At 69.9% G+C, this 56,988-nt stretch carries 46 protein-coding genes (1 of these 46 only partly in view); 19 read left to right on the top strand and 27 right to left on the bottom strand.

Going from position 1 to position 56,988, the window contains the following annotated elements; genetic code table 11:
* On the top strand, positions 1-421 hold the end of the coding sequence (locus tag ACEZHJ_RS02315; protein ID WP_375036199.1) for a diguanylate cyclase. Its footprint begins 4,559 nt before the window's first position; only the last 421 of its 4,980 coding nucleotides appear in the window; the start codon falls outside the window, past its left edge; the stop codon is at positions 419-421.
* A 322-nt stretch (positions 422-743) separates the two neighbouring features.
* A complete protein-coding gene (locus ACEZHJ_RS02310; protein ID WP_163139103.1) occupies positions 744-1,577 on the top strand; it encodes a phosphosulfolactate synthase in 834 nt (277 codons plus the stop codon).
* A 62-nt stretch (positions 1,578-1,639) separates the two neighbouring features.
* Here the strand turns inward: ACEZHJ_RS02310 and ACEZHJ_RS02305 are convergent, their stop codons facing one another.
* Both ACEZHJ_RS02305 and ACEZHJ_RS02300 read right to left on the bottom strand, forming a co-directional pair.
* Positions 1,640-1,849 carry a dodecin gene (locus tag ACEZHJ_RS02305; RefSeq protein WP_018718484.1) on the bottom strand — a complete coding sequence of 70 codons (210 nt, stop codon included), beginning with the start codon at positions 1,847-1,849 and terminating at the stop codon, positions 1,640-1,642.
* 77 nt (positions 1,850-1,926) lie between these two features.
* A complete protein-coding gene (locus ACEZHJ_RS02300; RefSeq protein WP_163139102.1) occupies positions 1,927-2,676 on the bottom strand; it encodes a zinc ribbon domain-containing protein in 750 nt (249 codons plus the stop codon).
* A gap of 316 nt (positions 2,677-2,992) precedes the next feature.
* Between ACEZHJ_RS02300 and ACEZHJ_RS02295 the strand changes: the two genes are divergently transcribed.
* Positions 2,993-3,706 (top strand): type 1 glutamine amidotransferase, encoded by a 714-nt coding sequence (locus ACEZHJ_RS02295; protein WP_259199373.1) that lies wholly within the window; start codon positions 2,993-2,995, stop codon positions 3,704-3,706.
* 13 nt (positions 3,707-3,719) lie between these two features.
* Here the strand turns inward: ACEZHJ_RS02295 and ACEZHJ_RS02290 are convergent, their stop codons facing one another.
* The 4 genes from ACEZHJ_RS02290 to ACEZHJ_RS02275 form a co-directional block, all read right to left on the bottom strand.
* The gene (locus ACEZHJ_RS02290) at positions 3,720-4,517 is read right to left on the bottom strand and encodes a Mut7-C RNAse domain-containing protein (RefSeq protein WP_205599739.1); all 798 of its coding nucleotides are present in this window, start codon (positions 4,515-4,517) and stop codon (positions 3,720-3,722) included.
* Positions 4,514-5,077: a DUF2845 domain-containing protein gene (locus tag ACEZHJ_RS02285; RefSeq protein WP_163139099.1), complete on the bottom strand. Its 564-nt coding sequence runs from the start codon at positions 5,075-5,077 to the stop codon at positions 4,514-4,516. The genes ACEZHJ_RS02290 and ACEZHJ_RS02285 overlap by 4 nt, the downstream gene beginning before the upstream one ends.
* Before the next feature lie 61 nt (positions 5,078-5,138).
* Positions 5,139-8,174, bottom strand: a complete 3,036-nt coding sequence (locus tag ACEZHJ_RS02280; RefSeq protein ID WP_163139098.1) for an EAL domain-containing protein — start codon at positions 8,172-8,174, stop codon at positions 5,139-5,141.
* A 171-nt stretch (positions 8,175-8,345) separates the two neighbouring features.
* The gene (locus tag ACEZHJ_RS02275; RefSeq protein WP_163139097.1) at positions 8,346-8,612 is read right to left on the bottom strand and encodes a DksA/TraR family C4-type zinc finger protein; all 267 of its coding nucleotides are present in this window, start codon (positions 8,610-8,612) and stop codon (positions 8,346-8,348) included.
* A 152-nt stretch (positions 8,613-8,764) separates the two neighbouring features.
* Between ACEZHJ_RS02275 and ACEZHJ_RS02270 the strand changes: the two genes are divergently transcribed.
* Positions 8,765-9,349, top strand: a complete 585-nt coding sequence (locus ACEZHJ_RS02270) for an NAD(P)H-dependent oxidoreductase (protein ID WP_163139096.1) — start codon at positions 8,765-8,767, stop codon at positions 9,347-9,349.
* Positions 9,350-9,365: 16 nt separating this feature from the next.
* On the opposite strand, the gene ACEZHJ_RS02265 is transcribed toward ACEZHJ_RS02270, so the two are convergent.
* The 9 genes from ACEZHJ_RS02265 to ACEZHJ_RS02225 form a co-directional block, all read right to left on the bottom strand.
* Positions 9,366-10,775: a 4Fe-4S binding protein gene (locus tag ACEZHJ_RS02265; RefSeq protein WP_163139095.1), complete on the bottom strand. Its 1,410-nt coding sequence runs from the start codon at positions 10,773-10,775 to the stop codon at positions 9,366-9,368.
* Positions 10,772-11,647, bottom strand: coding sequence for an FTR1 family protein (locus ACEZHJ_RS02260; protein WP_205599738.1), 876 nt, complete (start codon positions 11,645-11,647; stop codon positions 10,772-10,774). Before ACEZHJ_RS02260 ends, ACEZHJ_RS02265 begins: the two co-directional genes overlap by 4 nt.
* A gap of 23 nt (positions 11,648-11,670) precedes the next feature.
* Entirely contained in the window at positions 11,671-12,003 is a 333-nt protein-coding gene (locus ACEZHJ_RS02255; RefSeq protein ID WP_018718474.1) for a cupredoxin domain-containing protein, read from the bottom strand.
* 10 nt (positions 12,004-12,013) lie between these two features.
* On the bottom strand, positions 12,014-12,559 hold the full coding sequence (locus ACEZHJ_RS02250) for an iron transporter (RefSeq protein ID WP_163139094.1): 546 nt from the start codon (positions 12,557-12,559) through the stop codon (positions 12,014-12,016).
* Positions 12,560-12,648: 89 nt separating this feature from the next.
* Positions 12,649-13,956: a HAMP domain-containing sensor histidine kinase gene (locus tag ACEZHJ_RS02245; protein WP_163139093.1), complete on the bottom strand. Its 1,308-nt coding sequence runs from the start codon at positions 13,954-13,956 to the stop codon at positions 12,649-12,651.
* Entirely contained in the window at positions 13,934-14,626 is a 693-nt protein-coding gene (locus tag ACEZHJ_RS02240; RefSeq protein WP_163139092.1) for a response regulator transcription factor, read from the bottom strand. The genes ACEZHJ_RS02245 and ACEZHJ_RS02240 overlap by 23 nt, the downstream gene beginning before the upstream one ends.
* Positions 14,620-17,772: an efflux RND transporter permease subunit gene (locus tag ACEZHJ_RS02235; RefSeq protein WP_163139091.1), complete on the bottom strand. Its 3,153-nt coding sequence runs from the start codon at positions 17,770-17,772 to the stop codon at positions 14,620-14,622. Before ACEZHJ_RS02235 ends, ACEZHJ_RS02240 begins: the two co-directional genes overlap by 7 nt.
* A complete protein-coding gene (locus tag ACEZHJ_RS02230; protein ID WP_163139090.1) occupies positions 17,765-18,964 on the bottom strand; it encodes an efflux RND transporter periplasmic adaptor subunit in 1,200 nt (399 codons plus the stop codon). Before ACEZHJ_RS02230 ends, ACEZHJ_RS02235 begins: the two co-directional genes overlap by 8 nt.
* On the bottom strand, positions 18,961-20,319 hold the full coding sequence (locus ACEZHJ_RS02225; protein WP_163139089.1) for a TolC family protein: 1,359 nt from the start codon (positions 20,317-20,319) through the stop codon (positions 18,961-18,963). The genes ACEZHJ_RS02230 and ACEZHJ_RS02225 overlap by 4 nt, the downstream gene beginning before the upstream one ends.
* Positions 20,320-20,567: 248 nt before the next feature.
* On the opposite strand from ACEZHJ_RS02225, the gene ACEZHJ_RS02220 reads away from it, so the two are divergent.
* The gene (locus ACEZHJ_RS02220; RefSeq protein ID WP_018718467.1) at positions 20,568-21,047 is read left to right on the top strand and encodes a YbhB/YbcL family Raf kinase inhibitor-like protein; all 480 of its coding nucleotides are present in this window, start codon (positions 20,568-20,570) and stop codon (positions 21,045-21,047) included.
* A gap of 79 nt (positions 21,048-21,126) precedes the next feature.
* On the opposite strand, the gene ACEZHJ_RS02215 is transcribed toward ACEZHJ_RS02220, so the two are convergent.
* A complete protein-coding gene (locus ACEZHJ_RS02215; protein WP_375036198.1) occupies positions 21,127-24,135 on the bottom strand; it encodes an EAL domain-containing protein in 3,009 nt (1,002 codons plus the stop codon).
* 223 nt (positions 24,136-24,358) lie between these two features.
* Between ACEZHJ_RS02215 and ACEZHJ_RS02210 the strand changes: the two genes are divergently transcribed.
* The 4 genes from ACEZHJ_RS02210 (at position 24,359) to ACEZHJ_RS02195 (ending at position 28,648) form a co-directional block, all read left to right on the top strand.
* Positions 24,359-25,453, top strand: a complete 1,095-nt coding sequence (locus ACEZHJ_RS02210; RefSeq protein WP_018718465.1) for a DUF3524 domain-containing protein — start codon at positions 24,359-24,361, stop codon at positions 25,451-25,453.
* 81 nt (positions 25,454-25,534) lie between these two features.
* On the top strand, positions 25,535-26,134 hold the full coding sequence (locus ACEZHJ_RS02205) for a TetR/AcrR family transcriptional regulator (protein ID WP_040409495.1): 600 nt from the start codon (positions 25,535-25,537) through the stop codon (positions 26,132-26,134).
* 644 nt (positions 26,135-26,778) lie between these two features.
* Complete coding sequence (gene soxC, locus ACEZHJ_RS02200; RefSeq protein WP_018718463.1) at positions 26,779-28,077, top strand: sulfite dehydrogenase; 1,299 nt, start codon at positions 26,779-26,781, stop codon at positions 28,075-28,077.
* A complete protein-coding gene (locus ACEZHJ_RS02195; RefSeq protein WP_018718462.1) occupies positions 28,064-28,648 on the top strand; it encodes a c-type cytochrome in 585 nt (194 codons plus the stop codon). Before soxC ends, ACEZHJ_RS02195 begins: the two co-directional genes overlap by 14 nt.
* A gap of 61 nt (positions 28,649-28,709) precedes the next feature.
* Here ACEZHJ_RS02195 and ACEZHJ_RS02190 read toward each other — a convergent pair whose 3' ends face one another.
* From ACEZHJ_RS02190 to ACEZHJ_RS02180, 3 genes are all read right to left on the bottom strand, one after another.
* On the bottom strand, positions 28,710-30,920 hold the full coding sequence (locus ACEZHJ_RS02190; protein WP_018718461.1) for a PhoX family phosphatase: 2,211 nt from the start codon (positions 30,918-30,920) through the stop codon (positions 28,710-28,712).
* Positions 30,921-31,146: 226 nt separating this feature from the next.
* Entirely contained in the window at positions 31,147-32,622 is a 1,476-nt protein-coding gene (locus ACEZHJ_RS02185) for a sensor domain-containing diguanylate cyclase (RefSeq protein ID WP_163139085.1), read from the bottom strand.
* Between the two features lie 237 nt (positions 32,623-32,859).
* Complete coding sequence (locus ACEZHJ_RS02180) at positions 32,860-34,482, bottom strand: aspartate:alanine exchanger family transporter (RefSeq protein WP_163139084.1); 1,623 nt, start codon at positions 34,480-34,482, stop codon at positions 32,860-32,862.
* Positions 34,483-34,612: 130 nt separating this feature from the next.
* Between ACEZHJ_RS02180 and ACEZHJ_RS02175 the strand changes: the two genes are divergently transcribed.
* Positions 34,613-36,151, top strand: a complete 1,539-nt coding sequence (locus ACEZHJ_RS02175; protein WP_163139083.1) for a bifunctional aminoglycoside phosphotransferase/ATP-binding protein — start codon at positions 34,613-34,615, stop codon at positions 36,149-36,151.
* A gap of 961 nt (positions 36,152-37,112) precedes the next feature.
* Here the strand turns inward: ACEZHJ_RS02175 and ACEZHJ_RS02170 are convergent.
* The 4 genes from ACEZHJ_RS02170 to ACEZHJ_RS02155 form a co-directional block, all read right to left on the bottom strand.
* Entirely contained in the window at positions 37,113-38,237 is a 1,125-nt protein-coding gene (locus ACEZHJ_RS02170) for an ABC transporter permease (protein WP_018718456.1), read from the bottom strand.
* A 4-nt stretch (positions 38,238-38,241) separates the two neighbouring features.
* Positions 38,242-40,953: a ribosome-associated ATPase/putative transporter RbbA gene (rbbA, locus tag ACEZHJ_RS02165; protein ID WP_163139082.1), complete on the bottom strand. Its 2,712-nt coding sequence runs from the start codon at positions 40,951-40,953 to the stop codon at positions 38,242-38,244.
* A 79-nt stretch (positions 40,954-41,032) separates the two neighbouring features.
* Complete coding sequence (locus ACEZHJ_RS02160; protein WP_163139081.1) at positions 41,033-42,031, bottom strand: HlyD family secretion protein; 999 nt, start codon at positions 42,029-42,031, stop codon at positions 41,033-41,035.
* A 103-nt stretch (positions 42,032-42,134) separates the two neighbouring features.
* A complete protein-coding gene (locus ACEZHJ_RS02155; protein ID WP_375036197.1) occupies positions 42,135-43,571 on the bottom strand; it encodes a dihydrolipoyl dehydrogenase in 1,437 nt (478 codons plus the stop codon).
* 171 nt (positions 43,572-43,742) lie between these two features.
* On the opposite strand from ACEZHJ_RS02155, the gene ACEZHJ_RS02150 reads away from it, so the two are divergent.
* Positions 43,743-44,498 carry a VIT1/CCC1 transporter family protein gene (locus tag ACEZHJ_RS02150; protein ID WP_163142643.1) on the top strand — a complete coding sequence of 252 codons (756 nt, stop codon included), beginning with the start codon at positions 43,743-43,745 and terminating at the stop codon, positions 44,496-44,498.
* Here ACEZHJ_RS02150 and ACEZHJ_RS02145 read toward each other — a convergent pair.
* Positions 44,458-45,387, bottom strand: coding sequence for a DMT family transporter (locus tag ACEZHJ_RS02145; RefSeq protein WP_205599900.1), 930 nt, complete (start codon positions 45,385-45,387; stop codon positions 44,458-44,460). The genes ACEZHJ_RS02150 and ACEZHJ_RS02145 overlap by 41 nt on opposite strands.
* 239 nt (positions 45,388-45,626) lie before the next feature.
* Between ACEZHJ_RS02145 and ACEZHJ_RS02140 the strand changes: the two genes are divergently transcribed.
* Positions 45,627-48,755 (top strand): BTAD domain-containing putative transcriptional regulator, encoded by a 3,129-nt coding sequence (locus tag ACEZHJ_RS02140; RefSeq protein ID WP_375036196.1) that lies wholly within the window; start codon positions 45,627-45,629, stop codon positions 48,753-48,755.
* Between the two features lie 178 nt (positions 48,756-48,933).
* The gene (locus tag ACEZHJ_RS02135; protein WP_018718449.1) at positions 48,934-49,914 is read left to right on the top strand and encodes a cyclodeaminase; all 981 of its coding nucleotides are present in this window, start codon (positions 48,934-48,936) and stop codon (positions 49,912-49,914) included.
* Here ACEZHJ_RS02135 and ACEZHJ_RS02130 read toward each other — a convergent pair.
* Positions 49,904-50,203, bottom strand: coding sequence for an HlyU family transcriptional regulator (locus tag ACEZHJ_RS02130; protein WP_163143881.1), 300 nt, complete (start codon positions 50,201-50,203; stop codon positions 49,904-49,906). The genes ACEZHJ_RS02135 and ACEZHJ_RS02130 overlap by 11 nt on opposite strands.
* Before the next feature lie 449 nt (positions 50,204-50,652).
* On the opposite strand from ACEZHJ_RS02130, the gene ACEZHJ_RS02125 reads away from it, so the two are divergent.
* From ACEZHJ_RS02125 to ACEZHJ_RS02115, 3 genes are all read left to right on the top strand, one after another.
* Positions 50,653-51,918 (top strand): serine hydrolase, encoded by a 1,266-nt coding sequence (locus ACEZHJ_RS02125; RefSeq protein WP_375036195.1) that lies wholly within the window; start codon positions 50,653-50,655, stop codon positions 51,916-51,918.
* A gap of 76 nt (positions 51,919-51,994) precedes the next feature.
* Positions 51,995-52,384, top strand: coding sequence for a nucleotidyltransferase domain-containing protein (locus tag ACEZHJ_RS02120; RefSeq protein ID WP_018718446.1), 390 nt, complete (start codon positions 51,995-51,997; stop codon positions 52,382-52,384).
* Positions 52,381-52,797 (top strand): DUF86 domain-containing protein, encoded by a 417-nt coding sequence (locus ACEZHJ_RS02115; protein ID WP_163143266.1) that lies wholly within the window; start codon positions 52,381-52,383, stop codon positions 52,795-52,797. The genes ACEZHJ_RS02120 and ACEZHJ_RS02115 overlap by 4 nt, the downstream gene beginning before the upstream one ends.
* A 1-nt stretch (position 52,798) precedes the next feature.
* Here the strand turns inward: ACEZHJ_RS02115 and ACEZHJ_RS02110 are convergent, their stop codons facing one another.
* The gene (locus tag ACEZHJ_RS02110; RefSeq protein WP_163143269.1) at positions 52,799-53,071 is read right to left on the bottom strand and encodes a DUF3634 family protein; all 273 of its coding nucleotides are present in this window, start codon (positions 53,069-53,071) and stop codon (positions 52,799-52,801) included.
* A 140-nt stretch (positions 53,072-53,211) separates the two neighbouring features.
* Positions 53,212-54,417 (bottom strand): CynX/NimT family MFS transporter, encoded by a 1,206-nt coding sequence (locus tag ACEZHJ_RS02105; RefSeq protein ID WP_259199303.1) that lies wholly within the window; start codon positions 54,415-54,417, stop codon positions 53,212-53,214.
* Between the two features lie 465 nt (positions 54,418-54,882).
* On the opposite strand from ACEZHJ_RS02105, the gene minC reads away from it, so the two are divergent.
* Genes minC through minE form a run of 3 tightly spaced genes read left to right on the top strand, consistent with a single transcriptional unit; the run spans position 54,883 to position 56,760 of the window.
* On the top strand, positions 54,883-55,620 hold the full coding sequence (minC, locus tag ACEZHJ_RS02100; protein WP_018718442.1) for a septum site-determining protein MinC: 738 nt from the start codon (positions 54,883-54,885) through the stop codon (positions 55,618-55,620).
* Positions 55,621-55,667: 47 nt separating this feature from the next.
* Positions 55,668-56,474 (top strand): septum site-determining protein MinD, encoded by an 807-nt coding sequence (minD, locus tag ACEZHJ_RS02095; RefSeq protein ID WP_018718441.1) that lies wholly within the window; start codon positions 55,668-55,670, stop codon positions 56,472-56,474.
* A 4-nt stretch (positions 56,475-56,478) separates the two neighbouring features.
* Positions 56,479-56,760: a cell division topological specificity factor MinE gene (minE, locus tag ACEZHJ_RS02090; RefSeq protein ID WP_018718440.1), complete on the top strand. Its 282-nt coding sequence runs from the start codon at positions 56,479-56,481 to the stop codon at positions 56,758-56,760.
* Positions 56,761-56,988 lie beyond the last annotated feature (228 nt).

Below are 56,988 nucleotides of genomic sequence, written 5' to 3'. Positions count from 1 at the left end.
GTGGCGCCAGGCCCGGGACGCCGAGACCCCGGCGGCGGTGCTCATGGTCGACATCGATCACTTCAAGGACATCAACGACCGTCACGGCCACGCCGCGGGCGACGAGGTGCTGCGCCATCTCGCCGGGCGTTTCCGGGCGACCCTCCGTGCCGTCGACATTGCCGCGCGGATCGGCGGCGAGGAATTCGCGGTGCTTCTCGGCGCCGGCGAGCAGGCGGATGCCGTGGCGGACCGGCTGTGCCGGCAGATGGCGCAGACCCCGGTGCGGGTGGACAGTCATACCATCACCTTTACCGTGAGCATCGGCGTGGCCCACCTGCGGCGCGCCGACAGCAGCCACGAGGCGGTGTTACAGCGTGCGGACCAGGCGCTGTACCGCGCGAAACGCGACGGCCGCAACCGCGTCGCCACCGAGCTCTGATCCCTGAACCCCGACATCGTGCCCGTGGACGGCACCGGCGGGGTGGCCGTCGTCGAACTGTTGCGGCGGCTGTTCCGGATCTACCGCGAGACCCCGGGGGATACTCGCTGCTCCGGTGTCTGACGCCGCGGCGGAAGAGGATACCCGCGCGGCGGCTCTAAGGGTGTTACGGCTTCCGGCTCGCCGGCGAAGCGGTGGAGGACCCATGGGCCGGGTCTTTCCGCTCTTGAAATAGCAATCATTCGCAGCAACATACAGGGGTATAGCCGGGGGACAGACTCACACATCGGCCTTTTCCGGACATGGTCCAGGAGGTGCAGTCATGGCCGAAACCAGCTTCGACTTCATTCCCCGTGCACACCGTCCCGACAAGCCCCGCTCCGTGGGCGTGACCGAGATCCGCGGTCCCTACTACGCCACCTACGGCACCCGGCATCTGGCCGACGTGCTCGACGTCGCCGGCCAGTGGGTGGACGGCGTGAAGTGGGCCGGCGGCTCGTTCGCGCTGCTGCCCCGCGAGCAGGTCCGTGCGATCAGCGATCTCGCCCACGAGCACGACGCCTACGTCTCCTCCGGCGGCTGGATCGAGACCGTGCTGCGTTACGGGCCGGAGGCGGTGGACCGCTATCTCGCCGAGGCGAAGGAGGTGGGTTTCGATGTCATCGAGATCTCCACGGGGTTCCTGTCCATGCCCACGTCATCGCTGGTGCGGCTGGTCGAGCGCGTCCGGCGTGCGGGGCTCAAGGCCAAGCCCGAGCTCGGCATCCAGTTCGGCTCCGGGGGCGACTCCACCGAGGCGGAACTCGCCGCCGAGGGCAAGAAGGACGTCGGTGACCTGGTGAACCGCGGCCGGCAGGCGCTGGATGCCGGGGCGGACATCATCATGATCGAGTCCGAGGGCATCACCGAGAACGTGGCGCCCTGGAGCACCGGTGCGGTCGCCGCGATCATCAACGGTCTCGGGCTGGAGAACGTGATGTTCGAGGCCGCCGACCCCCTGGTGTTCGAGTGGTACGTGAAGAACTACGGCAACGAGGTGAACCTGTTCGTCGACCACTCCCAGATCCTCCAGCTCGAGGGCCTGCGCCAGAACATCTGGGGCAACAAGTCCACCTGGGGACGGATCGCCAACGTGCCGCCGCTCGACGAGGGCTGATGGTCGAATGTGCCCCGCGGGGCGTGACGCCGGGGCCACCGGCGTCCGCCCCGGTGTCGGGGTCAGTCGTCGAGGGTGAAGCCGAGCTTCACCGTGACCTGCCAGTGGGCGACGCGCCCGTCCTCGACCTCGCCCCGCGTCTCGGTGACCTCGAACCAGCGGATGTTGTGCAGGGTCTCCGAGGCGCGGGAGATGGCGTTCTCGACGGCGGCCTCGATGCCCTTGGGCGACGAGCCGCAGAGCTCGGTGACCTTGTAGACGTGAGCGCTCATGGTCTCCTCCGCAGTGCCGGCGGGCGGGTGCCCGCGTGTCTCCTGTCCCAAGCGTAGACCACCCACCGGGGCCGGTGTCAGCGCGCGGCGCGGGCACGCAGGAGGAGCACCGCGCCCCAGAGTAGCGCGCCGGCCATGATCAGCCGGCCGGCGTTGAGGGTGATCGCCGCGAGAAGCCGGTCGTAAGCCAGCAGACCCGTCTCGCCGAGGAGGTACTCCCAGTCGTGGAAGCCGTAGGGGGCGGTGTGCCCGGTGTTGCCGCCGAGCAGCGGGAGCTGGCCGGCGCGGGCGTCGGCCATGTAGGGGGCGATGTCCAGGAAGTTCTCGCCGAACCACCACAGGCACAGGCTGGCGCCGAAGGTGTCGCCGCGCCCGCGCAGCAGGGCGATGCCGCAGATGACGGGCATCAGGAGCTGGCCCAGGGTGCCGCCGAGGGAGGTGACCCATTCGCCGAAGGGCCGGAAGAGCAGGTGGCCGAACTCGTGGAAGGGCAGGTTGACGTTGTGCAGGAACCCGGCGTCCCGTCCCAGAGCGGCGATGTCCTGAATCATGTAGCTGCCGCCCCAGACCAGGAAGGCCAGCCACAGCGCGAGATAGCCCCACCACAGCGTCGCCATGGCTGCCGGGGGCACCGCCAGCGCCGCCGCCCGGCCGGCCAGGCGTTCGCGCAACGGCGTACGCCGCTCGGCGCGCCGGGCCTCGTAGGCCTCCAGCCGCGCGAGGTAGGTCGCGTACTTGTGAAAGACGACGCCGCAGTGCGTGCAGGTGACCTGCTCCGCGCTCCGCGACGCACCGCACTTCGGGCACTCCATGCGTTCGGATTCCATCACCGTATCGACACGATAATAGCCGGCCGCGGCCTGCGGACGGGCAGTGGCCGGCGGGCCGGCTGGCGTAGCCGCGGCTATACCGTAGCACGGGCGCCTGCACCGCAGCGGCCATGCGGTATCGTTTCGCCCCTGCCTCGGATTCTTGCGGCGGGCGCTGGTGGGGGCGTCAGCGGTCCCCGGCTCCGCCCGGTCGTGGATGCTGCTTCGTCCCTCTCCCGGCCGCACGATGGAACGATGTATCCCGACCGCCCATAATCGGCACCGGGGCGGCTCGCGGCCGCCGGCACGGATCACGTATTGCAGGGAGCCGATCATGCGCGCGCACTATCTACAGCACGTGCCCTTCGAGGGGCCGGAGCGCATCGCCGAATGGCTGGAGGACGCCGGCTACACCGTCACCGGCACGCCGCTGTATCGCACGGCGGCACTGCCGGCGCCGGACGAGGTGGACCTTCTCGTGGTCATGGGCGGGCCGATGAGCGTCAACGACGAGGTGGCGTTCCCCTGGCTGGCGGCGGAGAAGGCGTTCGTGCGCGGGATCATCGAGGCGGGGACCCCGGTGCTCGGCGTGTGCCTCGGCGCGCAGGTGATCGCCAGTGCCATGGGGGGCGCTGTTGGTCCGGGCCCGGAGAAGGAGATCGGCTGGTTCCCGATCCGGGGCGAGGGTGGTGGCGATCGGTCGCTGTTCCGTTTCCCGCCGTCGGTGGAGGTCTTCCACTGGCATGGCGAGGCCCTGGCGCTGCCGCCGGGGGCCGTGCGGCTGGCGAGCAGCCCGGTCTGTCCGAACCAGGCATTCCAGCTCGGGCGCACCGTGCTCGGGCTGCAGTTCCACCTGGAGACGACGCCGGCCTCCGCGCGGGCGCTGGTGGAGCACTGCGGTGACGAGCTCGTGCCCGCCCCCTACGTGCAGAGCGCGGCGGACATCCTGGCGGCCCCGGACACCCGTTACGAGGCGATCAACGCCCTGATGGGCGAGGTGCTGGCGTTCCTCCATCAAGCGGCGCCGGCCGCGGCGGGTACGCGTTGAACCCTGTCCCCGGTCAGTGGGGCGGGGCGTGCGCGATCTCCCGTGTCCCGGGAGGCGCGCCCCCGCCGGCACCGTCGCGGACCTCCGCGACCAGCGCCTCCAGGTGGCGCACGTGGCTGCCCGCCCAGTAGAGCTGGCCGCAGCCGTCGCACTCGCGAAAGCGCCGGTAGTAACGGCGGGTCTTCGGTGCCAGGCGATGCTCGATGGCGGCCTTGTCCACCGCGCGGAGGACGCCGTTGCAACGGGCACAGCGGCTGAGCGGGTCCATCCAGGCCGCGAGCGGGAAGCGTACCGCCACCTCGTGGAGCTGGTCCCGGGGTGTGTCGGCCCGCAGGAAGCAGGCGTGGGTGACCAGACGGCGCTTGAGCAGCCCGCGGTCGCGGGTGAGCAGGATGCGGGCATCGCTGGCGGCGATCGCCGCCAGGGTGGCATCGTCATGGTCGTTGCGGTAGCGGGTGTCGAAGCCGAGCAGCCGGAGGTAGCGGGCCAGCGTGCCCAGGTGCGTGTCCGCGACGAAGCGGGGCGGCAACGCCGGTGGTGGCCGCAGCAGTGAGGCGCCGTCCGGTGCCAGCGTGGTGAAGACGGGGTAGACGCTGATCCGCTCGCCGGCGGTGACGAGGTGGCCGAAGCCGACGGCGGTCCCGTCGACGAGGATGAGGCCGATCTCGGTATGTGGCACGCCCAGCGCCTCGATGACGTCCTTCACCGAGGCCCGTCGCGCAACCTGGTAGTCGAATGGCCGCTGTCTGTGCTCCGGTGCCAGGAAGTCGTTCAGTGACGCGTAGAAACGCAGCTGCGCGGCCCCGGTCAATCGCCGCGCTCCTCGCCAACGGTCACCGATCGCACCTCGCCGTTGACGATCTCCACGATCCGGTTGAATCGCGTCGGGCCGAACGAGTAGACCCATTCGTCCACCTGCTCGAGCGCGCTCAGCGAATGCCGTCGGTCGTCGGACACCCCGGTGCGAAAGCGTGTGCGCCGGTGCGCGGGTGTCCCGCAGCGGCTGTAGAGCTCGAGCTTGGACATACCGGTGCGGATGCTGTTGGGCGTGCACTGGCCCGCCACGCCGGAGGAGAAGCCGTAGCCGCCGGTCTCCTCGCGTACCAGCTCGCCGTTACGGAAGGTCAGGATGCGCAGGAACTGCTGGGGGCCGCGGTTGTAGTACCACGCCTCCACGTCGCTGACGTAGCCCGTCCCGGGTACGAAGGCCTCCGCACGGTGCTCGATGTAGTCCGGCTCGCCGCAGTGGCGCGCCACCCGGAGGGTGCTGTCACCCGGCTGGATCAGGCGGCTGCCGCAGCGCAGCCCGGTGGCGGTGCCGCTGAAGAGCAGTACGGTGATCGCGATCAGGAATGCGGTGGCGGTGCGCATGGTCCCCTCCGGTGGCTACCCGTATACCGATCATGGATCAGGCCGCGCCGGTATGCACGGATCAGCCGCCCTTGCGCGCGACCACCCACTCCCGGAACGCCTCCGCCGGGAGGGGGCGTGAGAAGTGGAAGCCCTGGACCTCGTCACAGCCCTCCCGCCGCAGGAACGCGACGTGTCCGGGCGTCTCGGCACCCTCGGCGATCACCCGCAGGCCCAGCGTGTGCGATAGCGAAATGATGGCGCGGGCGATCTCCGCGCTGCGCGGCTCCGTATCCAGGCTCTGCACGAACGAGCGGTCGATCTTCATGGTGTCCACGGGCAGGCTGTGGAGGTACGACAGCGATGCATAGCCGGTGCCGAAGTCGTCCACCGCCACGGTGATGCCGCGCTCGCGCAGCGCGGTCAGGGCCGCCGCGGTGGCCTCGGAGTCCGACATGGCGGTGCCCTCGGTGATCTCGAGCTCCAGCCGCTCCGCGGGCAGGCCCGAGGTGGCCAGCACCCGGTCCACGGTCGCGACGAGGGTGTCGCTGCGGAACTGGCGCAGTGACAGGTTCACGCCCACGCGCAGGGCACCCACCCCGGCCACCGGCCAGCCGGCGGCCTCGCGGCACGCCTGTTCCAGCACCCAGGCGCCGATCTCCTCGATCAGACCGCTCTCCTCGGCCACGGGTATGAACTCGGCCGGGCTCACCGGGCCGAGCTCTGCATCGTGCCAGCGAAGCAGCGCCTCCGCGCCCACGATCCCGCCGTCTTCCAGCCGGATCTGGGGCTGGTAGTGCAGTGACAGGGTGTCGCTGTCGAGCGCCGTGCGCAGGCGGTTCTCCACGGTCAGCCGGCGTTGTCCGTGTGCCGCGAAATCGGCCTGGAAGAAGCTGTAGCTGATCACGGCGGACTGTTGTGCCCGGCGGGTGGCAGTCATCGCGGCGATGACGAGTCGTTCCGCGTCGCGACCGTCCTCCGGCGTGATCGCCACGCCTACATTGAGGTTGGTGAATATCGTCTGGTTCGCCAGCGGGATCGGGGCCTCGACAGAGGAAACCATTCGGCTGGCCATGTGTTCGGCGGAACGGGGCAGGCGATTTCGCGTGTCCCGGAGAAGTACCAGGAAGGTGTCGTGACCGTAGCGTGCGGCGATGCCCCCCGAGGGACGCACGACCTGGTCGAGCCGTTCCCCGACCAGGCGCAGGAGCTGCTCGGAGAGACGCGGACCCAGTGTTTCGTGGATCCGGCTGAAGCGGTGGATGTCCGCGAAGAGCACGGCGACGCCGGAGCTGTTCTTCCCGGCATCGGTAGCGAGCATCTGGCTCAGCCGGTCCAGGGCCATGTTCCGGTTGGGCAGGCCGGTGACGTCGTCGTAATTCGCCATCCGGTACAGTCGTGCCTCCAGGGCGTCACCGCGGCTGACGTCGAGGCCGCTGAGTGTGTAATGCGTGATGTAGCCGTCATCATCATGTATGGCCGTCAGGGTCACCCACAGGCGGTAGGACTCGCCCGTGCGTCGGCGGCGGCGTGCCTCTCCCTGCCAGCTGCCCATGGTTTCGAGCTGTCGCCAGACGGCCTCGTCGGCGAAGATGTCGTCATCGCCGTAACGTCCGTCCGCTACCGCGGCACCCACGATCTCGTCCGCGTCGTAGCCGGTGATTCGGGTGAATGCACGGTTCACGCGCAGGATTCGCCGCTTGGCATCGAGCACCATGCAGAGCTCCTCCGAGTGCTCGAAGAAATTGTCCGCGAGCCGCCGTGACGCCTCCGCCTCGCTATGGGCGGTCACGTCCAGCAGCGCGCCGACGACCTCACCGGTGGTGCCGCCATCCTCGTTGATTATCTCCAGGTTTTCCTGGAGCCACCGCACGTCGCCGTTCGCTCCGTGGACACGGTACGTCTGGGTCACGCGGCCGTCGTCGAGCAGTCGATTCCGGCTGTCCCGCACCAGTTGCCGGTCCCGGGGGTCTACCTGTCTCAGCCACCACTCGGAATCGCCGAACTGCCCCGGGGCGAAGCCGAGGATCGTCCGGACCGTATCGCTGATGAACGTCGGTACCAGCCGGTTGCCGGTGATGCGGGCGCGGAAGATCACTGCCGGACTAATGCGGAGGATGTAGCGCAGCTCCGAGAGCGCGGCGAGGTGGCGCCGGTGCAGGAACGTACCGATGCCCGAGCCCAGAATGACCAGGCCCAGCAGGGACGCACCGAGCGTCACGACGTCGGAGACGAAGGACATCGTGGGCTGGAGTACCGCTGAAAGCGGGGCGGTTACGGCGACGTAGAAACGCTCGTCGAACCACCGAACCGGTGCGTACGCGACCACCTGGTCGTCGGCCACCGCGTGGCGGCCCCGGATGAGATCGTCTTTGCCGAACGGGGGCGCAATACCGATTCGCTTCGACAGGTCCGCAACGCTTTCCACCTCGTTGCGCATTTCCGAATCGTCCGCAGCGAGGCCGATGGGATGCCAGAGCATGGTCCCGTCCGGACGCACCGCGTAGGCATGTCCGCCGCGGTAAGGGTGCACGTTGCCCAGCAGGTGTTGGAGCATTGCCTGCAGGTCCAGCCACCCCTCCACCTGTCCCAGTGGGGGGCCATCATCCTGAACAGGTGCAACGAGGTGGATCAGCCAGCGGCCGTTGATCTGGTGGATGTGGCCGTTCCGCCCTGCTTCGCTGGTCCGTACCGCCCTTGCCGGGAGAAACGGGCCGTTGCACCAACCCTGGCCCGGTTTGCTGAGCACCACGCCTGAGGGGGCCGTCAATGTGACGGCGCACAGTAGCCGTCCGTGGACACGGTCCACCGTGGTCAGCAGTCCCTGGACGGCGCGCAATCGCGCCGCATCGCTGCCGTCCCTCAGGGACTTCTGGACACGATCGTCTGCGGCGATCACCCGAAGCGTTTCGTGATATTCCCCCAGAGCGCGCTGTAGTGCGTCCGCCTTTATGGCCGCTGCGAGCTCGATCTGGCGACCGGCCTGTGCAAGCGTATCCTCGCGGAACTCCGTGTAGATCCGCTGGAGCAGGACCGCCGCGCCGATGACCAGGACCCCGAGCAGCGCGACGGGCAGCCATCGTCGGGTGCGGCTGACAGGGGCGGTAAGAGACGGCATTGAGATGTCCTGGGCCCTGCGTTACCCGGTGGCGGTGTGGCCCGGAGGGTCGTGCCCGGGAATCTGTGACAGAATGCACGCGGAGTCAATTTATTGTGCAATCATCGCATGTGCTGGTGAGGCGCAGCCAATCACGTAAAAGTTTCTGTCACCGCCGCGAGGATTCCCGGCTCAGCGTAGCTGGCTGTCCTTGCTCGCGCGGCGGTTGTAGCTGCTGAATCCGTTCTCTTCCTCGTCCCTGGCGGCCTGGCAGTTCACGCACAGGCGCACACCCGGAATGGCCTCGCGGCGGCCCACCGGGATCTCCGCGTCGCATTCCTCGCAGTGGCTGAGACTCTCGCCACTCGGCAGGCGGCTGCGGATCCGCTCGAGCGCATCGGCCACGGAGCTGTCGATCTGCTCCTGCACCGCGCCGTCGTGTGTCCAGCCGTTGGCCATATGGCAACCTCCTCGGGGCCGGTGGAATCCGCCCCGTCAATAAACGGCCTTATAACGCACTGTACCCGGTGTTCTCAACGCCGCCCGGCGGGCGTTCCCACGCGGCGGTATGATCGTGATAATGGCGGCGAACAGGGACCGTGGGAGGGCGTATGGCAACGCGTATCGCGATCGTACAGGGGCATCCGGATCCGGCGGGCGGGCACCTGTGTCACGCCCTGGCCGATGCCTACGAGGCGGGGGCCGGCGAGACGGGGCGCAGTGTGCACCGTATCGACGTCGCGGGTCTCGATTTCGGGCTGCTCCGCAACGAACGGGCGTTCACGGGCGAACCGCCACCTCCGGACATCGCCGCCGCCCAGGAGACCATTGTCTGGGCGGAGCACGTGGTCATCGTCTATCCCTTATGGCTCGGTACCATGCCGGCGCTGCTCAAGGCCTTCCTGGAGCAGACCCTGCGCCCGGGTTTCGCCTTCGATTACCGCCCGGACGGCCTCCCGCGTAAACGCCTGCAGGGGCGATCGGCACGGGTCGTAGTGACCATGGGCATGCCCGCGCTCGCCTACCGCTGGTATTTCGGCGCGCACAGCCTGAAGAGCCTGGAGCGCAACATTCTGCGCTTTTGCGGGATCTCGCCGGTCGGGGAGTACCTGATCGGCGGGGTGGGAAACGCCGGCGCCGAGCGCCGGCACCGCTGGCTGGCACGCATGCAGCGGATGGGGCGCGCCGGGGTCTGAATGCCCCGGGCCTGCCTCACCAGCCCCAGAAGAGGAGCCACCAGGCCGCGGCGACGACGCCCGCCGCCGCGGCGCCCCCGGCGAAGCCGCCGAGACGGCGCAGCCATTGCCCGGGCACGTGTACCGCGGTGATTCGCCAGGCGAGGCCGAGGCTCCATGCCGTCGCGGCGGCAAGGAGCAGCGCCCGTGTCTCGCCGACCCAGAACACCGGCACGCCGTCGGCGCGCAGCAGTGACACGGTGGTCATGGACAGGCCGAGGAACGCCCCTATGCCGCCGAGCGGTATCAGGGAATGGGCGAGGTGGTAGAGCCGCTGGGGCCGCCACTGCCCCATCGCCCGGGTGCCCAGGGCCAGTGCGGCGGTGACCGCGCTACCCACGACCACGGCGGTGGTGGCGATGTAGACGATCAGCAGCGCGCCGTCGAGCAGGTTGAACACGTCGTTCTCGCCCGGGTAGTTGGTGAACACCCACCACGGTGCGTGCATCGTCAGCGGCCACATCCAGTCGTGGTGAACCAGCCACGTGGCGATCGCCTGCTTGGCAGTCACGAACCACGGGCTCGCGCTCCAGTGAAAGGCCCCGATCGCCGTGCCGATGAGACCGAAGACCAGCAGCACGTACTCCCAGCCGCTGGCGTTCCGGGCCCCGATACGGGTGATCTCCGATCCCGGCAGCCGCGGTTCCAGCGCGATGGCCCCGCGGTAGCCGCTGCAGCGCCCGCACATGTGGCAGCCGCCGGCCTCGTCGAGCTCGCGCAGGGCCAGAAGGGTGGGGCAGTTGACGCGTTCCGGGCGGACGCTGCGCCGTGCCGCCTGCCAGGCGTCCTCGTGCGTACGATAGTGCAGCGGCGAGAGCCGCGAGAGCAGTCGGAAGACGCCGTTGACCGGGCAGAGGTAGCGGCACCAGACCCGCTTGTCCCGGCCGTAGAGGAAGCCGACGATCATGGCCGCCACGGTGGAGCCGCCGAGTACGATCAGCGCCGGCCCGGGATAGTCGTAGACGCTCGCCATCTGGCCGTAGAGCGTCGTGCCCACGAAGGCCACGAAAGGCCAGCCACCCCAGCGCACCCAGCGCGGGATGGCGCCACCGCGGCCGTGGCGGCTGGCGAACTCGGTGAGCGTACCCTCCGGGCAGAAGACACCGCACCACACGCGCCCCATGAGCACGATGCTCAGCAGCACGAACGGCCACCAGATGCCCCAGAAGACGAACTGCGCGAAGACGGTGAGGTTGTCCAGGATGCCGGCGGTGTACGGCGGCAGGGGCAACAGCGTGGGAACGATCAGCAGGAAGGCGTAGACGCCGACCACGCCCCACTGAATACCCTGGATCACGCCGCGATGACGGCGCATCCACTCGCCCCAGGCGGCCAGTCGGCCGCCTGGGGCGGTGCCACCCTGCATCATGCCGGCCGCACAGCTCATGATGCGGCGGTGCTGGGCTGCTGCTCCCCGGCTGTGGCCGTCCTGCGCGGCGGTCGGCGTCCGCTCCAGCGCAGCAGTGCGACGACGATCACCCAGAAGGCCGCGAGGGCGATGACGTCCGTGAGCGCCGGATAGGCCCGGTAGCCGGTGAGCGCCGCCACCAGACCGCCGAAGCGCGTGGAGTCGTCGAGCAGCCCCGGGGTGCTCCAGACCGGGTCCATGCCCGCCGGCAGCCAGCCCATGCCGATCAGACGGTCCACGCCGCTGACCAGCAGCGAGCCGGCGAGCAGCAGCAGCAGCGCCTCGCTGACACGGAAGAAATGGCGCCAGGAGAACACCCGGGAACCCAGCTGCAGGATGTAGAAGGTGACCAGCGCGACGCCGAATCCGGCGAGGGCGTAGAGCGCGAAGGTCCCGCCGTTACCCATGCTGATGCTCGCCGCACCGATGCCGTAGAGGAAGACCACGGTCTCGGCGCCCTCGCGGGCGACGGCGATGGCGACCAGCACGGCGATCCCGGTGTACTGCGAGGTCGCAATGGACTGGTCGACGCTCTCGCGCAGCTCCCGCGACAGTCCCGCGCCGTGGCGCCGCATCCAGATGACCATCTGCACGATGAGCCCCGAGGCGACGAGGACCATCACGGTCTGGAAGGTTTCCTGGGCGCTGCCGCTGAGCAGGCTGCCCATGCCCATCAGCCCGGCGGCGAGTCCCGTCGCGATTACCAGGCCCGCGGCCACGCCGGACCACAGATAGCGCAGCCCGATACGCCCGCTCGGGTGATGCCGGAGCCACGCATAGACGATCCCAACGACAAGAATCGCCTCGACGCTTTCGCGCCAGACGACGAAGAACACCTGTCCCATTTCCATGACGGAACTCCGGTCTGTGGCTACTACTTGGCGACGATTACGCCTCGGGCATCGGGGAGGTGGAACTCGTCGAAGAACTCGTACTCGCCGGGCTTGAGCGGGTGCACCACGACGAACGACTGAACGCCGGGCGCCATGACCTTCTCTTTGCGTAACCGCGTGCTCTCGAATTCTACCGGAGTGTTACCGGTATTGTGCAGCTCGATCTTGAACCGTTCCCCGGCCTTGACCTCGAGGCGGGCGGGCCGCAGCTCGCCGTTATGCAGCTCGAGGCGATAGGTCGGCAGCTCGGCCGCCGCCGTGGCGGCGGCCAGGAGCAGGGCGAGACCGAGCCAGCGGCTCAGTGTCTTCACCATTGGGTGTCTCCTAGTAGCTACCCTTCTTGCCGATGCCGGCATAGGTGAAGTCGAAATCCACCTTAAAGGGCTTGAACCACTCGCCGACACCGGTCTCGTCGTCCACGTGACGCATGAACGTCGGCGCGTCGACACCCTCGGGCGCATGCCCCGGGGGGTAGATGGTGTAGGTCAGGTGGTACTCACCGGGGCCGTCGAGCTTGACGTTCTTGCCGTAGTGCGGGCCGTCGTTGGCGACCATGGCGTCGAACACGCCGCTGGTGGTGGCACCGCCTTCCTTGGTCAGCTTGTACTCGATCGTGAGGTAGGGCATCCAGGCGCCGACCGCGAAGCCGTTGGGGTTGTCCTCGACCGCGTGGATGTCGGCCTCGAGATGAACGTCCGCCTTCGACGTGGACATCTGCCCGGCGGGCTCCATCTCCACCGGCTGCAGGTATACCGCGGCGATCTCCAGTCCGTGCATGGTCGTCGGCTTGCCCGCCGGGTACTCCACTGCCGAGGCCAGCCCGGGGACCAGGGCCGCAGCGGCGACAGCGGCGGTGAGAGCGTACTTCATAGCGCCTTCTCCTTCACGTCGTTGGAATGGCGTTCACCATAGACCAAACGATAATTATTCGCAACAACGATATTCGGGATAATCGTAGCTCAACCTGACCGCGGTCGCTCTATGGTGTTCCCGGCGGTGCCGAAGCGCAGGCGCACGACGCGGTGGTGCCGGCGTGCCCGGTTGCGGTAGGCCCATCCCAGACGACTGGTGAGCCGGGCCGTGAGCTGCAGCCCGAGCCCGAAACCGAGCTCGTCACCGTCGTTGCCGCCAGCGCCGTCGACGGGGCGCGGGTTGACGATCAGCACCCGGTCGCCGCGCTGGCGGATGTGCACCTGGCCGTCCCAGGTGTGCTGGAAGGCGTTGCGGACGAGGTTGCCGAGGACGATTCGTGCCGGGCCCTCGGGGACGTGCACCGTGTACGGCTCGGTGGCGAGCGCAACGGTCACGGGCTTGTCAGTGAGCAGATACGCCAGTTCGCCGGTGATCTGGCGCAGGAGCTCGTCCAGGCGCAGGTGCCGGGCCGCCGGCGGCGACTCGTCCACCCGGCTCAGCCACAGCAGGACCTCGGTGAGCTGCTTCATGGTCTGGCTGGCCCGGTCGATGCGCTCGATCACCTGGGCCTGACGGGGGTCCGCCGGTCCGCCGAGCTGTTCCTGCAGCCGGTGCATGAGCTCGATGTTGCTGCGGATCACACTGATCGGCGTGCGCAGCTCGTGGCTGGTGTGGCGCAGGAAGCGGTGCTCACGTTCCAGCGCCTCGTGGACCGAGGAGAGGCTGCCCCGGATCAGCGCCGCGAGCTCGTTGAGCTCCGGGTAGGAGAAGTCCGGTGGCGGTTCGCGCAGACGCCGGGCATTCAGGTCCCTGGCCCAGGCACCGAGGGCGGCCACCGGCCGGGAGACCCGGTGCAGCACCAGCAGGATCACCCCGGCGAGGACCAGCGCGCTGGCGATGCTGATGCCGAGCAGCAAACGCAGGTTGGCCTCTGCATTGCGGGCCACCAGCGCGGACGCCGTCTCCGGGGAGACGGTGTGGCTGACGAATACGGTTTCCTCGCCGACGGGTACGCGCATGAGGAAGCGGACGAACTGCGGCGGCTGGAACCAGCGCGCGTCATCGTGGATGCGCAGCACGTCCGCTTCGGCGGGTGGGTGGCCGAAGGTGGTCCGGGTCGCCGCCGGCACGTCGTCCCAGCGGCGTGCGATGCGGTAGCCGGCGATCTCGCCCGGCCCCGTCGTGCCCCCGCTGACGTAGTCCCGGGCGACCCGTTCCATCTGGGCGGCCACCATGTTGTCCATGCCGCGCTTGAAGAACTGGGCGCTCAGCAGCGAGTAGCCGATGACGAGCAGGCCCCCCAGCCCGAGAAAGACAACGGCAACGAACCACTTAAGACTGATCGGGCGTTTCATCCGCCGGGGTCCTCAGGGCGAAGCCGTAGCCGCTGACCGTGTGTACCAGCGCGGTGGCGAAGGGGACGTCCACCGCACGGCGCAGGTTGTGAAGGTGGACCTTCAGGCTGTTGCTGTCCGGCGGCTCGTCGCCCCATACCGCCTCTTCCAGGGCCCGGCGTGAGACCGCCGCCGGGGCGGCGCGAAGCAGTGTCTCCAGCAGCCGCCAGCCCGTGGGTGAGAGGCGCAGTGTCCGGCCCGCGCGGGTGACGGTGTGTTCGCTCAGATTCATCACCAGGTCCGCGTACCGGAGCTGGCGTGCCTGGCCGCTGCGCCGGTGGGCGAGGGCGTGGATGCGCGCCACCAGCTCCTGGAGCTCGAAGGGCTTGACCAGGTAGTCGTCGGTGCCGGCGCGGAAGCCCTCGAGCTTGTCGTCCAGGGTGTCCCGGGCGGTGAGCATGAGCACCGGCGTGTCGTCGCCGCGGGTGCGCAGGCGCTGGCACACGCCCAGCCCGTCCATGCGCGGGAGGTTGAGGTCGAGGAGCAGCACGTCGTAGCTGCCGGCCTCCATGAGCGTGAGACCGGCGGGACCGTTGCTGGCGTGGTCGCAGCGGATATCCTCGATGTCGAGGTACTGCACGACGGTGCCGGCCAGGTCCAGGTCGTCCTCGATCAGCAGTGTGCTCAGCATGTCCGTGCGTCCTCGCCCCCGGCGGTCAGCCTCTCGCGCAGCCCCTCCAGCAGTGTCCCGACATCGTAGCGGATCAGCAGCAGCGCAGGGATGAGCACCAGCGTGATGACCGTGGCGAACATGATGCCGTAGGCGAGCGAGACCGCCGCCGGGATGAGGAACTGCGCCTGCGTGGAGGTCTCCGTGAGCAGGGGCATCAGCCCGGCGAAGGTGGTCAGTGACGTGAGCAGAACCGCCCGCAGCCGGCTGGTGCAGGCCTCGGCGATGGCGCCGCGCAGGTGGGTGGCGTCCGCCCGAAGCTCATTGAAGCGCGCCACGAGCAGGAGACTGTCGTTCACCACCACGCCGCTCAGGGCGACGATCCCGTTGAGCGACAGGATGCTGAGCGCCAGGCCGTTGATCCAGTGACCGAGAATGGCACCGACGATGCCGAAGGGGATGGCGGTCATGATCACCGCCGGCTGCAGGTACGAGCCCAGCGGCACGGCGAGCAGGATGTAGATCATCAGCAGCGCGAGCAGGAACATCCGGGTCATGGAGCTCTGCGTCTCCGCCTGCTCCTCGGCCTCGCCGGCGAAGTGCACGTCCAGCGAGGGGTACTGACGTTCGAGGTTCGGGACCACGTTCGCCTGCAGCTCGGCCACGAGCCCGGTGGTGGACATCACGTCCTTGTCCACGTCGCCGGAGAGGTAGACCGCGCGCTTGCCGTCGATCCGGGTGATGCTCTCGCGGGTGTAGCCGTAGGTGGCGGTGGCGACGTCCGAGAGGGCGAGGACGTCGCCGTCGTCGGTGCGCACGCGGGCGTTGAGCACGTCCGTGGCGCTCTGACGCTGGCCCTCCGGGTAGCGGACGGTGACCTCCACCTCGTCGCGGCCGCGCTGGTAGCGCTGGACCACCTCGCCGTTGAACGTGCGCAGGACCTGTGCGGCAAGCTCCCCGGTGGTCAGCCCCAGGGCGCGCCCCCTGGGCGTCAGCGCCAGGTGCAGCTGCGGCTGGCCGGGGGAGAGATTGTCCTCGACGCCGCTGACCGCCGGATAGGCGTTCAGGGCGGCCCTGAAGCGCTCGCCTGCCTGGGTGAGGACCGTATCGTCGCTGGCGCGCAGCTCGATGCGCACGTCGTCGACCATCTGCCGGGTGCTGCGGACGCTCAGCGACTGCGCCCCCTCCGGCAGCCCGGCAAGCTCGCGCCAGCGACGGGTGAAGGCCGGCAGGTCGTAGGGGGCGTCGTCGCTCAGCTCCACGTCCACGGTGCCGCTCTGATCCGCCTCGGAGAGGACCTGCAGGTGGGCGATGCCGGTGTCGCCGCCACCGCGCAGGGCGCGGTCGGCATCGTGGGCGCGATCCTCCAGCAGCCGCAGGGCTGCATGGGTCTGGCCGTAGCTGGCGTCGTTGCGCATGGTCAGCTCTGCCGAGACGGTGTCGCCGGTGACGGCCGGAAAGAAGCTGATCGGCACGGTCCCCGTCAGCGGCATGCTGATCACCAGCACGAACAGCGCCAGGAACAGCACCACCACCGCGTAGCGGTAGTGCAGCGCCCAGCGGATCACCGGGCGGTAGCAGCGCTCGGTAAAGGCCGCGAGGCCGGCGTCCGCCCCGTTCTGGATGGACTGCCAGCCCCGCATCAGCGGGTTGCGGCTGCGCCCGCGATGGGTATTCAGGTGGGCGAGGTGGGCCGGCAGGATAAGCTTGGACTCGATGATGGAGAGCACCAGGCAGATCGCCACGACCATCGCGAACTGGGCATAGAGCTCGCCCAGCCCGCCGCTGGTCTGCGAGAGGGCATAGAAGGCGGCGACCGTGGTGAACACGCCGAACAGCGTGGGCACCGCCACCCGGCGGGTGCCGAGGACCGTATTGGCGACCGTGTCGCCGTGCTGCTCGCGCACCGTGTAGACGCTCTCGCCCACGACCACGGCGTCGTCGACGACGATGCCCAGGGCAATGATGAACCCGAAGGTGGTGAATTCGTTGAGCGTCAGCCCCGCTAAGGCGTCGCCCATGAAGAACAGTGTGCCGAAGAAGATGAACGGCAGGCCCATCGCCACCCAGAAGGCCACCGTCAGGTTGAGGAACAGCGCCAGCAGGACGAACACCAGGGCGATACCGGTGATTGCGTTCTTCACCAGCAGCTGCAGCCGCCCGTTGATGGAGGTGCTGCGGTCGTGCCAGGTGTCCAGGGACACGCCCCGGGGCAGGTGGCCGTCGGTACTCCACTGATCGACGACCTCCCGGGCGGCCTCCACCGACTCGGTGATGTCGTCCCCGCCGGTGCTGACGACCTCCAGCGCGACGCTAGGCTCGCCGTTGAAGCGCGACAGGACCGGGGTGTCCTCGTCGTAGGTATCGTGGACGTCGGCCACGTCGCCCAGACGCACCCGGTGGCCGTCGGCGGTGGTGATCAGCGGGATGGCCGCGAACTCGCCGCGCTCGTAGGCCTGCTCCGAAGCCTTGAGCTGGAGGTAGAGGGTGTCGCTGCGCAGCACCGGTGTCATGGTGCTGGTGGAGCCGTTATTGACGGCGTCCTCGACGTCCGAGAGCGACAGGCCGTAGGCCTGCAGGCGGCCCTCGTCGATCTCCACCGCCATGATCGGGTCGCGCTCCCCCGAGAGGCTGACCCGGCTGATCTGGGCGCGTCCGAGCAGGGCCGTCTTGAGCTCGTCGGCGAGCTGCTGGAGGGTATGGCGGTCGGTATCACCGTGGAGCTGGAGCCACAGGGCGTGGTCCTCGCGCTCGCCCTTCTCCACCACCGGGTTCTCCGCGTCGGCGGGAAAGGTGGAGATCGCGTCGACCTGGGTGCGCACGTCGGTGAGCAGGGTGTCGAGGTCGTAGTCGCTGCGTTTCTCCACCGTCACCGTCGTGCCGCTGCCCGTGGAGGTGCTGGTCATCGAATCGATGCCGGAGACGTCCTGGAGGGCGTCCTCGATCTTGATCGCGAGGCCCTCCTCGGACTGGCGCGCGGAGCCGCTGTCGTAGGTCACTGAGACCGTGACGCTGTCCGGCTCCATGCTGGGGAAGGCCTCCTTGCGCAGCGTGAACGCCGAGCCCACGCCCAGGGCGATGACGAGCACCATCAGCAGGTTGGCGGCGACGGGGTTGGCGGCGAACCACGGGATCAGGCCCGGGAAGCGCGCGTGGTCATCACTCATCGGCACCGCCCCCGGACCCGGCGGCCTCCGTCTCCACCGGATTGACCGCCATGCCCGCCAGATACGAGCCCAGCGGGTGGGTGACCACCTGCTGCGCCGCGCCGGCGAGTGTCTCCGGCGGTCGGACGTAGATGGCGTCGCTGTCGCTGAACACCGGTTCGGCGGAGAAGCTCGCGAGCGCGCCGTCGCCGGTGACGTACCAGATCTCGCTGCGCTGGCTGAGTGCGGCGGGCGGCAGGCGCCACAGGCCGTCGATCCGCCGGCCGCTGATGCGTGCCTGCACGAACGTGCCCGGCAGCAGTGGCGGTGTGCGTGACAGCGGGTGGTCCACGGCAACGATCACCGAGCGCTGCCGGGTGGTGTCGTCGCGGTGGCGGGCGATGCGCAGGACGTGGCCGGACCATTCGTTTCCCCCGGCGACGTCGGTCAGGGTGACGGGCCATTCGCCGTCGGCGAGGGTGTCGGTGTCCGGCAGGTTGGCCCAGTCGCGGTCGGCGAGCGGGACCTCGATCTCCACGCGGTCGGTGCTGTAGAGGGTCGCGATCTCGCCGCCGGCCTGTACGTAGCTTCCGGGGGCGATCGCACGGCTCACGACCAGGGCGTCGAAGGGGGCGTCGATGCGGGTGTGGGCGAGATCCTGCCGGGCGTCGGCCAGCGCGGCCCCGGCATCCGCCACCGCGGAGCGTGCGGTGCGGACCTGGGGCTCGTGGAGGACCAGCGCCGAGTCGGGCTCGCCGTCCATGCCGGAGGCGTCCCATTCCTCCCGGGCCTGGTCGCGTTCGCGCTCCGCCTCCAGAAGGTCCTGGCGGGCGCTGGCAAGGTCGTGTTGTGCCGAGGCCACGCCTGCCTGGTACTCGGCATCCTCGAGCCGTGCCAGCACGTCCCCCTTCCGGACCTGCCGGCCGGTCTCGAAGTCCCCGCCGAGTGACGCCACCCGGCCGGACACGGCGGCGGTGAGCGTGAGCTCGTAGTGCGGCCGGGCGGCGGCATAGCCCTGGGCGTGGGCGGTGTAGGTGCCGGTGCGGACGGTGACCACCGAGACGTCCGGCCGTTCCTCCGGTGCGGTGCCCGCGGCGGCCGTCGCGGGTTTCCGCGCCGCCTCCTCCATGCCGTGCCCGCTGTAGAGCACCACGGCGACGAGCACGGTAAGGGCCGCCAGGAGCATGAACCACTGTGCGTAGTGACGGATCATCGGTGTACTCCCAGACCGAGCGCCAGGCCGAGGTCCACGCGGTTGGCCAGGCGGCTTCGGGTGAGCTCGTTGAGCTGGGCCTCGAGGTCGTAGGTCTGCTCCTGGACGTCGAGGAGGTCGAGAATGGTGACCAGCCCGGCGCGGTAGCGCCGGCGGTAGTTCGCCAGGCTTCGGCGGGCGCTGGCGAGCGCGTCGCGGGTGTGGGCGAGGCGCGTCTTCAGGGCCTGTTCCTGGCCGATGGCGTCGCCCACCTCGGTCACCGCGGTCAGCAGGGTCTCGCGGTAGGCCTGATAGGCCTTGGCCGCCTCCAGCTCCGCCTGCTCCGCCACCGCCTTCAGCTCGCCGCCGCGGTACAGCGGCGCGGTCAGGTCGGCGAGCAGCGACCAGACCGGGGCGGTGAGCAGCGCCTGCCGCGGCGTGGTCGCGACATCCTCCAGGCTCGCCTGCAGGTCGAGGCTCGGCAGCATGTCCTTGTAGGCCGCGCGGGTGCGCGCCGCCTGCGCCTGGATGGCGATATAGTCCGCGCGGAGGTCGGGACGGCGGCCCAGGGTCTGGACGGGTAGATCGACGAGGGGGACGCGCACGCCCGGGTAGTCCGACGGCACCGGTATTTCCGCGTCGTCGCTGCGCCCGAGCATTTCCCGCAGCGAGCGCCGCTCTGAGGCCAGGTCCTCGCGGTATTCGGCCAGTGTCGCGCGGGCACTCGCCAGGTCCGTCCTTGCGGTGTCCAGATCGTCTATGTCGCCGATACCCTTGCGGTAGCGTTCGCGCACGAAGGTGAGGTTGTCCTGGAGCGTCCCCAGCCGTTGTGTCTGGATGTCGACGGCGCGCCTGTCGGCGATGAGCTGGAGCCACGAGTCCATGACCTCGGAGGCCAGGGTGTCCCGCGTGGACTGGTAGAGGGCCCGCTGCTCGGCGACGTCCAGGTCGGCGGCGCGGTATGTGTCGGCGATCCGGCCCCAGACGTCCGCTTCCCAGCTCACGGTCACGGAGCCGGTGTAGCGGGTATCGCTGTCCTCCTCCCGGCTGCCCGTGAGTTCCGTGTCGAGGTCGGGCAGCCGGTCCGCACCGGTCTGGCGGCGCTCGCTGCGCCGGATTCGCAGAGTGAGCAGTGTCTGCTGCAGGTTGGGATTGGCGGCCAGCGCCTCCTGGATAAGGGCGTCCAGCCGGGACGAGCCCACGAGCTGGTTGAGGTAGGCGGTGGGTTCGCCGCCATCGAGCGCCGGCCAGGACGTGACGTCTCCGATCGCCTCGCGGGCCCTGTCGGGGTAGTCAGTCTCCGGGGCGGTGACGGCGCAGCCGCCGAGCAGTGTCGCCGCCAGCACCAGCCCGGTGAGTGTCAGCAGTCGTCGCATGGGTCGCGGGTCCAGAAGGTTGCCGGCCGCGCCGGTGGTCGGGGCGGCACCGTTGCGGCACAGCCTGACGCCGTTGCGGTTAATGCCGAGTTAACGCGGCCTTGTCCCGGCGCCGGGTCGCCCCCACACCGCACCGGGCGGGCGCTGCTGGCGCGTTACAACGGCGGGGGCCCATAATCGGGGCCTGCGCGGCGGGCCGGGCCCGGCGGCGTGATCGTCACATCAACCGAGAAGAACGGAGGTTCAGCATGGGTTTCGCGCTATCGGACATGACGCTGACCAGTGCCGCTTTCGAGAATGGCGGGGCGATCCCGACCCGTCACACGGGTGAGGGCGACGACGTCTCCCCGCCGCTGGCCTGGTCGGGCGCGCCGGAGGGCACCCGGGGCTTCGCGGTCATCTGTCACGACCCGGACGCGCCGCTGGTCTCGCCCAACGGCACCTACGGGTTCGTGCACTGGGTGCTCTACAACATCCCCGGCTCGGTGACGAGCCTCTCCGAGGGGATGACGGACTACACCGCCGGGCGGAATAACATGGACAAGGTCGGCTACAACGGCCCCATGCCGCCCGAGGGGCACGGCGTGCACCGCTACTATTTCTGGGTGCTGGCCCTGGACCAGGCCACGGAGCTGCCCGAGGGGCTGACGATGTGGCAGCTGCTCGAGCGCCTGGAACCCCACATCATCGGCATGAACCGCCTGATGGGCACCTACGAGCGCGGCTGATCCGCGCCGGGCGCGGTTGCGGCGATCCCCGCCGCGGCCGCAAGGCCCCGCCTGACCGGTCCGCCGGCGGGCCGCCTCCCTATCCGATTATCGGCGGCCGGCCGGCGAGGACGTCGTCCAGCGGCTGCGGCCGCCCCACGGCAAAGCCCTGGACGTAATCCACGCCGAGCTGCACGAGGCGCTCGCGCAGGGCGTCGTTGCTGACGAACTCGGCGACAGTGTGCAGCTCGTAGGCCTGGGCCAGGCGGGTGAACGCGGTCACCATCGCCTCGTTGCGCGGGTCGTCGAGCAGATCGCGAATGAACACCCCGTCAAGCTTGAGCACGTCGACGTTGAGGTGTTTGAGATAACCGAACGAGCTGAGCCCGGAACCGAAGTCGTCCAGTGCGAAGGTGCAGCCGAGCTCGCGTAGCCGCTCGATGAATGCCAGCGCCTCCGTGAAGTTGCGCACCACCGCCGTCTCGGTGACCTCGAAGGTCAGCCGTCTCGGGTCGATGCCGTTGCTGTGAATCGCGTTCTCGATCACGGTGAGCAGCTCGGTGGAGGCCAGCGACTGCCCGGACAGGTTGATCGACCAGTGGGCATCGGAGTCCGAGGCGGCGCCGATGGTGCCTAGCGCGTGCTCCACCACCCACTGGTCAACCCGTGGCACCAGGCCGTAGCGCTCGGCGATGGGCAGGAACACCCCCGGCGAGATTGTGCTGCCCGACTGGTCGAGCATGCGCAGCAGTATCTCGTAGTGGGCCCGGCCGTCGATCTCCCCGGAGGCCGGGACGATGGGCTGGCAGAGCAGCCGGAAGCGGTCGCCGCGCAGCGCGTCGTGCAGCTCCTGGGCCCATTCCATACCGCTGCGGTAGAGCTGCAGCGCCGTGTCCTCGGTGTCGTAGACCTGTACACGGTTGCGTCCACCATCCTTCGCCAGGTGGCAGGCGGCGTCGGCGGCGCCGAGCACCATCGCGGCGTCGCCGGCGTAGGCATCAACGGGGACGACGCCGATGCTCGCGGTGATCTGGAACGAGCGCCCGTCGGAGACGAAGTGCATGGCCTCGATCGCGCTCCGGTGGCCGTCGGCGATCTCCAGTGCCCGGCTCAGGTCGCAGTCGCGCAGCAGCAGCGTGAACTCGTCGCCGCCGAAGCGCGCGAGCACATCCCCGTGGTGGACACGCTCGTGCAGCAGCTGGGCGACCTGACGCAGCAGGGCGTCGCCCGCGCTGTGGCCGGCGGTGTCGTTGATCACCCGGAACTGGTCGACGTCGAGGTAGCACAGAGCGTGCTGCTCCGAGCCGGTGCGGCAGTCGAGCACCGCCTGCTCCAGCGCCGTTTCGAATGCGGTGCGGTTGGGCAGGCCGGTGAGGGGGTCGTGGGTCGACTGGTGGCGCAGTTCCGCCTCGATGGCGCGCAGGGACGATAGGTCGCGCATGACCACCAGCACCCGCCCGGGGCGGTCGCCGCCAGGCAGCGTGCGCAGGCGCACCTCCACCGGGATGGTGGCGCCCCTGGCGGTGGTGAGCTGTGTCTCGTAGCGGTGCGGGGTGCCCTGGCGGACCTGATCCAGGAGATGGGCGCCGGCGCGCAGGGCGCCGCCGGCGATCCCGCCCGGCTCCTCGCCGATGACCTCTCCGCGGCTGTAGCCCGTGGCCTCGAAGAACTGCCGGTTCGCCGACTGAATGCGCCCGTCCGGCCCCACCAGCAGGATCAGGTCCAGCGAGGCGTCGTGGATCGCCGCCAGTTCCGCCATCGAGTGGCGCAGCGCCGCCTCGGTCTCCTTGCGCTCGGTAATGTCGAACAGAAAGGCGTCGATGCGCATGCCGTCGCCGTCGCGGATCGTGGGAGTACCCAGGTGCAGGACCCAGCGGACGCTGTCGTCGCCCAGCCGGATACGGTGCTCCACGTCGTACGGCCGGCCGCGGCTCACTGCGCGGTCGATGGCGCGGGTCAGCATGGCGCGGTCGTCCGGGTGAATGAGCGTGTCCCAGTGGTCATGGCCGGTGCGCAGCCGCCAGGCCCCCTGGCCGAAGAAGGTGGCGCCCTCGGTGGCAAGCAGCTCGGGCGCGCTGCCGCTGACCCAGTGCATGCGCAGGGCCACGCCGGGGAGGTTATCGAGGATGGCCTGGATGCGCTCCTCGCTCTCGCGCAGGTCGCGGGTACGCCGGCGCACGCGGGCGTCGAGCACGAAGTTGCCCGCCAGCAGGACGATGACGGCGATACCGAAGAAGCCCAGGATCCAGAAGACCCAGAAGGGCAGGATCCATTCCGGTTCGTCGCGGACACCGAGCCACCGGGACTGGAGACGGTAGTAGACGGAATCAGGGTCGGACTTGAGGGTGCGGACCGCCGTGTCGAGCTGCTCGCGCAGCGCCGCGCCGCTGGCGGCCTCCAGGGAAACGGCGAAGCGCAGCTCCACCGGCTGGAAGACGATGGGTGCCGGCACCGCGCCGTAGGTGGGATAGAGCCGGTTGCCGATGTCCTTGTTGCTCGCCACCGCATCGACGCGCCCGGTGGCGAGCGCGTTGAAGGCGTCCCGGTAGCTGGCCAGGGCAACGAGCTCGGCGTCGATGCCGAAGCTCTCCAGGAGCTCGTGCAGCCCGCCGCTGCCGGAGACGTTGACGCTGCCTTCGAGGGTGCCGACCCGGCGGCCGTCCAGGTCCAGGAGGGACTCGATACCGCCGTGCGGGCGCACGTACACCCGCGACCAGCTCGTCAGGACGGTCTCCTCGCAGAAGCGCATGCGCTCGGCGCGCTCCGCGGTACGCGCGACGTCGGGCATGACGTCGATCTCGCCCGCCTGCAGCCGTGCGAGGCCCTCGGACCAGGTGCCGGGTACCCATTCCAGCTGCCAGTCCTCCCGCTCGGCGATGGTCTTCAGCAGCTCTGCCCAGAAGCCCTGGGGCTCGCCGTCGCTGCCGGTGAACAGCCGCGGCGGATTGTCGTAGATACCCACGCGCACGGTGCGCGCCTGGGCGGCGACGGATGCACAGAGCAACAGCGCGAGCACCGACAGCAGCAGTGCCGGCAACCCGGTATGCCGCCGGCGTGCGGGCCGGGCGTCCTCGGCGCCGCGCAGGCACTTTCGGCGGTCCCAACGCATCGGTATCGCGCAGTCCTTCTTTATTAGCGTTATCCGTTCTGTGGCGGCGGTGGCGGCCCCCTCGACCCGACCCGCCCCTGAAGCCTAGTCGAGTCGCGGCGGTAGTGTAAAAGCCGGAACCGTCGGCGGAGGAGGCTGTCTGCCCCAGAGGGGATCACCATTGCGCCGCCTCGTGGGAGAATGGCGCATCGATCACGAACGAAAATACCGATCAGGGATATCCATGAACACGCAAAGGCCGACGGCGTGGCTGCTCTCCGCTTACCGTGCGGACAGTCATCGTGCCTGGGCGGACTGGCTCGTGCGGACCATCGATGATGTCCAGTGGAGCCGCTTCGAGCTGCCCGGCCGGCATTTCCGATGGCGCATCCGCGGCAACCCGCTGTCCTGGCTCGATACGCTGCCCGCCGAGCCGCCGGCGCTGATCGTCGCGACCTCGATGGTCGACCTCGCCACCCTGCGCGGGCTGTTCCCGGCGCTCGCGGGCGTTCCGGCGTTGCTGTATTTCCACGAGAACCAGTTCGCCTACCCGGTGAGCCCGCAGCAGGTGCGCTCGGTGGAGCCGCAGATGGTGCAGCTGTATGCCGCGCTCGCTGCCGATCGGCTGTTGTTCAACTCCGCGTTCAACCGCGAGAGCTTCCTGGAGGGCGTGGCGGCGCTGCTCGACCGGATGCCGGACGCCGTCCCGGAGGGCATCGCCGAGCGTCTGCGGCCGGCCTGCGAGGTGCTGCCCGTGCCGGTGAAACCGATTCCGCCGGCGCCGGAGCGCGACCCGCGGCTGATCCTGTGGAACCATCGCTGGGAGTACGACAAGGCCCCGGAGGTCTTCGCGGAGGCCATGATCACCCTCGCCGAGCGGGGCAACGACTTCCGGCTCGCGCTGCTCGGACCCCGCCCGCGCCATGTGCCGACGCCGCTGACCCGGCTGCGCGAGGCGCTGGGCGAGCGCATCGTTGCCGACGGTCGGGTCGAGCGGCAACGTTACCGCTCGTTGCTCGGCCAGGCCGGTATCGTGGTGAGTACGGCCCACCACGAGTTCCAGGGCCTGGGGGTGATCGAGGCCGCGAGCGCCGGCGCCTGCCCGCTGGTGCCCGACGCGCTGTGCTACCCGGAGCAGTACCCGGAGATCTATCGCTATGCCTGGAACGACGCCAACGCGCTGACCGAGCGGCTGGAGGAGTGGCTGGAGCGTGGCCTGCCGCCTGTGCCGGACGTCTCCGCCTGGCATGGCGAGCACCTGCGCGCCCGATGGGCGGAACGTATCCACACCGCGGCCGGGCTGCGCGACGGTGCGACCCGGGTGCGCCGCAACGGCTGACAGGCGTGCCCGGCGCTTTCCTCGCGCCGGGGCGGCGTGGGTATACTGCGGCAGCCTTTCATCGTTAGTGGTTCTATGGTCATGCAGGATGCACCCGGCGCCGGGGACGGCGCGGATACCCCGAGGGAGCGGATCCTCCAGGCGGCTGCGCGGCTGTTCGCCGAGCACGGCTTTCATGCCACGGGTATGAAGGAGCTGGAGCGCGAGACCGGGCTTGGCCGCAGCTCGCTCTACTACCAGTTCTCCAGCAAGGAAGAGATCCTCTTCGAGATCCTCACCCGCTACCTGCGCGCGCTCATCGCGTACGGCAACGGCCTGCTCGCCGAGCCCATGACCGCCGAGGAGCGGCTGCGTGCGCTCTCGCGCCGGGTCATGGAAACCATCGCCCACCATCGCCCGGAGCTCACGGTGTGTTTCCGCGAGCAGCACGCCATCGGTGCGGAGCGGCACGAGGCGGTTCAGGCCCTGCACCGCGACTACGAGGCGGTGTGGGCGGCGGTGCTCCAGCGCGGCGTCGACGACGGCAGCTTCCGCCGCGGCGGGCCGTTCACCGTCAAGGCCCTGCTCGGTCTTCACCACTACAGCTACCTCTGGCTCCGGCCCGATGGCAGCCGCACCCCGCGGGAGATCGCCGACGAGTTCGTCGACCTCGTCCTCGACGGCCTCGCCAGCGGCGACTGACTCCCCGTTTACCCCACTATCGCAAGGTGGCGGGAAGCGCCGGTCTCACGGCAGCCGTGAGCCCGGGTGGATACCGTTGCCCGGATCGAGCGATTTGCGGGGTCGGGTGTCCGGTTTTTGATGACACGGAAACAGGCGTGGACGCCCTTGCGCATGGCCGCCCCCAGGGTGGCCATCCTGGCTTTGCCTGCCTGCGCAGGCGCTCGCGGAACGCGCGCGTATCGGGGCCACAGGGTCGGCGGCCCAAGGCAGTCGGCGTCGCCAGCACGGCAGGACCGGATAGTGGCTGCCAGGAGCGGTCAAGCCACAACCACACGGCCGGGGCGGAATCGTGCGCAGGGTACCTGTCGGTGGTGCGAGGGTGTCGTACGGCCCCGGCACACGATCCCCGCGAAAGGCCGATTCCGCGCCCCTCCCGTGGGCGGGCGTCTCCCGGCCTTCGCCATGCCTTTCCCTGTGACTGTTGGTTGCCTTCGAGCAACCCGCCTGCGGCTGAAACGGCCGGACAGATCCCTTTCCCCTGTCCATGCCGGGGCTGACAGCGCCGCCCACGCAGTCTAAAGTGGAGTGTATGGACTGGTCGGTACAGTTCCGGCCCGTCCCGCCTTCGAAGGCGTCGCAGGGCTGACAGGGGAGGAGAAGGCATGACAAAGAAGACACGTGACGAGGGAGACACCGGCACCGACACGGCCCCGGCGGATCCCAGGCGTCGGCGCTTCATGCGGGACGCGGCGATGCTGGCAGGCGCCGCTGCGGCACCGGGTGCCGTGGGCTCCGCGCTCGCCGCGGGCAAGCCCGAGCCGCTGGCGGTGCCCTCGTGGACCACGCAGCAGGGCAGCCCGATACTCACCCCGGCCTACGGGATGCCCTCGAAGTTCGAGAAGGACGTGGTGCGCCGGCCCACCGATCTGACCCCCACGGACCTGTCCTCCTGGAGCTTCACGCCACTGCAGGACCTCAACGGGATGATCACGCCCAACGGTCTGGTCTACGAGCGTCACCACGGTGGCGTGCCGGCCATCCACCCCTCCGAGCACCGGCTGGTGGTCCACGGGCTGGTGGAGCAGCCGCTGATGTTCACCATCGACGAGCTGATGCGCTTCCCGCAGGTCTCGATGATCCGTTTCCTCGAGTGTTCCGGGAATACGCTGACGGAGTGGAAGTCCGCGACCGGCACCACGGTCCAGGACACCCACGGTCTGCTGAGCTGCTGCGAGTGGACCGGCGTGCCGCTGTCCACGGTCCTGAAGGAGGCGGGCGTGCAGCCTGAGGGCAAGTGGATCCTGGCCGAGGGCGCGGACGCCGCCGCCATGACCCGCAGCATCCCCATGGACAAGGCGATGGACGACGCGCTGCTGTGCTACGCGCAGAACGGCGAGGCGCTGCGCCCGGAGCAGGGCTATCCCCTGCGCCTGATCCTGCCGGGCTACGAGGGCAACACCCAGATCAAGTGGCTGCGGCGGCTGGAGGTCGGCAGCGAGCCGTACATGACCCGCGAGGAGACTTCCAAGTACACGGATCTCATGCCCGACGGCACGGCCCGGCAGTTCACCTACATCATGGAGGCCAAGTCCGTCATCACCTCGCCGTCCGGTGGCCAGCGTGTCGGGGGCAAGGGCTTCCACGAGATCCGCGGGCTGGCCTGGTCCGGGCGCGGCCGTATCACCCGTGTGGATGTCTCCGTCGACGGCGGCCGCAACTGGGAGACCGCGGAGCTCGACGACCCGGTGCTGCCGCGCTGCGTGACCCGGTTCCGCCTGCCGTGGCGCTGGAGCGGCGCCGAGGCGGTGCTGCAGAGCCGCGCCATCGACGAGACGGGCTACGTCCAGCCCACGCGGGAGCAGCTCATCGACGCCCGCGGGCTGGACTACGTGTATCACTACAACGGCATCCAGTCCTGGCACGTCGCGCCGGACGGGGAGGTCACCAATGTTCACGCGTAAGCATGCGATCGCGGCATTCGCCGTACTCGCCGGGCTCGCCCTCGCCGGCGCGGCAGGGGCCGCGGACAACGGGCGCACCTATGATCTCGGCACGCCGGTGACACACGAAACCATCGCCAAATGGGATATCGACGTGCCGCCGAGCGGCAAGGGCCTGCCCGAGGGCAGCGGCAGCGTCGCCCAGGGGCGCGAGGTCTATGCCAAGAACTGCGCGAGCTGCCACGGCGAGAAGGGCGAGGGCGGCCCGATGAACCGCCTGGTGGGCGGCCGGGGCACGCTGGCCTCCGATAGCCCCGTAAAGACGGTGGGCAGCTACTGGCCCGACGCGACAACGGTGTTCGACTATGTCCACCGCGCCATGCCGTTCACGGCGCCGGAGTCGTTGTCCGCGCACCAGGTGTACGCGGTGACCGCCTACCTGCTGCACCTCAACGGCATCGTGCCCGCGGATGCGACCCTCGACCGGGAATCCCTGCCCGAGGTGAAGATGCCGAACCGCGACGGCTTCGTCTCGCCCGACCCGAGGCCGGACACCGACAACACCGCCTGCATGGAGGACTGTGGCGACTGAGCCCGGCAACGGTACGGGCCCGGCGCGCGGCCGGGCCCGTGATCGCCTCCGGCGGCGGGGCTCAGCTGCCGACGCGGCCGCCGTCGGTGCGGCGCACCGCGATCAGGCTGGGCCGGGGCTGGATGACGCCGTTGCGGTCCTTCGGCGCGTTGCCGAGCTCGCCGTCCGGCCAGCTGCTGGTCGGGCCGGTGAGGTCGCCGCCGTCGCCCGGGTGCTGGATGTCGAGGAACAGCGCCGTTTCGTCCGGGTTGAACTCGCAGCCGCAGACCTCGCAGTCCACCGGACCGGCCATGAAGCGGCGTAGTTTTCCGCGCGCGGCGCCGGTGGTGGGCACGGCGAAGGTGCCGTCGTGGCCGAAGGGATTGCCGTCGGTGATGATCCAGAGATTGTGCCGGCTGTCGTGGGTGAGGTTGTCCGGGCAGCCGAAGGCGTCGACCTCCTCGGCACGGCCGTAGCCGCCGAAGTAGGTCGTGGTGTCCGCGAGGCCGCCCACCGGCGCCTCGCCCACCGCCTCGCTGAAGTGGCGCATGGTGCCCTCGCTGTCGATGAAACGACCCCTGGCCGGGTCGCCGGCGAGCAGGAATATCTCCCAGGTGAAGGTCGTGGCGCCGTGGTCGGGGCCGTCCTCGCGGATCTCGACGACGTGGCCGAGGGTGTTGTGCAGGCGCGGGTTGGCGGCGTCGGCGTTGGTGGCGTCGCGGGCGACCGGGTTGTCCGCGTCCTTGGCGTTCTTGGTCATCGCGATGTAGACACGGCCATTGAAAGGCTCGATGTCCTCGGGCCGGTCCATGGGGGTGGCGCCGGCCTGGCTCGCGGCCTCGCGGGCCATGGCGAGCACGTCCGCCTGGTTGCGGAAGCCGTTCGCCTCGGTGAGCCCGTTGCGGCCGTGCACGAGGGCCAGCCACTCGCCATTGCCGTCGCTGTCGAAGCGGGCGGCGTAGAGCGTGCCGCGGTCGAGGATGTCGTCGTCCTTGCCGGTGTCCGTGCCGACGGCATCGTCGGAGACGAACTTGTAGACGAACTCCAGGCGGGAGTCGTCGCCGGAGTAGACGGCCACGCGGCGGTCGTTGGTCAGTGTCGCGGCCGCGCACTCGTGCTTGAACCGGCCCATGGCGGTGCGTTTCTTCGGCACGTCGTCCGGGTTGAACGGATCGGTCTCCACGATCCAGCCGAAGCGGAGGATCTCGTTGGGCTCCCGGGCCAGGTCGAAGCGGGCGTCGCTCGCCCGCCCGGAACGCTCCCAGCGGCGGAAGGAGGGCCCGTCGCTGATGTAGCCGGCGACGCTGCGCACGGCCCGCGCCAGGTACGGGTCACGGGCGGCGATATCGGCGAGCACGTCGTCGTTGAAGTTGGCGAAGTACTGGTCGATGTTCTCCTCCGCCGCGAGGTAGGTGCGCCACGGGGTCTGGCCGCCGGCGCAGTTGTTGAGCGTGCCCATCACGCGGGTGCCGTCCTGGCCGATCTGGCCGGTCCCGGCGGCGAGACGGGCGCGAAGCAGATCGTGGCCGCGGGCCGGGCCGGAGATCTCGATCGGGGTCTGCGCGGTCACCCGGCGGTTGTAACGGGAGTCCCTGCGGTAGCGCCAGCCCCCGGTGGTGCGCTCCACCTCGACCACGCTGATGCCGTGGGCGTTCTGCATGACGCCGACGGCCTCGCCGCGCTGATCCTCACTCAGTCCGTCGAAGAAGGCGTCCGGGTTGCCGAAGCCGGGGAATAGCAGGTCGTCGTTGGTGTACTCGTGGTTGATGCACAGCAGGCCGCGGTCGCTGCGCCCGTCGAGGGTGAAGAAGTGCGCGGCGTCGCAGTTGTAGCCGAAGCGCTGTGCCTGCGCGTCGGCGGCGCCGGGCTGGTAGAGCCCGCCCTCGGCGATGGTGGTGGTGTCGAGGTCCTCGACGTCCGGGGTCAGGCTGTCGCCCCAGCGCGCGATGATGTCGACCGTGTAGCCCTCGGGCACCACGACCGTGTCGGCGCTGGACTGCGCGATGGGGGTGAAGCTCAGGGTGTCGGCGAGGAAGGCGTCGTCGCCGGCGGCGGCGCGGGCGTCGGACGCGATCATCATCAGGTTCGGGGCGGCCAGGATCGGTGCCGCGCCGAGGGCGCCGCGGAGCACGGACCGGCGGCTCACCCGCTGCTGGAGGACGTCGGCAAACGGTGTCTCCGGACGTGTCCGGCTCTCCAGCGGACGGTCCACGTCGTTGCCGTTATTGCCGCGGGGGGCGTCGCTGTCGGTCAGCGACGTGCGCGTGATGCGTTGCGTGTCGTCGAATGCCATAGGTGCCTCCTGCCGGCGGGTAGCGTCGTTGTGCTCTTGGCCACGATCCCTGCGCCCGCGCCCGGGTGGAGCGCCGTGACCGGGCGGGACTGGAACGTTTCGAGGCAGGAGGTTACGGCGGGCGTCTTGCGATTTGATGACGCCGGACGGCCACCAGGGGGGTGGGATCGGGGCCAGACCGGCAACGGTGCGTCCGGTGCGGGATCCGGCGTCTGCGTCGGTGCCGCTAGTGGAGCGTGCCGTAGCGCACGCGGTTGCGGCCGTCGCGCTTTGCCCGGTAGAGGGCGTCGTCCGCGGCGGCGATCAGTGTCTCCTCGTCCGGGGGGCCGGTGGTCTCGCCGGGGAGATAGGTTGCGGCGCCGATGCTCACGCTCATTGCCCGCTTCAGCCCGGAGATCGCTTCCACGGCTGAGCGCAGCCGTTCACAGGCGGTCGCGGAGGCCTCGTTGCCCGTCTCCGGCATGATCAGCACGAACTCCTCGCCGCCGTAGCGGGCCAGGAAATCCGAGTCGCGGGTGAAGCCGTTCATGGCGTCGGCGACGGCCTGCAGGGCATCGTCACCGGCCGGATGGCCGAAACGGTCGTTGTACTGCTTGAACAGGTCGACGTCGATGAGCGCCACCGACACCGCGTGGCCGCCGCGCCGGCTGGCCGCCAGGGCCTCGGTGAGGCGCTGCTGGAAGGCGCGCCGGTTGGGCAGGCCCGTGAGTGAATCGGCCAGGGCGAACGCGGTGAGCTTGTGGTTGGCCAGCTCCAGCTCCGCGCGCTGGCGTTCCAGCTCCATGCGGTTGTGTTTGACCTCGGTGATGTCCAGGAGCTGGGCGATGAAGTACCGTGCCTCGCCTTCGTTGCCGCGGACCAGCGACGCGCTGACCAGACACCACAGCGTCTCGCCCATCGCGTTGACGTAGCGTTTCTCCAACCGGTAGGACCGCCTCTGGCCGGCGCGCATCTCCGCCAGCAGGTCCTGGCCCAGGTCGACGTCCTCCGGGTGTGCGAATTCCCGGGTATCGCGGCCGAACAGTTCGTCCTCGCGGTAGCCGAACATCTCCAGCAGGGCACGGTTGGCACGGAGTATGTGTCCCTCCGTGTCCACGAGCAGCATGCCGACCGGGGCGAACTCGAAGGCGCTTTCGAAGAGCTCGTTACTCTGTTCCAGGTGCGTGATCGCCTCCTCTCGCTGCTGTTGCAGGACGTCTCTCTCGATGACCTGACCGAGACCCTGCGCCATCAGTTCCACGAACTCGGTGTCCGCCTTGCTGAAGGGAATGGTGCGTGGTGCGATGGCGGAGAAGTTGATCGTGCCCCAGATCCGGCCGTTTACCCGGATCGGTGCGCCGATGTAGCTCTCCAGGTGCATCTCCCGGTAGACCGGGTGCTCCCTCATTGCCGGGTCGCTGCCGACGTGGTTGTAGGTTACCGCCGCGCCGGTGCCAACGACCCGGGCGCAGTAGGTGTCGCCGAGCTCGAAGACGTCGTCTTTCGCGATGCCGTGCTCGGCCGGCTGGACCGCGCGGACCGTGTAGCGGCAGTCGTCGATGTGACTGACGATGCCGATGTCCATGCCCATGAGCCTGAGACCGGCGGTGAGGTGGGCGGTGTACCGGCTCGGATAGTCCGGGTAACGGCTGATCTGCAGGCGATAGAGTTCGCGCAGGCGGTGTACGTATCCGGTTTGTTCGTCTTCTTCCGTCGAACTCATAGGCGTGTCGCTGCCATGGGCGTCGTCGCAAAGGTCCGGCAGTGTCGGATAACCCCGAGCGAAGAGGTACGGGCGATGCCCATACGCCGGTATTGGTACCGTCGCTCTGCCCGGGAGCATAACGCCCGTGCCCGCCTGGGTCATGTCATGACCCGGACGGGCCAGCGGAGTGCGGTGGACTCGGGCGAGCGGGTGGTACCGCGGCCGCAGCCCATTCAGCCCGGTTGTGCCCGGGGGCTAGAACGCCCTGAGACTGGCGATGGCCAGGTGCATGCCCTGCACGAGCACGATGACCAGGATCAGGGATACCGGATAGACCGAGGAATAGGCGACCACCGGGCGCTCGGAGCTGTCCACCTGGCGGATGATGTCGAGGCCCGGCGTGAAGGTCATGCCGCCGCAGATCACACCGAAGCACTCGCTGATGGGGATGCGGAGCAGGTAGTGGCCCACCAGGAAGCTCCCGGCCATGGGGACCACGGCGAAGGCCACGGCGTAGAACGCGTAATAGATGGCCTGTGCGTCGAGGGCGTCGACGAAGCTCTGGCCCGTCTCCAGACCGACCTGCACGAAGAACAGGGCCAGGCCGAACTCCTTGAGCACGGCGGTGGCGTTGCGCGGGAAGCGGCCGATGAAATTGCCGATGTGGCCGAAGTGCCCGAAGATCAGCCCGGAGACCAGTGCGCCGCCCGCGAGTCCCAGGGAGAACTGGCCCAGGGTGGGGATCGGGATGATCACCCCGCCGATGGCGAAGGCCAGGAACAGCGTCGCCGCCAGTGAGCCGATGTCCACCCGGCGCTGCACGGTGTGGTGCTCGTGGCCGAGGAAGAGCTCGAGCTGATCGAGCTGGTAGGGCGTGCCCACGGCCACGACCACGTCCCCGTATTCCAGGGTGAGGTCGTGGCGCGGGACGAACTCCACGTTGGAGCGCACCACCCGGGTGAGCGAGACGTTGTAGCGCAGACGGATGCCCAGGTCGCTGAGCGAGCGGTTGACCACCGAGAGGTTCTCCACCGCGATGGAACGGGTGTCGAGCTCGGCGTTCTCGTCGAAGCTCTCCTGGATCTCCTCGCCGAGGGCCGGCCCGACCCGTTCGACGTCCTCGGCCCGGCCCTCCAGGCGGACCACGTCGCCGACGAGGATCGGGGTGTTGCCGCCGGCGGGCAGCATCGAGAGGTCGCGTAACACCCCGGAGACGACGACGTCGTTCTCGGTGAGCACGTCGAGGTCGCGGATCAGGCGGCCGTTGTAGTCTGCGTTGTTCACCTTGTAGACCGCGGTGTGGACGTCGGAATGGGCGTTGAGCTCCTCGGCGACCTGACGGCGGAGCAGCTTCACGGCGACCGTGATGAACAGGATCACGCCGAGCAGGCCGAAGGGATAGGCCACGCCGTAGCCGAAGATCACCTGCTCGTCGGGGCTGAACTGCAGCGCGCTGATGAGCGCCGGACTGGAGGTGAAGGACCCGGCGAACAGCCCCAGGCCGATGCCCATGGGCACGCCGGTGGCCACCACGATCGCGACCACCGTGACGCCCGCGATGGCGAGCAGCGCGAGCACGTTCACGATGTATTCCCGCGCATGCTGGCGGAAGGCGCGGAAGAAGCTCGGTCCGGCCTCCAGCCCCACCGAGAGCAGGAACAGCACGATGCCCAGGTCCTGGAGGATGGTGACCGGCTCGAACTGCCAGAAGTAGCCGGCGACCATGGCGGCGATCAGCACCCCGCTGGAGCCGAAGCCCACGCCCTTGATCCGCAGGTTACCGAAGGCGATGCCGACCAGGATCACCAGGAAGTTGATCAGCAGGTCGGTCTTCTGAAAGAAGAACTGGAAGGCGTAGAGGCCGTCGGTTTCCGGCATCGGGCGGTCCCTGTCGATGGCAGGCGTGTCGTTTCAGCCGTGTCTTAGCATTCGCAACACGGCGCTGCAACAATGGACCCCGGCGGCGCGGCCGCGCCGCTGCACGATACGGCCACAGGGAGCGAGCGCATTGACGGATCAGCGAGCGGTCATCGAGTTCCTGGCAGACCCGGGAACGCACGGCCTGGGGGCGGGCGAGGTCACCCGTATCGACACCCACAGTGCGGTGGTCTTCCTCGCCGGCGAGCGCGTCTACAAGATCAAGCGCGCCGTCGACCTCGGGTTCCTGGACTTCTCCACGCTCGCCGCGCGCGAGCGTTTCTGCCGCGCCGAGGTCGAGCTCAACCGCCGCACCGCGCCGGCGCTCTACCTCGGGGTGTCCGCCGTCAACCGGGATGCGAACGGCCGTCTCACCCTGGACGGTCCGGGTAACGTCGAGGAGTACGTGGTCGTGCTGCGCCGCTTCGAGCAGGACACGCTCTTCGACCGCATGGCGGCGCGCGGTGGGCTCGACGTGCCGCTGATGATCCGCCTCGCCGACCGCATCGCCGCCTTTCACGGCGAGGCGGCCGTGGTTGCGGACGGGGCGGGCGCCGACGCCGTGCGCGCCACCGTCGAGGGCAACCGCGGGAGCTTCGCCGCGCTGCCCGCAGGGATCCTCGATGCCGATACCGCGGAGACCCTCACACGGGATTGCCTGGCGGCCGTGGGCCGGCTGGGCGGGTGCCTCGACCGGCGTGCCCGGGATGGCCGCGTGCGCCGCTGCCACGGCGATCTCCACCTGCGCAATATCTGCCTGTTCGAGGGCGAACCCACGGTGTTCGACTGCATCGAGTTCAACCGCTCGCTCTCGGACATCGATGTCCTCTACGATCTCGCCTTCCTGCTCATGGACCTCTGGCACCGGGACCTCCCCGGGCTCGCCAACGCGGTGTTCAACCGCTACCTGGACCGGCGTGACGAGGCCGACGGCGTCGCCGCGCTGCCGCTGTTCATGGCCATGCGTGCCGCCATCCGTGCCCACGTGGGGGCCCGCGCGGCCGGGGTGCAGCGCGAGCGAGCGGCGGGCGAGGCCCAGGCCGACGAGGCGCGGGCGTACCTGGCCCTCGCCGCCCGGGCGCTGGAGGCCGTGCCGCCGCGGCTGGTGGCGGTGGGCGGCTTTAGTGGCACAGGCAAGTCGAGCCTCGCCTACGCCCTTGCCCCCGGGCTGGGCGTCGCGCCCGGGGCGCGGGTGCTGCGCAGCGACGTCTTCCGCAAGCGCCGTTTCGGCTGCGCGCCCGAGGCGGCCCTGCCGGACGACGCGTACCGGCCCGAGGTGTCTGAGGCCGTGTACGCCGGGGTGCTAGAGCGCGCGGGCGAGCTGCTCGCCGACGGCCACAGCGTGGTGCTGGACATGGTCTTCGACCGGCCGGACGACCGCGCCGCGGCCGAGGCCGTGGCCGCGACCCACGGTGTGCCGTTCACGGGGTTCTGGCTGACCGCCCCGAGGGATGTCCTCGTCGAACGGGTGCGCCGGCGCAGTGACGATGCCTCCGATGCCACGGTCGCCGTGCTCGACCGCCAGCTTGCCCGCGGCGCCGGTGAACCGGACTGGCGGCAGCTGGACGCCACGCGGCCCGTGGAGGCGCTCAGGCGCGAGGCAGAGTCGCTGCTGGCCGGTCCGGGCTAGCCGGCTGCGGCCGGACCGGCGCGGCAACGGCGCAGGACGAGGCTCGGGTAGGTCGCGCGCCGCAGGCGTGCGACATTCCGGACCGGTCCCGGCAGCGTCGCACACGGGCTGCGACCACGCATGGCCTTGTATGTTGACGCCGGTAGGTCGGCGGCCCGCCGGCCGCCGACGTCCTGCCATACCCGCCGTGGACCGGCCATGCGCCGGTAACCGGCACAGGCCTCGAAGCTGTTGGCTGCCAGGAGCAGCCAACCTGCGGGTGGCATGGTATATCCCGGCCGGAACCGGCGGAGCCGCTGGAGGTGGTACTGGAGACGGGCTCGCGGGTGCGCTACTGGGCACGGCGTCTGCATGCTCAGGGGGTGGAGGTGCGGTTGTTGCCGGCGCAGCGCGTGTGCGAGCACCGCAGCTCGGGTAGGTCGGCTGCTCTTGGCAACCGACAGCCGCGATGATGTCGCTCACGTGGCGGAGCGACACCGGCGCCGGCAATGAGGCACGGCACTGCCCGACAGACGAGGTCAGGGCAGACAACGGCCGGCAGGTCGTCAGGTTTTCCCGGTAACCCGCAAGTAAACTGGCAAAAACCTCCCGGACAAGATCCAGGATCGTGCACGGCCGACAGGCCCTAGACGTCGTCCCGCCGGAGTAGTGTGCGGAATGATGTGCACAAGCTAGAGCGAGGTGAGCGGCCATGGTATTCGGGTTGGTTGACCGACCACCTGAATCCCCTTGGGAGGGCGAAGCCATGGCCACTCACACTCGAAAGGCTACTGCGAGCGGCGAGGCGCTGGAGGCGCAGATGCAGGAGTTGCTCAAGGCCGCGCCTGGCGAGCGTACCGAGGCGCGCGAGGGCTACCGAGCCGGCCACTACGCGGGCTCATTCGATGCCGGCCCGTGGCGCAGCGACCTGTGCCACCTCGATGAGGCACTGATACATAAGTGCAGCCGGGGGTCCTTCACACTAGCCGGCCGCGGCCAGGCTCGCGCGGAAGCGGTACAGGGCGAAACTGAAGAACACCAGCGCCAGCCCGGTTATCGCCAGCAGGTCCGGCCATACGAGGTCGATGCCCGCGCCGCGATAGAGCACGGCCTGGGCGAAGCGCACGAAGTGCGCCGCGGGCAGGGCCTGCATCAGTGCCTGCAGGATCTCGGGCATGCTCTCCATCGGGGTCGTGGCCCCGGAGAGCAGGATCATTACGATGAATACCGGGATCGCGAGCAGCCCGAACTGCGGCATCGAGCGTGCCAGCGTCGCCAGCAGGATCCCCAGTGCGGTGGTGGCGAACAGGTACAGTGCCGCACCACAGAGGAACAGCGGGATCGAGCCGGCCACGGGCACGCCCAGCCACCATCGAACCACAACGTTGAGCGAGACGGTCGCCGCGATCAGGATCACCAGGGCGTTGGCCCAGACCTTGGCGAGCATGATCTCCGCCGCGCTCAGCGGCATCACCAGCAGGTGTTCCAGGGTCCCGTGCTCGCGTTCACGGATCACCGCCGCCCCCACCAGGACGATGGAGAGGATGGTGATGCTGTTGCTGATCTGCATCACCGCGGTGAACCATTTCACCTCCAGGTTCGGGTTGAAGCGTGCGCGGGTCACCCAGTCCACCGGCAGGCTCGTCGAGGCGTCCTCGCGGCTGACGAAGCGGCGCGTCTCCTGGGAGACGATCTCCTGGACGTAGGCGGCGCCTATCCCGGCCTGGCTCATGGCGGTGGCGTCCACCAGTATCTGCACCGCGGGCTGCCTGCCGGAGAGCACGTCGGTCTCGAAATCCGGCGGAATGTCGACCACGAAGGTGTAGTGGCCGTTGTCCATGGTGCGGTCGATCGATCGCGGTGCGATCTCCTCTGCCGGCTGGAAGTAGGGCGGCAGGAAGGCGTCCGTGATCGAGCGCGACAGCGACGAGTGGTCCTCGTCCACCACCGCGATGGAGGCGTTGTCCACGCCCATCTTGAGCCCGTTCGCCACCGCGTAGACCGCGGCCGTGAATGCGTAGACGATGAGCACCAGCATCACCGGATCCCGGCCGAGGCTCGCCAGCTCCTTCAGACCCAGCCAGAAGATATTCTGCAGCCGCCGCATCGCCTCAGCGCTCCTGCTTCGGCAGCAGTGCCGTCGCCACCAGCATGAAGCCGCTCGCGAAGGCCGCCAGGGCGAGATACTCCGGGAGCATGGCGCCGGCCCCGAGGCCCTTGGCGAAGGTACCCACGCTGATGGTCTGGAACCAGGATGCCGGGAACGACACGCCGATGGTGTGGGGCGCCGCGTCAAGCCCGGATACCGGGGACATGAACCCGGAGAAGTTGATCGAGGGAATCACGGTGATGATCGCCGCGGCGAACAGCGCGGCCACCTGGCTGCGCACGAAGCTCGATATCAGCAGCCCCAGCCCGGTGCTGGCGAACACGTACAGCACGGCACCGAGAATCAGCGCCAGCGGGCTGCCCGTGAACGGCACACCGAAGAGTGTGAGCGCCAGCGCCACCAGGGTGACAAAGCTCATCAGTGCCACCGCAACGTAGGGCAGCTGTTTGCCGATCAGGAATTCGGGCCGCCGGGTCGGCGTGGCGTAGACGTTGGTGATCGAGCCCATCTCCTTCTCCCGGACCACGCCCACGGCGGTGAGCATCGCGGGTACGATCATGAGCAGCAGCATGATCACGCCGGGGGTGATCGCGTTGGCGCTCTCGAAGGCCTGGTTGTAGCGCAGCCGGGTGATCGTCGTCGCCGGCGAGGCGGCGGCCAGGGCCTCCGGATGCGCCCGGTAGAGGTCCTCGACGTACTCCTGGAGTACGCCGCTGACGTAGCCGCGGGTGGTCTCGGCGCGGAACGGCATGGCCCCGTCGATCCAGATGCCCAGCTCCGGGCGATTGCCGGCCAGCAGGTCGTGGCCGTACTCCGGCGGGATTACCAGCGCGACCAGCAGCTCCCCACTGGCGAGCCGCCGCTCCATGTCCGCGTCGTCGGCGATCGGGGCGCGCTCCTCGAAGTAGCGCGAGCCCCGGAAGTGCTCCAGCAGTTGCCGGCTCTCGGTGGAGCGATCGTGGTCGAGCACGGCGAAGGGCATGTTGTCCACGTCGAAGGAGATGCCGTAGCCGAAGGCGATCATCAGCAGCAGCGGGCCGAACAGCGCGAAGGCCAGCCGTATCGGGTCGCGCCGCAGCTCCAGTGCCTCGCGCCAGGTGAAGGCGGCGAGCCGGCGGAGCCCGGCGGGCAGCCTCGTGTGGCTGCGCCTGGCGGCCGGTGCGGCGGCCTCGCCGGCGTCCGGCTGTTCCCCCGGTGGTTCGGCCTCTTCGAGATAGGCGATGAATGCCGTCTCGAGGTCGTCGGCGTTGCGGGTTTCGCGCAGGCGCTGCGGCGTGTCCACGGCGAGCACGCGGCCGGCGTGCATCAGCGAGATGCGGTCGCACCGTGCCGCCTCGTTCATGAAGTGGGTGGACAGGAAGATCGTCACGCCGTCCTCGCGGGCGAGCCGGATGAGCTCGCGCCAGAAGGCGTCGCGGGCGACCGGGTCGACACCGGAGGTGGGCTCGTCGAGGATCAGCAGCTCCGGGCCGTGGATGAGTGCCACCGCCAGCGACAGGCGCTGGCGCACCCCCAGGGGCAGGGCGCCGGGCAGGGTGTCCGCGACGTTCTCCAGGCGGAACCGGCGCAGGCTCTCCGCGACCCGCTCGCCGACGGCGGCGGCCGGCAGGTGGAACAGCCGCGCGTGCAGCGCCAGGTTCTGGCGCACGGTGAGCTCCTCGTAGAGCGAGAACGACTGGGACATGTAGCCCACGCGCTCGCGGGCGCGCAGCCCCGTGCCCACGGGCTCGCCCAGGACCCGCGCCTCACCCGCGCTCGCCGGCAGCAGCCCGGTGAGCATCTTCATGGTGGTGGTCTTGCCACAGCCGTTGGAGCCGAGGAAGCCGAAGATCTCGCCGCGGCGGATGCGGAAGCTCACATCGTCCACGGCGGTGAAGCTGCCGAACCGGCGGGTGAGGTGCTCGGCCTCGATGACCACCGGCGTGTCGTCCGCCGGGGGCGGTGGGACGGTGACGCCGGCGGTCTCGCCGTCGGCGGCGTCCGGCATCAGCGCGACGAAGGCGGACTCCAGGTCCTGCGTGCCCGTGTGCTCGCGCAGCGCCGCCGGCGTGCCCGTGGCGAGGACCCGGCCGCCGTGCATGGCCACGAGGTGGTCGAAACGCTCGGCCTCCTCCATGTACGCGGTTGCCACGACCACGCTCATGCCCGGGCGGCGTTCGCGGATACCGTCGAGCAGGGCCCAGAACTGGCGGCGCGAGAGCGGGTCGACGCCGGTGGTGGGCTCATCGAGGATGAGCAGGTCCGGGTCGTGGATGAGTGCGCAGCACAGCCCGAGCTTCTGCTTCATGCCGCCGGAGAGCTTGCCGGCCGGGCGGTCGGCGAAGGGCAGCAGTCCGGTGGCGTCCAGCAGCCGTTGGGCGCGGGCGCGCCGTTCCGCCGGGGGCTGGGCGAACAGCCGGCCGAAGAAGTCCACGTTCTCCGCCACGCTCAGGGTGGGGTAGAGGTTGCCGCCGAGCCCCTGGGGCATGTAGGCGATGCGCTCGCACACCGCCCGGCGGTGGGCCGCGCTCGCCATGTCCCCGTCCAGCGCATGGAGCGTGCCCGCCTGCAGCCGGCGAACGCCGGCGAGCAGGCCGAGCAGGGTGGACTTGCCCACCCCGTCCGGTCCGATCAGGCCCACCAGTTCGCCCGCGGGTACGTCCAGGTCCACGGCCTCCAGCGCGGTGGTGTCGCCGTAGCGGTGGGTGATGCCGTGCAGGCTCGCGACGTTCATCGCCGGTACCCCCGGCGGTGTCGGTGCCGCGTCCGCCGGTCCGCGACGGGATCGCGTGGCACGCCCCGGCCGGCCACGGTCACTGCTCCGGGGCCGGCTCGGGCAGCCGTGTCGTCAGCCACTCGGGCCAGGGCGTGTCGCGGCCCAGGCGCACGTAGCCCATGCCGGGCAGGCCCGTCTTGACCAGGTCGGCGTACTCGGTGAGCACGTCCTCCGGCACCCGCAGCTTGACCCGGAACATCAGCCGGGCACGCTGCGCGTCGGTCTCGACGTGCTTGGGGGTGAACTGGGCGTCCGAGGCGACGAAGCTCACCCGCGCCGGGATCACGTATTCCTCGGCGGCGTCCAGGATGATCCGTGCCTCGCCCCCCAGGGGCAGGCGGCCCGCCTGGCGGGTGGGCAGGAAGATCGTCATGTAGACGTCCTGGAGGTTGAGCAGCGTGAGCACCCGCCCGCCGGAGGCCAGTACCTCGCCGGGCTGTGCCAGGCGGTACTGGATGCGGCCGGCCACCGGGGCCTTGAGGGTGTAGTCGCGGCGCTGGGCCTGGAGACGCTCCAGCTGTGCCTGGGCGGCGTCCACGCCGCCCTGCCGGGTGTCGATGGCGGCGCGGGCGGCCGCGACCGCCGCGCGGGCGTTGTCACGGGCGGCGGTGCGCTGGTCGAGCAGGTCCTCCGAGACGTGGCCGCGCTCGTAGAGGGTCTGCGTGCGTTCGAGCTCGCGCTGGGCGAGGGTGAGCTCGGTCTGCTTCGCGGCCCGGTTGGCCCGGGCCTCGGCGAGCTGCTGCCTGGCCTGGTTGACGTTGGCCTCGGCCTGGCGGATCTGGGCGTCCAGCTCCTCGGTATCCAGCCGTGCCACGACCTCGCCGGCATCGACCCAGTCGCCTTCCTCCACGGTGATCGCCGCCAGCCGGCCGGCGTACTTGGTGGCGATGTCCACCCGTTCCGCCTCGACGCGGCCGTTGGCCGCGGCAATTCCGGCCGGAAGGGGGGTCGGGCGGAGCCAGAAATAGTAGTAGGCGGCCCCGGCCGCGCCGGCGATGACGACGAGCGCGGCGAGCAGTGCAAGGCGACGTTTCATTCCCCACTCCTCGGGAACGTGTTCAGGGCGCGCGACGGCGCCGCGCGGCTGGTCACAAGGATACGCCGACGGCGCTGCAGGGCGTCAACGCGCCCGCCCGCCGTCAGGCGGGATCCTCGCCGCCGAGCGCCCACGCCGCCGGGGTGTCGCACAGGGGCAGCTCCAGGGCCGGACGTGCGGTCTCGATGTTGCGCCGGGCGGCGTGCAGGGCACTGCGCACGCCTTCCTCGATAACCGGGTGGTAGAAGGGCATCTGCAGGGCATCGTCCACGCTCAGGCGTTGCTCCACCGCCCAGGCGAGGAGGTGGGCGACGTGCTCGCCGTCCGGGATCGCCATCTCTGCGCCGAGCAGACGGCCGTCGTGGCGGTCGGCGTAGACGCGCAGGCGACCGGCGTTGCGCCCCATCATCACGGCGCGGCCCTGGCCGGAGAAGTCGGCGTCGCCCGTGACGAACCGCTCGGCGGGGAGCTGGGCGTAGCCGAGGCCGACCCGTGCGGCCTGGGGCTCGCTGAACACGATCGCCAGCGGCGTGCGCCGGCCGACGCACCCGGCATCGGGGTTGAGGGCGTGATAGGCGGCGATGCGGCCCTCGTCCGCGGCCTCGTGCATGAGCGGCTGGGCGGCGTTGACGTCGCCGGCGATGTAGACCGGCAGTTCGCCGAGGCGCAGGGTCAGGGGATCGAACTGCGGCATACCGTGGTCGTCGAGGGGCACCTCCAGCGCCTCCAGACCGAGGCCGTCGATGTTGGGCCGGCGGCCGAGGGCGGCGAGCACCCAGTCCACCTCGCGGCTGTCGCCGTTGGCAAGCACGCGCACGGTGTCCCCGTCCCCCGCCTCGAGGGCGACATCCGCGCCCGTGGTGACGGACATCGAGCGCTTCAGCCCCGCGATGAGGGCCTCGTTGACGGCTGGGTCCGAGAGGCCGCCGACGAACACCGAGCGGGTGTAGCCGTGGACCTCCAGCCCGAGCTGGCCGAGGCCCTGGCCGAGCTCCGCGCCGATGGCGCCGAGCCCCACCACCGCGACGCGGTGGCCGAGATCGGTCTGCTCGAAGAAGTCGTCCGTGGTGAGCACCCGGTGGCCGAGATCGCGCCAGGGGGCCGGCATCACGGGGCGGCTGCCCGTGGCGATCACGATGGCGTCCGCCTCCACGCGCTCGTTGCCGACGGCCAGGGTGTTGGCGTCCAGGAACCGCGGCCGGCCGCGGAGGCTGCGCTCGCCGAGTGAGCGTGCCAGCCGGGTCGGGCCGGCGACGAACCGGTCCCGCAGCTCGCGTACATGCTCCATCACCGCGGGGATGTCGGCGCTGAGCCCCTCCGTGCCGCGTATCCCCGCCTCTGCCAGGAAGCCGCGGCGATGGTAGCCGTGGGCCGCGGCCAGAAGGGCCTTGGAGGGCATGCAGCCGACCCGCGCGCAGGTGGTGCCGTAGGGGCCGTCATTGATGAGTATGACGTCGTCGGTGTGCCTGCGGGCCTCCTTGAGGGCCGTCAGGCCCGCCGTACCGGCGCCGATGATCGCGAGCTTCGCCTTGTGTGCCATGGCTGTGTGCGTTCCTTTGCGAAATGGGTGTTCCGTGGGGTGGAGGGCGAACCACCCCGATGACAGGGGGACAGTGGTGGCGGCGACCACCGTTTTCCAGTGGCAGGCGGATCCGGCACCGCCGCGTGGCATTATCTGTGGTGGTGCGCAGTATCACGGGAGGCCAGGGCCATGCGCGACGGTGATCGTACGGATGTGCTGCGTCGTGCCCATGATCCGGACGCGATCGCCCGGCGGCTTGCCGGTGCGCGGCGTCAGGAACACGTCTCCGACGCCGTGCTCGGCGGAATAGACGGCTGCATCACAACGTTCGCGGTCGTCTGCGGCGCCCTCGGTGGCGGATTCACACCCCTCGTGGCGTTGGTGCTGGGGTTTGCCAACCTGGTGGCGGACGGCTTCAGCATGGCGGTCAGCCGGTACGAGTCCATTCGTGCCCAGCGCGAGGTCGTGGCGGCCACCCGGCGGGAGGAGCTCGATCACATCGCCCGGGTTCCGGAGGGGGAGCGTGAAGAGGTTCGCCAGATCTTTGCCGCCAAGGGGTTTCGTGGCGAAACCCTGGCCGACATCGTCGAGACTATCTGTGCCGACCGGACCCGCTGGGTGGAGACGATGATTACCGAGGAACACGGCCTCGCGGCAGTCCAGCCGTATCCGGGCCGGGCCGCTGCGGCGACATTTGCCGCGTTCGTGCTCGTGGGCGCGCTGCCCCTCGTGCCGCTGCTTTTCCCAGGGGGCGAGACCGCCCGCTTCGCCGCCAGCGCCGTGATTGCCGGGGCGACGTTCTTCGCCATCGGTATGGTCAAGAGCCTCGTGCTCGAGCGCCCCGTACTGCGCGCCGCCCTGCTCACGCTGGCGACAGGGGGCAGTGCCGCGGTGCTCGCCTACCTCACGGGGATTCTGTCGCGCTGGCTCCTCGGCGGCGGCTGAGCCGGCGACCACCGGTGTTCACGAGCGCCACGCCGGCCATCACCACCGCGAGCCCGGCAATTGCCCGCGGTGCCAGGCGCTCGTCGAAGAGCAGGTAGCCGAGGATCACGGTGAACGGCGGTGCCAGGTAGAACAGGCTGGCCACCTTCGCCGCCGCGCCGTGACGGATCAGCGCGAACAGCAGCCCCACCGCGCCCACGGAGAGCACCAGCACGAGCCATGCCAGGGCGAAGACGAACTCGCCGGTCCAGTCGATGACGCGGGTCTCCAGGGCCAGCGCCGGGATGAACAGGGCCACCGCGCAGGCGCCGAACTGGATCGCCCCGCCGGTGCGCAGATCCGTGGCCGGGCAGAAACGCTTCTGGTAGAGCGTGCCGAAGGTGATCGACAGCAGCGCCAGCACCGCGCCGCCCAGGCTGACCGCCGAGGCCGTCGCCCCCCCAATGCGGCTGGAGACCACCAGCACCACCCCGGCCAGGCCCAGGAGCAGGCCGGCCCATTGCCGGGCGGTGACCCGTTCACCCAGCACCAGGCCGGCGAGTGCCGCGGTGAGTACCGGCTGCAGCGAGACGATGATCGCGGTCACCCCGGCGGCCAGGCCGTGGCCGATGGCCCAGAAAACACCGCCGAGGTAGCCGCCGTGGACGAGCAGTCCGGCGACCACGATGTGGCCGGTGCCGCGTGCCGTGTCCGGCCAGGGGGCGCGGGTGATCACCGCGACGGCGGCGAGCAGCACGCTGGCGGCGAGCATGCGTGTGGTCAGGAAGGTGAACGGCTCCGCGTGCGGCAGCCCCAGGCGGGCACCGATGAAGCCCGTGCTCCAGAGCACGACGAACAGCGCCGGCATGGCCACGCGCCAGACCGCCTGCCTCTCCCCCTGGTCGACCACTTTGCCGTTACTCCTTATCCGGACGATGCGACAGCATACTGATGCCATGCTGTCGAACGCCACCGCGACGCCCCGGGGCGGCTGCGTGTGCCGCCGGTGGGGTGGTGCGAATCGATACGACGATGCGCGAAAGCGTATGGTATCCGGTGCAGGGCATTTCGTATCCGGGCTGACAGGCACTAAACTGAAAAATCACGGATGACGCAGGCGACGCGAAGCTGAGGGGGGACAACTCAACAATGAACAATGCGATCGCCCGGCCTCGGCTGTTTACGGCGCTGGACGACTGTCCGGCGGGCCGGATTCCCTGGCTTGTGGCAGCGGGCGGCTATGGCAAGACGACGCTGGCGGTTTCCTACGCACAGGCGCGCGGGGCGGCGTTGCTGCACCTCGCGGTCGGTGACGCGGGGCTGACCGCCGGTGAACTGTTCTTCCGCCTGCGCGAGCAGGCCGTTTCCGTGCTGGGCGAGGCCGCGGAGGCGCTGCCGGTGCTCAACCCGGAGTACTCGGCGAGCCCGGAGGTGTTCACGCGCCGCTTCGCCGAAGAGCTCGTCCGGCATCTCCCCGCGCAGACCCTGCTGTTTCTCGACGACCTGCACCGGCTCGACGCCGAACACCCGATCCACGCGGTGCTCGCGATCCTCACCGAAGCCCTCGACGGGCGGCTCCGCCTCGTCATCGCCAGCCGGCACGAGCCGCCACCGGCATGGGCGCCGCTGCGCGGGCGCGGGCAGCTGCGGGTCATCGATGAGAGCATGCTCGCCTTCGACCGGTGCGAGACCGAGACCCTGCTGGACAGCGAGGGCATGGGCGGGACGGTGGGTGAGCAGCTGCTGGACTCCACCCGCGGCTGGCCCGTGGGCGTGATGCTGCTGCTCGAGCACTACCGCCGTACCGGCGCACTGCCGGACCAGCGCGACGCCCGGCGGCCACTGGCCGACTGGTTCGGCCACGAGATCCTTGCCCCGCTGGACCCGGACGACCAGCTCCTGCTGCGGGCCTGTGCGCTGCCGGCGTACTTCCCGGTCGATGCCGCCGCAGAGGCCACCGGTGTCGCCGACGCTGCCGAGCGGCTGGCGCGGCTGCAGCGCGAGCATGCCTTCATCTTCACCGAAGCGGACGGCGCCGGTGGCAGCCTGTGCCGCTTCCACGACCTGTTCCGGGATTTTCTCCGCCGCGAGGGTGAGCAGCGCTCCGGCGACGCGGCGCTGGCCGAGGCCAACGCGCGCTGGGGGCGTGTGCTCTGGCAGCGCGGCCACTGGAGCGAGGCGGCGCGGCTGTTCCTCGCGGCCGGCGACGACGAGGCGCTTGCGAACGGTGTCAAGAGCGTTGCCGGCGCGATGCTCCAGAGCGGCCGCGGGGACACCCTGTTCGGATGGCTGCAGGCCCTGCCGGAGCAGCGCCGCCGTGCCGATCCCATCCTCACCCTCTGGGAGGGGATGTGCCTGCTGCTGCAGGATACGGCGATGGCCCGCGGGCTGCTCGCCGAGGCCTGGGAGGCGGTGAGCGAGGCGCGGGACTATGCCCACATGGCGATCGCCTGGAGCGGCATCGTCGACAGTATCTGGCTGGAGTGGGCGCACGTCTCCAAGTACGAGTACTGGATCGACGAGTTCCTGCGCTTCGAGGCGGATTTCCGCGAGCACCTGCCCCGGCCGCTGTGGCTGACGGTGCTCCGCGGCATGGTCGCCGCCCTGTGCTACGGGCGGCCGCTCGACCCGTCGCTGGAGCGCTGGGAGCGCGAGGCGCTGAGTGCGCTATCCGGCCCCATGCCGGACAACGAGCGGGTGATGCTCGCCTGCCAGCTCCTCTACCTCAATACCTGGCAGTTCGGCCGTCGCGCCGGTGCGAACCGGGTCATGGCGGTGATGGACGTGCAGCAGGACGCGGTCGAGCGGGCCTCGCCGCTCGCGCGCTGCCTGTGGAAGACCTTCACGGCGCTGTGCGCGCTGCTCTTCGACGGTGATCGCGAGCGTTGCCTCGCCGAGGCGGAGGAGGGCCGGGCGCTGATCCGCGAGTACGGCATCGGTACCTGGGACTGCGCCGTGCCGCCGCTGCACGCCGCCCTGTGCTTCGATGACGCGGAGGCCCTGGCGGACTGGATGGCCTGGTTCATGCGCACCGACTGCAAGGCGGCGCGGCCGTTCTACGACACCTTCCAGGCCCATTTCCTCTCCGGCCAGGCATGGCTTCGCGGGGATGTGCACGAGGCCTGCGCCCACGCCGGCGAGAGCATCACCGTCGGCGAGCGCCACGGGTCCGTGGTGATCTCCTCGGGCTTCCGCGGCCTGCACGCGGCAATGCTCGCCGAGGCCGGCGACGTGCGTGCCGCGGTGCGTATGGCCGCCGCGGCACGGCGGCATTCGCAGGGGTTTCCCAGCGATTTCCTCGAGGTGTTCATGTACCTCGCGCTGGCACGTATCCCGCTGTACACGCGGCACCCGGAGCGGGCCCTGCCGTACCTGCGTCGGGCGTTCGCCGCCGGCGAACGCCAGCGCATGTTCTTCCCGCTGATGGTGCGCGCCGACGAGCTCTCCTACCTCTGCGCCCTCGCGCTGGCACATGACGTCGCGCCGGATTATGCGCGCTGGCTGATCCGCACCCGTTCGCTGGCGCCGCCGGCGGACGGCGCGCTGCGCCGGCACTGGCCGTGGCGTTGCCGCATCGTGGTCTTCGACGGTTTCCGTGTGATCGTCGACGGCGAGACGCGGGGCGAGAGCGGTCGCGGCCGGCCGCTGCCCCGGGCGCTACTCGCCTGGCTGGTCTTTGCCGGCCCCCGGGGCCTGTCGCAGGAACGCCTCGCCGAGGCGCTATGGCCGGAGAGCGGTCGGGAGAAGGCGCTGAACAGTCTTTACGTCACCGTGCACCGCCTGCGTGACCGTATCCTCGACGATTCCGAGGCGGTGGTCAGCGAGGGCGGGCGCGTTCGCCTGGATGGCGACCGTGTCTGGGTCGACGCCTGGGCCTTCCAGGCCGAGGCCGCGGAAGCGGGTGACGAAGAGCGCCGACTTGCCGACGCACTGGCGCTCTACAGCGGCAGCCCGACCCTGCCGGGAGTGGACCCGATGGAGGTGGAGGTCTGGGAGACGGCGCTGGAGCGCAGCTACGAGCGCCTCGCGGTGCGCCTGGGCGAGCTGCTGGAGGCGCGAAGCGCCGCCGAGGCCGCTATCCATTACCGTGCGGCCCTCGTCCATGCGCCCCTGAGCGAGGTGCTGTGGTCCGGCGCCATGCGCAGCGAGGCGGCCCAGGGCAATACCGCGGCGGTGCAGCGTACGTGGCGCGAGCTCGAGCGCTGCTTCGAGCGCGAGCTGGACGCGCCGCCGTCGCCCTCGCTGGCGGCGTTGTACCAGCAGCTCGCCGGATCCTGAACTTCCCGGGGCATCATCGCCCCGCGCATCCACCGGTCTGTGTGCCGGAGCAGACCGGCAGCGCCATTGCCCCCCGCCGGGACAGGGCCGGCCGGCGGAGAGAAGCTGTTCCTGAAACCGTTCCGGCGCTATGGCAAACGGTAATATCCCCGAAGGGATCCATGAGAGGAGTCACGCCATGACGACGGTGGTTACGAGAGACGAGCTGACCCGCTGTGTCGGGGTGGACGCCGACGCCCTCGCCGTGGTTGAGGACGGTTTCGCCCGTCTGGGCCGGGGCGAGGTCACCATCCCCCCGATCATGGGGCTGGAGATCCCGGAGAAGAACGGTGCCGCGGATGTGAAGGCCGCCTATGTCTCCGGCTGGGACAGCTTCGCGGTGAAGCTCTCCACCCGCTTTTTCGACAATCCCGAGCGCGGCCTGCCGAGCGGCAGCGGGCTGATGGCGCTGCTGGACGCGGACACCGGCCGGCCGAGGGCGCTGCTCCTCGACGACGGCTACCTCACCACGGTTCGCACCGCCCTGGCCGGGGCCCTGGCGGCGAAGTACCTGGCCCGGGAGGCGGTCGATACGGTCGGTGTCGTGGGCACCGGCAGCCAGGCCCGCTGGCAGCTCAGCGCCCTTGCGCTGGTGCGTGATTTCCGCCGGGTGCTGGTTTTCGGCCGGGACATGGATGCCGCCGAGGCCTATGCCGAGCAGATGAGCAGCGAGCTGGACGTGCCCGTGAGCGTTGCCGGCGACGCCGCCTCGCTGGTGCAGGCCTCGGACGTCGTCGTCACCACTACGCCGGCCACCGAGCCCGTGATCCGCGCGGAGTGGTTGCATCCCGGCGTGCACGTCACGGCAATGGGCTCTGACGCCGCCCACAAGAACGAGCTCGCACCGGCCGTGCTCGGTGCGGCGGACGTGCTCGTGTGTGATCTCAAGGCCCAGTGCGAGGCCCGCGGCGAGCTGCGCCACGCCCAGCGCGCCGGGGTGATCGCCGCCTCCGAGCCGGTCACCGAGCTGGGTTCGCTGGTCAACGGCCGGGCCCGTGGGCGCACCGGTGACGACGACATCACCGTATGCGACCTCACCGGTGTGGGCGTGCAGGACACCGCCATCGCCCGTTACGCGATGGAGCGCGTGCGTAGCGCCGGGCTGGGCATCAGCCTGTAGCCGGCGGGTCGAACAGCGACTCGCCGTTCTCGTCGATCAGGCGGCGGCCCTTGGCGAGGCTCACCGAGACCGCCGCCTCGTACTCGCCGTAGCTGTCGGCGCGCACGAACACGTACGGTCGTGCGTCGCCGGCGCCGGGCCGGCGGATCTCCCCGGCAACCCGCCAGGCGCTGCCGTCCTTGCGCGGCATTGCCACGATCTCGAAGCCGTTGTATTCCTCACGGCCGCCCACCGCCACGGGGGCGTCACCGTCCCCGCCGCGCAGGCGTTGCCATAATCCCTTGAGCATGATGATCGATCCCCCCAGGGCCTGCATCCGGCCCCGAGTGTAACGCGACAGCGCGCGCCGTTGCCGTACCGGGAGCGGGTAATGCCCCGGGCGGCAATCGTAGGTCGTGCGCCGAAGGCGTGCGACGTCGCTGCCGGGGCGTCGGGTGTGGATGTCGCACACGGCCTTTGGCCGTGCACGACCTACCGGAGCTCACCGGTGTTGGGCTGGTAGTGGGGGGTGCGGTGGTCGTCGCTGATCGGAGCGAGCGTGCCGCGTCGTCCTCGGATCTCCTTTGTCGCCACGCGAGGGGCGGTGAGGCTATGGGCCCGCTCTGGACGTCGTGGCCGGGGGATGGGCACGATTGGGTGCGGCACACCTGGAACCGCCGTCGCGGGCGCGGCCGGTGGCTCGGGCGCACCGAAGCCCGCGCGTCCCGGGGGTGCAGTGGATCACGCAGGGAGTTGGTCATGATGGAGACACCGGTGGCACCGGAGCAGGTGGGGCTGAGCCGCGAACGGCTCGGCCGGGTGCGGCGCTGGATGCGCGAGCAGGTCGAGCGTGAGCGCCTGCCCGGGGCGAGCGTGCTCATCGCCCGGCATGGGCGGGTCGCGTTCTTCGAGTGCGAGGGTCAGCGGGACATCGAGGCGGGTGCTCCGGTGCAGCGGGACACGCTCTTCCGCGTGTTCTCCATGACCAAGCCGCTCACCACTGTGGCGCTGATGATGCTCTACGAGGCGGGAGCCTTCCAGCTCGACGACCCCGTGGCCCGTTACCTCCCGGAGTTCGAGGACATGCAGGTCCTGGTGGGCGGCAGCGCCCAGGCGCCCCGGCTCAAGCCCGCCGACGGGCCCATCACCATTCATCACCTGCTCACCCATACCGCCGGGCTCACCTACTGGTTCATGGGCGACAGCCCGGTGAGCGGCATGTACCGCAATGCCGGCATCGATTTCGTCCGCGGCGAGGGCGGTCTCGCGGAGATGGTCGAGGGGGTGGCCGCCCAGCCGCTGATCGACCATCCCGGCGCGCGCTGGCACTACAGTGTGGCGACGGACGTCCTCGGCCGGCTGGTGGAGGTGCTGAGTGGCGAGCGTTTCGACGTCTTCCTTCAGCGCCACGTGCTCGCCCCGCTCGGCATGCACGACACCGGCTTCGAGGTGGCGGACCGCGACATCGACCGCCTCGCCGCGCTCTACGGCCCGCCGGGCAGCGACGGGTTGCTCGCCGGTGACGGCGGCGACATGCCGATGCCGGACGGCGGCCTGGAGCTGCTCGAGGCGCCGGCCTCGAGCGCCTTCCGCGCCCCCGTGTCGCTGCACTCCGGCGGCGGCGGGCTGATCTCCACGGCCCCCGACTACCTGCGCTACTGCCGGATGATGCTGGGTGGCGGCGAGGTCGACGGCGTACGGCTTCTCGGGCGCAAGACCGTCGAGCTCATGACCACCAACCAGCTCCCCGGGGACCTGGCGAGCATGGGCCAGCCGGTGTTCAGCGAGACCCGCTACGACGGCATCGGCTTCGGCCTGGGCGTGTCCGTCACCCTCGACCCGGTCCGTGCCCGCATCCTGGGCTCCCCCGGGGAGTTCGCCTGGGGCGGCGTGGCGAGCACGGCCTTCTGGGTCGATCCGCGGGAGGACATGGCGGTGATCTTCCTCACCCAGCTCATGCCCTCGTGGAGCTATCCCCTGCGTCAGCAGCTCCGCGTGCTGACCTATCAGGCGCTGGTGTCCTGATCCGCGATCGCGTGATGGTATTCTGCGGTGCAGGGTCCGCGGCAGGCGAAACGCCATGGGTCACGAGGAATCCCGAATGAAAGAGACGATACGCGAGGCGGTTGCCCGGACGGGGGCGCCGGTAGCGTGCGTCTATCTGTTCGGCAGCCGGGCACGCGGGTGTCCGCGGGAGGGCAGTGACGTCGACGTTGCCGTGCTGCTGCAACCGGATCAGTCACGCCCTGCCGGGCTGCTCGGGCCACTGCAGCGTATTCGCGGGGCTCTGGAGCGGGCGCTGGAACGGGATGTCGACCTGGTCGACATCCGCGATGCGCCGCCGGATCTCGTTCACCGGATACTGCGTGACGGGATCCTGGTCATGGATGAGGCGCCGGAGTTGCGTGCCGCCTTCGAGGTGGCGGCGAGAAACGCCTATTTTGACGTCCTGCCCTATATCCGGGAATACCGTCGCGGGCGTGTGGCATGACGGATTCGGCCCTGATCGAGAAAAAACTAGCGCTCATAGAAACGTGCGTTCGCGAACTCCGTGAACTGGCCCGGCCGGAGCACCTAGGGAGCGATGTGCGTGAGGCCCGATTCGTCGAGCACACCCTGCAGATCGCGATTCAGGCGTCACTGGATGCGGCCTCACACATTGTTTCGGTCAGAAGGCTGGGTGAGCCGGCCACCAATCGAGCGTTGTTCGATCTGCTGAGACGGGCCGGTATGCTCGGTGACGAACTGGCCGAGTCCCTGTACGCGATGGCCGGGTTCCACAACGTGCTCGTGCACGGTTACCAGGAGGTCGACCTGGCGATCGTCGAGGACATCCTGGCGAATCATCTCGGCGATCTCCTGCGTTACGTCGAGGCGGTTCGCGCCGCCTTGCCGCCAGACTGAGTCAGCTCCTCGCGCGGGTGCCGCCGTTGCCGCCGCCGGTGGGCGGCGGTTCCCAGACGTTGCGCAGGGGCTGGCGGCAGCGCTCGGGGACGTTCGAGGAGAAGCGCAGGCGGTGGCCGGCGGCGGTGCGCACGCAGCGGACCTGGCCGGCCTGTACGCCGTAGAGGCGGGCGATGTCGCGGCAGCCCGAGAGGAAGCCCGGCGGCGGCGTGCCCCGGGTGACGACCGGGCCGTCCGGCTCGAAGGTGATCGTGTACAGCGTTTTGCCCAGCATGCTCTTCCCGTCGGTGCCCGCTCTTCTTACCCACAGACCATGCGCCGGTCATGGCGTTCCGCCGTCATCCGCGCGACTGGTCGTGCTGCCGCGCAAGAAGTATCGCACCGCCGTCCGTCTCGTGTCCGGGGGGCGGCGTGTCATCGTTCGTCCCCGGCCCCAGTCCCCCGCGTGTCGCGCGATCGCAGGTCCAGGCCGAGTGCCAGTGGCGCTGCGAGCAGGGCATAGGCGGTCACCGGCGCGAGCGCCAGGGGCGGCGTGCCCGTGGCGTCCGCGATCATTCCGCCGATCAGGGGTACCGTGAATGCCACGGCGTAGCCCAGGGTGAACATCCCCGCGGACAGCCGTCCGGCCCCGCTGGAGTCGGTCAGCCACGGCGGCAGGGAGACCAGCAGGATGAGCTGTACCGCCGAGGCGAAGCCCACCACCAGCGCCCCCGCCAGTGCCGCCAGCCCGCCGGTGAGGGTGAACAGGGCCAGGCCCGCGACGCAGGCCAGGCCGGTGATCACCAGCGGGCCACGCCGACCGAGCCAGCGGCCGGACATCGCCATCATCAGCACCGAGGCCGCTACCTGGCAGACGTTGAACGTGAACAGCGTTGCCGGCAGGGCGTCCATGGCGCCGCGGTCGGCGAGAATGCTGCCCATGTACGCGTTGGTGCCGAAGAACACCGTGGCCGCGGCGCCGAGCAGGGCCCCCAGGCGCCAGACTGTGCCGTCGTGCCAGTCCGGTTGCCAGTGCGGTGCCGCCGGGCCGGCCTCGCCGCGGCTGCGGCAGAGCATGACCGCCACGCCGACGGCGAGCGCCGGTAGAGACCACGTAAGCAGGGTCAGCCGCCAGCTTCCGCCGGTGAGCGGCATGATCACCGGCAGCGTCAGGCCGGCGCCGACGAACTCGCCCATGAGCATACCGTTCATGTACACCGCGGAGCCGAGCGCGACGAAACCCGGGCACCACAGCGGTACCAGCGCCGGCAGGGCCGGCTGCATCGCCGCCACACCGAGCCCCAGTATCGCCGTGGCGGCAAGCAGCACCGCCGGCGGCGGCGCCAGACCGCGGGCGGCCGAGCTCGCCGCGACCAGCACGAGTGCCAGGGCCAGGGTCCGTCGGGCGCCGAGCCGGGCAATGGCGAGCGCGCCGGGCAGGGCGCCGACCGCGAGCATGAGCACGGGCAGGGTGGTGAGCGCGCCGATCACCGTCTGGCTCAACGCGAGATCGTCGCCAATCACCGGGGCAAGCGGCGGGGCCACGAGGATGGGCACGCGCAGGTAGAGTCCCGTGAGCCAGAGCAGGGTGAGCAGGGCGAGGCGGCGGGACAGGGGCGGATTGTTCTTCTCGTCGGACATTGGGCCAGTGTAGGGGAGCGCCGTATCACCCGATAGTGCCGCGGCGGTGGTGAGCGTGCCCGGAAACGTTACGCGGCCGAGTGCGTCATCGGGCCTGGACCACCGTCTGTCGACGGGTGTCGGGCGGCTGCGACAGTCCCGCCGGCAGGGCCTGTGGCGACGCCGGTCGCGCCGTGATGATGCGGCTATTGATCGCCCCGGGGCTGCACGATATAAAGGCGGGCAATAAGACACCGGCAGGCGTCCCCGTGACATGGTGCGCCACGCCGTCCGGCCCCTGGACGAGACCGGCACGCGCGATGGCGCGGCCGCGGCTCGCCGAAACGGGCGCGGGTCCGGGGTGTCAGCGGGCGGCGGCGGTTTCCGGGCCGCGCCCCGCGGCACCGGCGGGCCTGTCGCCCGGGGCGTCGGACGGCGTGGCGCATGGCGTTCCGGGGTCGGGCACACGTTCTCTCGGGGAGATGCATGACCTCACAGGCGAGTACCGCGGCGGGCGAGCCGGCATTCGAACTCAAGGGCCGGATGCTGACGTTGACCATCCTGCGTCTGCTGGACGCGGATCTGGAGCACTTCCTTGCGGACCTGGAGGCGCGCATCGCCGAGGCCCCGGCCTTCTTCGACGGCATGCCGGTCATCCTCGATCTCACCCCGGTGGCGGCCAGCGGCATCGACGACATCTGGCTGAGCGAGCTCGCCCATCACCTCTGGCAGAGCGGGCTGGCCCCGGTGGCGGTGACCGCCGGTGACCCCCGGGTGGAGAATACGGCCCAGGCCGCCGGCCTCGGCGTGATGCGCCAGCCCGGCGGCGGCAGTACCCGCGAGGTGGACACCGGCCCGGCGCCCGCCCGGCCGGAGCCGGCGTCGGCGACGGCGCGGCTCGTGACCCAGCCGGTGCGTTCCGGCCAGCAGATCTACGCCCGTGGCGGCGATCTCGTCGTGCTCGCGCCGGTCAGCCCGGGCGCCGAGGTGCTGGCGGACGGCAACATCCACGTCTACTCGAATCTGCGCGGGCGGGCCCTGGCAGGTGTGCAGGGCGACGCCGACGCGCGGATCTTCTGCCAGCAGCTCAACGCGGAGCTCATCGCGATCGCCGGGTGTTACCGGGTCAGCGAGGACATTGACGAGGCCAGCCGCGGCCACAGTGTTCAGATCCGCCTGGCGGGTGAGACACTGCACATCGAGCCGCTGGCGGGCGCCCAGTAACGGGCAGGACACCCTGCGATTCGGACAAGGACTCAGGAGGTTTCAGCGTGGCGAAGATTCTCGTCGTGACATCCGGCAAGGGCGGGGTCGGCAAGACCACCACCAGCGCCGCCTTCGCCGCGGGGCTCGCCCGTCGCGGCTACAAGACCGTGGTCGTCGACTTCGACGTCGGCCTGCGCAATCTGGACCTGATCATGGGCTGCGAGCGCCGCGTGGTCTATGACTTCGTCAACGTCATCAACGGCGAGGCGAACCTCAACCAGGCACTGATCCGCGACAAGCGCGTCGAGGATCTCTACATCCTTCCCGCCTCCCAGACGCGGGACAAGGACGCCCTGACCCAGGAGGGCGTGGAGCAGGTGCTGGACACGCTCTCGGAGCAGTTCGACTACATCGTCTGCGACTCGCCCGCGGGCATCGAGCGCGGGGCGAACCTCGCGATGTACTTCGCCGACGAGGCCCTGGTGGTGACCAATCCCGAGGTCTCCTCGGTGCGCGACTCCGACCGGGTGCTCGGGCTGCTTGCCAGCAAGACCCGCCGTGCGGAACAGGGCAAGGAGCCGGTGGGCGAGCACCTGCTCATCACCCGTTATGCCCCCTCCAGGGTCGGCAAGGGCGAGATGCTCAGCGTCGAGGACGTGCGCGAGATCCTGGCGATCGACCTGCTCGGCGTCATCCCCGAGTCCACCGCCGTGCTCAACGCCTCCAACGCGGGCGTGCCGGTCATCCTCGAGGACCGCACCGATGCTGGCCAGGCGTACGACGATGCGGTGGCACGCTTCCTGGGCGAGGAACGCGAACACCGCTTCCTCACGGAGAAGAAGGGTCTGTTCGGACGGATTTTCGGGGGTTGAGGCAATGAGCTTCCTGGACTATTTCCGCTCCGAGAAGCGCCGCTCGGCCTCCGTGGCCAAGGAGCGGCTGCAGATCATCGTTGCCCGCGAGCGCTCCGGGCGCGGCGGGCCGGATTACCTGCCCAAGCTCCAGGAGGAACTGCTCTCGGTCATCCGCAAGTATGTGCAGGTGAGCGACGACGCCGTTCGCATGGAGGTCGAGCACGAGGGCAACTGCGACGTCCTCGAGCTCAACATCACCCTGCCGGAAGGCGGCGAAGGCAACGCCCAGACCGGCCGGCGGTAGCCCGGCCGGCGTCGCGCCCGGGTGTCATACGGTCCAGCCACGCGCAGGTCGGCTGCTCCCGGCAGCCGACGTTTGTCCCCGGTCTAACGGCACCAGAATGTTGGCTGCCAGGAGCAGCCAACCTACCCGACCGAACAGGGCCGGAACCGGTCCCGCGGCGCGTTCCGGTAGGTCGGCTGCTCAATGGCAGCCGGCGTTTTCGCCCCGGTGTAGCGGCACCGGGATGTT

It is taken from the genome of Arhodomonas sp. KWT2, from assembly GCF_041949875.1.
In the GTDB taxonomy this organism is placed as follows: domain Bacteria; phylum Pseudomonadota; class Gammaproteobacteria; order Nitrococcales; family Nitrococcaceae; genus Arhodomonas; species Arhodomonas aquaeolei.
This window is presented reverse-complemented; position numbering and strand designations above follow the sequence as displayed.

Coding starts and splice junctions, on each gene's coding strand:
- ACEZHJ_RS02150 (WP_163142643.1), top strand. CDS start 43,743: ATGCGCGACGGTGATCGTACGGATGTGCTGCGTCGTGCCCATGATCCG.
- ACEZHJ_RS02280 (WP_163139098.1), bottom strand. CDS start 8,174: ATGCCGTCTCTTACCGCCCCTGTCAGCCGCACCCGACGATGGCTGCCC.
- ACEZHJ_RS02300 (WP_163139102.1), bottom strand. CDS start 2,676: ATGGAATCCGAACGCATGGAGTGCCCGAAGTGCGGTGCGTCGCGGAGC.
- ACEZHJ_RS02115 (WP_163143266.1), top strand. CDS start 52,381: ATGACGGATTCGGCCCTGATCGAGAAAAAACTAGCGCTCATAGAAACG.
- ACEZHJ_RS02220 (WP_018718467.1), top strand. CDS start 20,568: ATGGGTTTCGCGCTATCGGACATGACGCTGACCAGTGCCGCTTTCGAG.
- ACEZHJ_RS02180 (WP_163139084.1), bottom strand. CDS start 34,482: ATGCCGGAAACCGACGGCCTCTACGCCTTCCAGTTCTTCTTTCAGAAG.
- ACEZHJ_RS02265 (WP_163139095.1), bottom strand. CDS start 10,775: ATGAGCTGTGCGGCCGGCATGATGCAGGGTGGCACCGCCCCAGGCGGC.
- ACEZHJ_RS02120 (WP_018718446.1), top strand. CDS start 51,995: ATGAAAGAGACGATACGCGAGGCGGTTGCCCGGACGGGGGCGCCGGTA.
- ACEZHJ_RS02245 (WP_163139093.1), bottom strand. CDS start 13,956: ATGAAACGCCCGATCAGTCTTAAGTGGTTCGTTGCCGTTGTCTTTCTC.
- ACEZHJ_RS02255 (WP_018718474.1), bottom strand. CDS start 12,003: ATGGTGAAGACACTGAGCCGCTGGCTCGGTCTCGCCCTGCTCCTGGCC.
- ACEZHJ_RS02210 (WP_018718465.1), top strand. CDS start 24,359: ATGAACACGCAAAGGCCGACGGCGTGGCTGCTCTCCGCTTACCGTGCG.
- ACEZHJ_RS02310 (WP_163139103.1), top strand. CDS start 744: ATGGCCGAAACCAGCTTCGACTTCATTCCCCGTGCACACCGTCCCGAC.
- ACEZHJ_RS02305 (WP_018718484.1), bottom strand. CDS start 1,849: ATGAGCGCTCACGTCTACAAGGTCACCGAGCTCTGCGGCTCGTCGCCC.
- ACEZHJ_RS02205 (WP_040409495.1), top strand. CDS start 25,535: ATGCAGGATGCACCCGGCGCCGGGGACGGCGCGGATACCCCGAGGGAG.
- ACEZHJ_RS02110 (WP_163143269.1), bottom strand. CDS start 53,071: ATGCTGGGCAAAACGCTGTACACGATCACCTTCGAGCCGGACGGCCCG.
- ACEZHJ_RS02215 (WP_375036198.1), bottom strand. CDS start 24,135: ATGCGTTGGGACCGCCGAAAGTGCCTGCGCGGCGCCGAGGACGCCCGG.
- minE (WP_018718440.1), top strand. CDS start 56,479: ATGAGCTTCCTGGACTATTTCCGCTCCGAGAAGCGCCGCTCGGCCTCC.
- ACEZHJ_RS02285 (WP_163139099.1), bottom strand. CDS start 5,077: ATGCGCACCGCCACCGCATTCCTGATCGCGATCACCGTACTGCTCTTC.
- ACEZHJ_RS02160 (WP_163139081.1), bottom strand. CDS start 42,031: ATGAAACGTCGCCTTGCACTGCTCGCCGCGCTCGTCGTCATCGCCGGC.
- ACEZHJ_RS02230 (WP_163139090.1), bottom strand. CDS start 18,964: ATGATCCGTCACTACGCACAGTGGTTCATGCTCCTGGCGGCCCTTACC.
- ACEZHJ_RS02270 (WP_163139096.1), top strand. CDS start 8,765: ATGGCAACGCGTATCGCGATCGTACAGGGGCATCCGGATCCGGCGGGC.
- ACEZHJ_RS02170 (WP_018718456.1), bottom strand. CDS start 38,237: ATGCGGCGGCTGCAGAATATCTTCTGGCTGGGTCTGAAGGAGCTGGCG.
- soxC (WP_018718463.1), top strand. CDS start 26,779: ATGACAAAGAAGACACGTGACGAGGGAGACACCGGCACCGACACGGCC.
- ACEZHJ_RS02275 (WP_163139097.1), bottom strand. CDS start 8,612: ATGGCCAACGGCTGGACACACGACGGCGCGGTGCAGGAGCAGATCGAC.
- ACEZHJ_RS02260 (WP_205599738.1), bottom strand. CDS start 11,647: ATGGAAATGGGACAGGTGTTCTTCGTCGTCTGGCGCGAAAGCGTCGAG.
- ACEZHJ_RS02250 (WP_163139094.1), bottom strand. CDS start 12,559: ATGAAGTACGCTCTCACCGCCGCTGTCGCCGCTGCGGCCCTGGTCCCC.
- ACEZHJ_RS02240 (WP_163139092.1), bottom strand. CDS start 14,626: ATGCTGAGCACACTGCTGATCGAGGACGACCTGGACCTGGCCGGCACC.
- ACEZHJ_RS02105 (WP_259199303.1), bottom strand. CDS start 54,417: ATGTCCGACGAGAAGAACAATCCGCCCCTGTCCCGCCGCCTCGCCCTG.
- rbbA (WP_163139082.1), bottom strand. CDS start 40,953: ATGAACGTCGCGAGCCTGCACGGCATCACCCACCGCTACGGCGACACC.
- ACEZHJ_RS02125 (WP_375036195.1), top strand. CDS start 50,653: ATGATGGAGACACCGGTGGCACCGGAGCAGGTGGGGCTGAGCCGCGAA.
- ACEZHJ_RS02235 (WP_163139091.1), bottom strand. CDS start 17,772: ATGAGTGATGACCACGCGCGCTTCCCGGGCCTGATCCCGTGGTTCGCC.
- ACEZHJ_RS02225 (WP_163139089.1), bottom strand. CDS start 20,319: ATGCGACGACTGCTGACACTCACCGGGCTGGTGCTGGCGGCGACACTG.
- ACEZHJ_RS02130 (WP_163143881.1), bottom strand. CDS start 50,203: ATGCTCAAGGGATTATGGCAACGCCTGCGCGGCGGGGACGGTGACGCC.
- ACEZHJ_RS02295 (WP_259199373.1), top strand. CDS start 2,993: ATGCGCGCGCACTATCTACAGCACGTGCCCTTCGAGGGGCCGGAGCGC.
- ACEZHJ_RS02140 (WP_375036196.1), top strand. CDS start 45,627: ATGAACAATGCGATCGCCCGGCCTCGGCTGTTTACGGCGCTGGACGAC.
- ACEZHJ_RS02155 (WP_375036197.1), bottom strand. CDS start 43,571: ATGGCACACAAGGCGAAGCTCGCGATCATCGGCGCCGGTACGGCGGGC.
- ACEZHJ_RS02185 (WP_163139085.1), bottom strand. CDS start 32,622: ATGAGTTCGACGGAAGAAGACGAACAAACCGGATACGTACACCGCCTG.
- minC (WP_018718442.1), top strand. CDS start 54,883: ATGACCTCACAGGCGAGTACCGCGGCGGGCGAGCCGGCATTCGAACTC.
- ACEZHJ_RS02190 (WP_018718461.1), bottom strand. CDS start 30,920: ATGGCATTCGACGACACGCAACGCATCACGCGCACGTCGCTGACCGAC.
- ACEZHJ_RS02135 (WP_018718449.1), top strand. CDS start 48,934: ATGACGACGGTGGTTACGAGAGACGAGCTGACCCGCTGTGTCGGGGTG.
- ACEZHJ_RS02195 (WP_018718462.1), top strand. CDS start 28,064: ATGTTCACGCGTAAGCATGCGATCGCGGCATTCGCCGTACTCGCCGGG.